This window comes from Coprococcus sp. AF38-1 (genome assembly GCF_003603945.1).
In the GTDB taxonomy this organism is placed as follows: domain Bacteria; phylum Bacillota; class Clostridia; order Lachnospirales; family Lachnospiraceae; genus Coprococcus; species Coprococcus aceti.
The window spans coordinates 173,015-230,647 of record NZ_QVGO01000007.1 but is presented as its reverse complement, the minus strand read 5'-3'; the positions used below and the strand labels follow the sequence as shown (position 1 = coordinate 230,647).

Genomic DNA, 57,633 nt, shown 5'->3' with positions numbered 1-57,633 from the left:
TTTTTAGAAAGAGACCACAACACATCAAGCTACGTGTGTTGTAAGGTTAAGTTAGAAAGAGCGCAGGGTGGATGCCTTGGCACTGAGAGCCGATGAAAGACGTGATAAGCTGCGATAAGCTGCGGCAAGAAGCAAATATTCAATGAACCGCAGATTTCTGAATGGGGAAACCTGGCTGAGCAAACCTCAGTCGTCCTATACTGAATACATAGGTATAGGTCGGGAACCTCCTGAACTGAAACATCTAAGTAGGGAGAGGAAGAGAAAGAAACATCGATTCTGTTAGTAGCGGCGAGCGAAAGCGGAAGAGCCCAAACCGGAGTGCGTGCACTCCGGGGTATGGACTGCGACATGGCAGTGTTAACGATAGCAGAAGGGTCTGGGAAGTCCCGCCAGAGAGAGTGAAAGCCTCGTATGCGAAATTGAAAACACGCCTAGCAGAATCCGGAGTACCACGAGACACGAGAAACCTTGTGGGAAGGCGGAGGGACCACCCTCCAAGGCTAAATACTACTCAGTGACCGATAGCGCATAGTACTGTGAAGGAAAGGTGAAAAGGACCCCGGGAGGGGAGTGAAAGAGAACCTGAAACCCTGTGTTTACAAGCTGTGGAACTACGTTAAGGTAGGACCGCGTACTTTTTGTAGAACGGTCCGGCGAGTTTCTTGTACCGGCAAGGTTAAGCACTTAAGGTGCGGAGCCGAAGTGAAAGCAAGTGTTAATAGCACGCATAAGTCAGTACAAGAAGACCCGAAACCGGGTGATCTACCCATGTCCAGGTTGAAGTCGCCGTAAAAGGCGATGGAGGACCGAACGCACATCCGTTGAAAAGGGTGGCGATGAGGTGTGGGTAGGGGAGAAATTCCAATCGAACCCGGAGATAGCTGGTTCTCCTCGAAATAGCTTTAGGGCTAGCCTCGTATTAGTCTTGCGGAGGTAGAGCACTGAATATCCTAGGGGGCGTCAAAGCTTACCGAAGATTATCAAACTCCGAATGCCGCGTAGATGATGTACGGGAGTCAGACTGCACGAGATAAGTTGGGTAGTCAAAAGGGAAAGAGCCCAGACCACCAGCTAAGGTCCCAAAGTGCGTGTTAAGTGGTAAAGGATGTGGGATTTCGAAGACAACTAGGATGTTGGCTCAGAAGCAGCCATACATTCAAAGAGTGCGTAATAGCTCACTAGTCGAGAGGTCCTGCGCCGAAAATGTCCGGGGCTAAAACACGACACCGAAGCTGTGGATCCGAAAGGATGGTAGAGGAGCATTCTTAAGTCGACGAAGCTGTACTGTAAGGAGCAGTGGAGAGTTAAGAAGAGAGAATGCCGGAATGAGTAGCGAGATTTAAGTGAGAATCTTAAAGGCCGAATATCTAAGGTTTCCAGGGTAAAGCTGATCTTCCCTGGGTAAGTCGGGGCCTAAGGCGAGGGCGAGAGCCGTAGTCGATGGATAACAGGTTGAAATTCCTGTACTGCTTATGAACAGAACTGTGGGGACGCAGAAGGAGAGCACGAGCCGGAAATGGAAAAGCCGGTACAAGCGTATAGCAGTCATGCAGGCAAAACCGCATGAAAAATGTAAAGCGTTATGTGGATCGAACATTAGTAGAGAAGCGTGTGAGCCAGCTGCCAAGAAAAGCCGCTATTGTTTCATAAGTACCCGTACCGTAAACCGACACAGGTGGATGAGGAGAGAATCCTAAGGCCGGCGGGAGAAGTGTTGTTAAGGAACTCGGCAAAATGACTCCGTAACTTCGGGAGAAGGAGTGCCACAGAGATGTGGCCGCAGAGAAATGGCCCAAGCAACTGTTTAGCAAAAACACAGGTCTATGCAAAACCGAAAGGTGAGGTATATGGGCTGACGCCTGCCCGGTGCTGGAAGGTTAAGAGGAGAGGTTAGAGCAATCGAAGCTTTGAATTTAAGCCCCAGTAAACGGCGGCCGTAACTATAACGGTCCTAAGGTAGCGAAATTCCTTGTCGGGTAAGTTCCGACCCGCACGAAAGGCGTAATGATTTGGGCACTGTCTCAACAACACACCCGGTGAAATTGAAATACCAGTGAAGATGCTGGTTACCTGCGCCAGGACGGAAAGACCCCATGGAGCTTTACTCCAGTTTGATACTGGGATTCGGTACTGTCTGTACAGGATAGGTGGGAGGCTAGGAAATGGTGACGCCAGTTGCCATGGAGCCAACCTTGGGATACCACCCTTACAGTACTGGGTTTCTAACCTGCAGCCGTAACCCGGCTGGGGGACAATGTCTGACGGGGAGTTTGACTGGGGCGGTCGCCTCCGAAAGAGTATCGGAGGCGCTCAAAGGTTCCCTCAGAACGGTTGGAAACCGTTCGAAGAGTGCAAAGGCAGAAGGGAGCTTGACTGCGACACCGACGGGTGGAGCAGATACGAAAGTAGGACTTAGTGATCCGGTGGTATAAAGTGGGATTGCCATCGCTCAACGGATAAAAGCTACCCTGGGGATAACAGGCTTATCACTCCCAAGAGTTCACATCGACGGAGTGGTTTGGCACCTCGATGTCGGCTCATCGCATCCTGGAGCTGTAGCAGGTTCCAAGGGTTGGGCTGTTCGCCCATTAAAGCGGTACGCGAGCTGGGTTCAGAACGTCGTGAGACAGTTCGGTCCCTATCCGGCGTGGGCGTAGGATATTTGAGAGGAGCTGTCCTTAGTACGAGAGGACCGGGATGGACAAACCTCTGGTGTATCTGTTGTTTTACCAAAGGCATGGCAGAGTAGCCAAGTTTGGCAGGGATAAACGCTGAAGGCATCTAAGCGTGAAGCCCCCCTCAAGATAAGATATCCCATCTTCGGAGTAAGACCCCTTGAAGACTACAAGGTTGATAGGCTTTGTGTGTAAGTGCGGTAACGCACTCAGCTGAGAAGTACTAATAGGTCGAGGACTTATCCTTAGAGGTTTCTAAGAGATAAGCTTTAGAAGATACCTCTTTCTGTGTGGAATTCTGAAGGTACAAGTTAAAAAAATATAAAAAACACTTGCATTTTCAAGTCAAATGTGTTAACATTGACAAAGACGCCGTGGTTTACCAGGTGATATTCCTCGATAGCTCAATGGTAGAGCACTCGGCTGTTAACCGAGGGGTTGTAGGTTCGAGCCCTACTCGGGGAGCTGCTTTTGAAAACCTGGCCCCATGGTCAAGCGGTTAAGACATCGCCCTTTCACGGCGGTAACACGGGTTCAAATCCCGTTGGGGTCATTTGACAATTAAATATGCCGATGTGGCTCAATTGGCAGAGCAGCTGATTTGTAATCAGCAGGTTATCGGTTCGAGTCCGATCATCGGCTTTTTGCTTAAAGCAAGAAGTTGCCAAAAAGCAATAAATGGGTGGATTCCCGAGTGGCCAAAGGGGACAGACTGTAAATCTGCTGCGTAATGCTTCGATGGTTCGAATCCATCTCCGCCCATTTTATTTTTTTGCCGCGGGGTGGAGCAGTCTGGAAGCTCGTCGGGCTCATAACCCGAAGGTCATAGGTTCAAATCCTGTCCCCGCTATTTTTATGTAAGCCCAGATAGCTCAGTTGGTAGAGCAGAGGACTGAAAATCCTCGTGTCGCTGGTTCGATTCCAGCTTTGGGCACTAGATGAAAAGCTGAAACTTTTATGAGTTTCAGCTTTTATTTGTTTATGCGGGCAAAGCCCTCCAAAACGTACAGTATGTATATTTATAGGATTCCGAAGGAGGAGATATCAGAATGGTATTTGAGGTTGGACAGGTTATAAAGATGAAGAAGGCGCATCCTTGTGGAACGAATTCCTGGGAGATACTCAGAGTAGGAATGGATTTCAGACTCAGATGTACTGGCTGTGATCATCAGGTCATGGTGCCCAGAAAATTGGTGGAGAAGAACTTCAAGGGATTTATTGAAGAATAAAAAAGAAGCAGGATCATGATTAGGCGATTATGATTCTGCTTCTTTTTTTATATAAAGTTTTTTGTGAGCCGATTGAGTATAACTTATATATTAGCTTTACTCTCTTTAAGGGAGGAGCGCAGCCGCTTGACGGCTGCGCCAATTAAGGGATTGGGGGGTGTAGTCATTTCTGACTACAAAAAAGGGAGTAAATAACAAAAAATAGTAAATTGTCAAATTTCAGTGTAAGCTGTCAACGCTTTCTGTTGTTTTTCTGTATCTCTTGCTTACAAGTTGATAATATGATAAATGGATCAGGATTGCAATAGCATTTGGCTCATTTAGGTTATAATGCCATATTTGTTGGCGATTTTGACTGTTTTTGACTGCTTTTGCATGTATAATCGTAAAAAATCATCTGATGTTACATAACGCAATGATATTGCGCAAGTTGCACACAGTCAAGTTGCGCAATACAGAAGAGATATATAATAATAAAAGAGCAGAATCACGATTAGACGATCATGCTTCTGCTCTTTTTATTTATATAAGATTTTTTGTGAGCTGATATTGAATATATCATAACCTTTGGTTACTCGCCTTTAAGGGAGGGACGCAGCCGCTTGACGGCTGCGTCAATTAAGGGATTGGGGGGTGTAGTCATTTCTGACTACGAAAAAAGGGAGTAAAAACAAAAAATAGTAAATTGTCAAATTCCAGTGTAAGCTGAAGATGTTTCTGCTGTTCTTGTATCTCTTGCTTACAAGCTGATAATATGACATAAATGTTATTTATGCAATAGCATTTGATTGTTTTCCGTCATATTCACATATTCATAATAAATTTTGACTGTTTTTGACTGAAAAGGAAAAAAATCAGACATTTGTACTATTCAAATGGCATGCTTATGTGATATAACTTTACTTATATGACGTGATAATACATTATTTCACAGATGAATTATCACAGATAATATGCATACGAAAAAAGATCAGGGAGGATCAAGATGAAGAGCAGCAAGAAAAATCTTATTGCCATCGCCGTGGTAATTCTCATTATTGCGGTTCTCGGAATTCTGTCTATATATGTAGATAAGATTCCATCGCCATCGACATATGCGACATTCTGGGCACTTGTACCATCGGTTGTCGCTATCACGCTGGCACTTATAACGAAGGAGGTTTACAGTTCACTGTTTATAGGAATTGTAATAGGAAGTGTGTTTGCCTCCGGATTCAGTTTTACGGGCAGTATATCGAATGTACTGCAGGATGGACTGATCGCACAGCTTTCAGATTCATATAATGTAGGTATACTGATATTCCTTGTCATTCTTGGAACCATAGTTGCACTTATGAACAAGGCAGGTGGATCCAAGGCATTTGGTGACTGGGCAGCTACCCATATCAAGACCAGACAGGGCGCGCAGCTCTGCACAGTTCTTCTGGGAGTTCTGATATTTATCGATGACTATTTTAACTGTCTCACAGTCGGTAGCGTTATGAAGCCTGTAACTGATAAACACAGGATATCAAGGGCGAAGTTTGCATATGTTATAGATGCAACAGCGGCACCTATATGTATCATAGCCCCTGTATCATCATGGGCTGCGGCCGTCAGTGGATTTGTAAAGGGTGAGGATGGCTTTGGCCTGTTTATAAAGGCCATACCATATAACTATTATTCATTCCTCACACTTGCGATGATGATCGCAATGATCGTTATGAAGGTTGAGTTTGGTTCCATGGAGAAGCATGAGCTCAATGCCCTGAAGGGAGATCTTCTCTCAATGGGAGATGGCAAGAAGACTGTCACAGCAGAGGAGACTGATGTGGTCAACAGCAACGGCAAGGTAGTTGATCTTATAATACCTATCATATGTCTTGTTATCTGCTGCATTATAGGAATGATCTATACAGGTGGATTCTTCAGCGGTGTAAGCTTTGTAGAGGCATTCTCAAACAGTGATGCATCTGTTGGACTTGCAATTGGAAGCTTGTTCGGACTGCTTATTACAATTCTTCTGTATGTGATAAGAGGAGTCCTGGATTTTGGCAAATGTATGGAGGCTATACCTGAGGGCTTCAAGGCAATGGTACCGGCTATATTGATACTTACATTTGCTTGGACGCTCAAGGGAACAACCGATATGATGGGTGCAAAGGATTTCGTACAGACAGCAATGACATCTGCATCGGGAAGTCTGTTCAGTTTCCTTCCTGCAGTTATATTTATAGTTGGATGTCTCATGGCGTTTGCAACAGGAACATCATGGGGAACATTTGGAATACTTATTCCTATTGTGTGCGCAGTATTTGAGGGCAAGAATAATGAACTCATGATAATAGCTATATCAGCATGTATGGCCGGTGCAGTATGTGGAGATCATTGCTCACCTATATCAGATACCACTATCATGGCATCAGCGGGAGCACAGTGTAACCATGTAAACCATGTGGCCACACAGCTCCCATATGCGATAACAGCAGCTATAATGTCATTTGTGGCATATGCGATAGTTGGACCGATTACATATCGTCTACATGTTAAGTGGTTTATCATGCTTCCGATATTCATAGCAATGATGGTCCTTCTGGTATTTGTACTCAGGGTCATCAAGCGCAGGAATCCTGCAAGTTATGTGAATGCGAATACTAGAGTAGCGGATGCGGAGTAGGCAGATTAAATTGCAAATAAAAGGTATATTTATCGAAAAAAATAGTTGACTTATGATGGAACATAAGTTAATATGTGAGAGTAGAGTTTTCATTTATTTGAATCCTCTCTCCCCTCATTATGGTGACCAGGTACCCCCTGGTCACTTTTTTGTTTATATGGACAAAATATAGCATGGTCACTTTATATTTGTTAACTTGTGCAATCACATGTAAAGGTATATTCTATATACCATAGATGCTGGGGAGATAGACATCATAATAAATAAAGGAAAGAGAGTAGTTATGCAGGATAACAGAGAGATAACAAATGAAGAAGTCCAGAAGGCTTCGGAGATAATCAATAATTTGCTGAGTTACTATAACAGTAAGGTTGTGGGACAGCCTTATCTGGGATATTCACTTCTGGTTGCAATGATGACAAACGGTCATGTGCTTCTGGAATCCGTTCCGGGACTTGCCAAGACCACTGCTGCCAGGGTTATGACAGAGGCGGTTAATGGATCATTTTCAAGGATCCAGTGTACACCGGATCTTATACCGAGCGACATAATTGGAACCCAGATGTACAACATGGCGACCAATACATTTGAGGATAAGATAGGTCCGGTTTATTCGAACTTTGTACTACTCGATGAGATAAACAGGTCCAGTGCGAAGACACAGAGTGCCATGCTGGAGGCGATGCAGGAGCGAGAGGTCAGTATAGGAGGAAAGACATATAAGCTGCCGGAGGTGTTCGTGGTAATAGCGACCCAGAATCCGATCGAATCTGAGGGTACGTATGTGCTGTCAGAGGCACAGCTTGACAGATTCCTTCTCAAGGAGACTGTGACATATCCAAGCGCAAGGGATGAGATGGAGATACTCAACAGAGTGGAGGCAGGAGTTTTTTCAGACGTGAAGTCCGTTGCCAGCGTTGACGATGTGGTGTATCTTCAGAAGCTGTGCAAGAGGATTTATATAGATCCGGCGATAAAGAAATATATAGTTGATATAGTTCAGGCAACCAGAATGACGGATAAGATACTTGCACCTGAGCTTGCACAGTATGTTGCCATGGGTGCGAGCACAAGAGCGGCTATTGCGTTCATGGAGGTAGCAAAGGCGATCGCACTTATAAATGGGAGAAGATATTGTGTTCCTGATGATGTGAAAGCACTCAGATATTCAGTCCTGAGACACAGGATCATGCTTACATTTGCCGCTGTTGCGGAAGACGTGAAGATTGAGAAGATTATAGATGCCATAATAGGTTCGGTTAAGACGCCGTAGGGGAAGACAGTTAATTATGAAGATGACATATATATCCAGAATACAGGGAAATATGAAGGGATATAAGACCATATATACTACCAAGGCAACGTCGAGGATAATCGATGGTTCGTACAATTCCATCTATAAGGGCAGGAGTATGAACTTTGATGAGCTCAGGGAGTATGTCGTTGGCGATGATATCAAGGACATGGACTGGAAAGCATCTGCCAGGAGCCAGAAGCTTCTGGTCAGACAGTATATCGCCGAGAAGAAGCATAATATAATGCTGGTGATGGATGCCGGAAAACGTATGCTTGGATATGCCAATGATGTTCAGGAGAAGAGTGACGTTGCACTTATGGCGGCGGGAACCCTGGCATATATGGTGTGTGACAATGGAGATTATGTGAGTGCTACTTATGTTTCAGACAGGGGCGTGGAGCACTATCCGTTTAAGACAGGCTTTGCAAATATCGAAAATATTCTTGCGGGTTACCACAGGGACGTTACCATGACTAATGACTCGGATACGGGTGATGCGCTGAGCTTCATTGCGAGAAATTTCAGGAGGAGAATGATCATACTTGTGGTGACGGACACCAGAGGTATCCTGAATATGTCGGAGGCAACTGTAAAGCAGTTAAAGGTACTGCATGATATACTGCTTATAAATGTTGAGGATGCCGGGATGAACGGTAAGAATGTATATGACTTATCCGGTGACACATATATTCCTGAATTTTTTACCAGGGACATGAAGCTGGCAAAGAAGGAAGAGAGGAAAAGGCAGGAGCTTTCAAGTGCCTGTGACGACAAGCTTAAGAAACTTGGTATTTCGTACCTGACGGTCAGGTCTTCTGACAGCATGGATGAAAAGATAGTAGAGCTGCTCAACAAGCACAAGACTGAGAGCTCTGGAAAGTAGTTAAATGGGCTGATGCCCGGAGATAAGAGGAAGAAGATATAAGATATGGAAAGTTCAGTGAATTTGCAGGAGCCGCTTTCGTATGTGGTATGGCCGATCGTGCTGACCGGAGTGATAACAGCCGCAGTGCTGTTGTTCTTTGGTGTCTGCTGGTATCTGAGAAGACGTAGAAAAATGGCGGCGGAGCTGCCGAAGGTGGTGAAGCCTGCGCCTATGGATATGGGTAGAGTGAAGACCAGATATCTGTCAGAACTGGCGGATATTGCGGGACAGTATGATCAGGGAAAACTTGATGTAAGAGGTGCATATCAGCGTATGAGCCGTTGTATCAGGGGATTTGTTCATGCTGCAACCGGCATAAGGGTTCAGAATTACACTCTGTATGATATAGAAAGATTAAACATGCCGGAGCTGTACTATCTTGTGGCTGAGTATTATGCGCCGGAATTTGCAAGAAAGTCCGATGGTGATGTGAGGGCTTCCCTTGAGAAGACAAGGAGTTTGATTGAGAGATGGCAATAAAATATCATATTGTTCTATATGCAGGCCTGGCTATTGCGCTGTTTATGCTGGTATTTGTGTTTGTGAAATACAAAAAGACAAAGGAATATGCCGGAGGGAAAAAGATCGCAGGGCTCATATGCCAGGAAGATGAGGCATATTTCAGGAAAAGAAAAATATTATATAAGACCGGGCTTACAGCCACGCTCATATGCTGCGTACTGGTTGTCGTATCGGCATTCCTGCTCATGGCAAAACCATATACGAGCAGGCGTATGCAGGATGAAAAGTATTGTAGGGACATCATTCTGTGTATCGACATATCAACATCCGTGGATTATCTCAACGAGAATCTGCTGGACAAGCTGAAGAAAACAGTTGATGAGCTTCAGGGCGAACGTTTTGGAATCGTGATATTTAACACAAGTCCGGTGCTGCTTACTCCGCTCACGGATGATTATGAGTATGTGAAGGATCAGCTTGATCTGATCGCACAGTGTCTGAAGAGCAGAAATGAAGTGAATCTGGACGATGCATTTTCATCGGGGTACGACTGGATATATTATCAGGCATATATATCATCTGGAACTCTGATCGGAAATGAGCAGAGGGGAAGCTCACTTATAGGGGACGGCCTTGCTGCTGCGGCAATTGATTTTTCGGATGCTGACAAGGAGAGGACAAAGGTGGTAATATTCTCCACTGACAATGATATACAGGGAACACCGGTGGCAACTCTGGATGAGGCGACCGATATATGTGTTTCAAACAATGTCACGGTGTATGGAGTTGGAACAAAGGAGATGACACCGGAAAACAAGGAGTCCATGAAGAATGCGGTGGAGAAGACCGGTGGTAAATTCTATCTTGAGGAGGAATCCGGATCATTTGGAGAGATAGTATCATCGATAGAAAAGCTGAGTAAGAATCTGGTCAAGGTGAGGATGGTGGATGTTGAGACACCTGAGCTGTTATATCCATTTGTATTGATGCTGGTTCTGTTTGCAGGAATGCTGGGACTTGGCCGCTGGCTCAAATTATAAGACGTTACAGGAGAGAATTATGAGAATAGATCCAATTATACCAATCTGGCTTATGCTCATATTGTGCGTTGGCATGGCGTTCCTGAAAAGGCGGAAGAGAAGCGCATATATAAGGCAGATAGCTGCCATCATACTGATATTTCTCATCAATCTGAGGATCATGGTCCCAAGCAGCAACGTGGAGACAAGTGTCCGGAAGCTTGACACATATGTGCTGTTCGTTGTGGATGACACCATAAGCATGCTGGCTCAGGATTATGCTGGGGATACAGAGAGGCTGACGGCGGTGAAGAAAGACTGCGAGCACATAGTTGATGAGATGGACGGTGCTAAATTTGCGGTCATAACCTTCAATAATAGTGCAAATCTGATATCGCCATATTCGGATGATTCAAATTTTGCAAAAAGTGTTCTGGATTCAATATATCCGCTGGATTCGCTATATGCCAGGGGGTCGTCCATGAATGTCTGCATAGATGTGATGACGGATACCCTTAAGCGTGCAAAGGAGAAAAATGATGGAAATGTGGTCGTGTTCTTTATAAGCGATGGTGAAATAACCAATGACGACAGACTCAAGTCATTTGACGGGGCGAAAAAATATATTGATGGAGGCGCAGTGTTGGGGTACGGCACAAAGGAAGGCGGCAACATGTATGTGAAATCATATTACGATGACCGGAAGGAGCTGCTTGAGGACACATCGGACTACCCGTATAAACCAGCGGTGTCGAAGATCGATGAGGATAATCTGAAAAAGATTGCCGATGATCTGGGCGTCGACTATATAAATATGAATGATGGTTCTGCGCTGGATAAGGTTGTGGAGAAGTCACGGGGAACCGCTGAGTCAACGGATAAGGGTAAGACCATAGGATATGTGGATATATATTATCTGTTTGCAGCATTATTTGCAGGACTTGTTGTATATGAATTTTTTGATATGAGAAAGAAAGTCATAAAATGAAAAACAGATCAGGAATAATAAAGATCGTTGCTGCAGTGACCGGAGCTGTCAGCCTGCTGTGTATGGCGGTGCTTCTGGTGAATTATCTGTGCAATGAGCATTTTATAAGTGAATACAAAAATGGACAATATGTGGACAGCACAGTGAACGCCGTGCTTGGCTTTACTCAGCCACATATATACCATTATAATCTTGGTGATGTATATTACAGTCAGGGAGATTACGAGGGCGCCGAGCAGGAGTTTCGTAAGGCACTTGAAAAGAAGCCGGGTGGTGAGTCCGACTGTAAGACAAGGGTCAACCTTGCGCTGTCCATAGTGAAGCAGATAGATCCTGAGGGTGTTACCAAAGAGAATCTGGATGAGGTGATAGACATACTTGAGGGGGCAAAGGACATTCTCATAGAGAATGACTGCGCCCACAGGGATGATGATGATGGACATTACGAGGATGCACAGACTCTGAAGGATGAGATAGATGCCTTTGAGGAACAGCTCAGGAAGCAGACGGAGGAACAGGATCAGAAAGGTGATCAGGATCCAAATGACCAGAAGGATCAGGGCAGTGACGATGAAAACGAAGAGGATACACAGGAGCCTCAGTCTTCTGATAAGGAATCGGAGATACGAAAGCAGCTCGATGCCATCCAGGGAGACAGTCTTGAGCAACGAAATCAGGAGATGGATGCATACGAGACATACAAAAATGAACATGATTATTACGGCGGACGCACTTGGTGATCCTACATTAATAGACATTAAATTCTAAATATAAAACTTGCGCAATATTAAGACGCGGGGTATAATACTGCTAGTTATGGTCATTTGTGGAAAAGTGACCAGAATAAGGAGATAGAATCGAGCAATGGTAAATGAAGAAAAGGTCATTCTAATGACGAAGATCGCCATGTACAAGGAGTCGCTTGGACGTGAGGATCTCGAAAAGGGTAAATATTTTCAAAGTGACTATGTGAAGCTTAACTGTCTTAAGACAATTGTTTCATCTACGGTGCTGTTTGTAGTTTTTGCCGCAGCTTACATATACTATAATCTTGCAGATATAGTTGAGAAGCTCACAGAGCTTGACTATGTGAAGGTGGCGAGCAGCATTGTGGGCGGCTATGCAGTGGTGTGTATTGCATTTGCGCTTTTCGCGTGGGTCTTATATACATACAGATATATGAAGGCAAAGCCAAAACTCATAAAGTATAACCAGAATCTTAAGAAACTGATAGAATTTTATGAGAACGAGGACGGAACACGCCGTTCTGTCAAAAAAAAGAGGAGGGCTAACTGATAATGTCAACACTTCTGGATTTCCGCGATGGAGTAAAGAATTTTTGTAGTAAGTATGATAAATTTGTTTCACCACTGTGTAAGTTTATACTGGCACTTGTTGTGTTCTGGTCAATAAACCATCTCACAGGATATAACAGCACGATAAGCAGTATCGTAGTGGTCCTGGCAGCAGCTTTTGTGTGTGCGTTCCTTTCAGGCCAGCTCACACTTGCCATTGCAGGACTGTACGCATGTGCCCAGGTTGCCAGCGCAAGTCTGGAGCTTGGAATCTCATTTATTGTCATATTTGTGATAATGTATTGTGTATATATAAGATTTTTCCCTAAGGCATCATGGATCATTCTGTTTATGCCATTCTTTTACATTATAAAGTTCCAGTATTTCATGCCGATCCTGGCTGGAATGACAGCTGGATTCACAGGAATGGTTCCTGCAGCATTTGGCTGTATATTCTACTTCTTCCTGAAGCATACTGCTGATTACGTCGCTTTAAGCTCAAGTTCAGCAGAGGGTGATCTGATAGAGGGATACAAGTATATTTTCCAGCATCTGGTACAGGATAAGACACTTCTGCTCACCATAATAGTGTTTGCAGTTGTTATAGTTCTTACATACATAATATATAGAATGTCATTTGCATATTCATGGTACGTTGCCATCATCACAGGCGGTGTGGTAGAGATCATACTGTTCCTGGTTGGAACTTTGTCCATGGAAGTTGAGGTATCCCTTGCGGGGGCTCTGCTTGGATGCATACTGGCGATACTGGTGGCCATAGTGGTTCAGTTCTTCAAGATAGTTGTGGACTACTCAAGTGTTGAGAATACACAGTTTGAGGACGATGACTACTACTACTATGTAAAGGCTGTGCCAAAGGTCATGGGTGGTGCCCAGAGAAAGGCAGCCAGAAGAGAGCAGCCATCGCCAAGACCACAGCAGAAGAGGACGACTTCGTCCGGATCAGGCGCACAGAGAAGCCGGTCTGCGGCAAAGGAAGATTCTGTTACAGGATCAACAAGATAGATACATTGAAAAGAGCTTACATGTGAGTGACCTGACTTTTGTCAGGTCACATTAATTATACGGAGTATTTATATACCGAAAGGAGGATGAAATGGATAAGATATCAACGTTTATATCAACGTATTTTGATTGGTTTTATATAACAGTTCCAGGCACAGTAGATATAATAGAGATACTTATTTTGTCATTCTTTATATACAGGATCATGTTGTGGTTCAAGCAGAGCAGAGCATGGACTCTTCTGAAGGGTATAGTTATGATCGTGCTCTTCACTGCCATTGCGGCGATGTTCCAGTTCAATACGATCTTATATCTGCTTAAGAATGCATTCAGTGTGGGAATAATTGCGGTGGTGATCCTGTTCCAGCCGGAGTTCAGACGAGGACTTGAACAGCTTGGAAGAAAGAAGCTGATCAATTACATTATACGAGATGGCGAGGATGATGGTGTTATATCGGAGAAAACGATATATGAGCTTGTGAAGACGGCCCAGGTCCTGTCTGCAAACCGTACCGGTGCACTCATAGTCATTGAGAATGAAGTTGCACTGGGCGAGTATATTGATACGGGAATACCGATCGATGCGGTCGTGACTAACCAGTTACTTCTCAATATATTTGAGCACAACACACCGCTTCATGATGGTGCGGTGATTATAAGAAAGAACAGGGTGGTTTCTGCCACATGTTATCTGCCACTGTCTGCAAATGACTCCATCAACAAGGAGCTTGGAACACGACACAGAGCCGGTATAGGTATCAGTGAGGTGTCAGACAGTATGACTCTTATCGTATCTGAGGAGACAGGTTCAATATCCATTGCACAGGGAGGCGAGCTCTTCAGGAATCTGGACAGCGAGGGCGTGAGAAGTCATCTTCAGACGCTGTGCAAGGAGTATAACGGAAGAAAGAGCCACAGGTCTTCAGGTGTCCGTCCGGTTAAGCGGAGAAAGAGAGTCGTTGTGGAGAATAAGAATAAAGCTTCCAGAAAGGAGGCTGATGAGAATGAAAAATAACAGCGCAGAGCCTAAGAAAAAGGCAAATAAGATATACAGCAATATAGGTCTTAAGCTTCTGTCGGTTGTGCTTGGATTTCTGGTGTGGCTTCTTGTACTGAATATCGATGATTCAGCCGTGACAAGGACCATAAGGGACATTCCGGTCAATCTGGTAAATACTGACGCCATAACAAGTCAGAATCAGTTGTACACGATAACTTCAGGTGATACCGTGGATATAGTCGTCAAAGGACGTAAATCACTTATAAGTGATCTTGATGCGTCGGATTTCAAGGCTGTAGCGGATATGTCAAAGATATCCATAACAAATGCGGTGCCTATCACTGTAACTGCGAACAGCACCAACATAGCTAAAAAGGTCAGCATAACTGTTGTGGACAACGTGCTGTCAGTTGAACTTGAGGACGAGAAGTCAGTGTCAGTTCCTGTGTCCGTGGTGACAACAGGCGAGGTTGCTTCCGGATATACGGTTGGTAACAGTGTGGCAGCTCCAAACCTCATAACGATAAAGGGTGCTGCAAGTATAGTTTCGAGCATAGATCGTGCAGAGGTGACAGTTGATGTGACCAGTGCAAAGGATGATATAACGACAAACTGTACGCCTGTATTTGTAACCGCTGATGGTGAGAAGGTATCAGACAAGTCGATATCCTACGATGAGATATCGATAGCAGTCACAGTTCCGGTATACAAGACTAAGAATATACCTGTTCATGTGGATGTCACAGGAGATCCTGCGGATGGATATCTTGTATCAGATATAACATATGTACCGGAGACCGTTGATATAGGTGGAGACGCATCGATAATAAAGGATATAACAAGCCTTGATATAACGGATGTTGATGTGAGCGGATGTACAGCAGATGTTGAGACTACACTTGATGTATCAAAGTATCTTCCAGAGGGTGTGGTCGTGACAAAGGAGAGCGCATACATCAATGTGAAGATAGCGATCGAGAAATCAGTTACAAGAAATATAACGGTGACCACAGGGGATATCATCCTGAGGGGCAAGCAGAGTGGATACAGCTATGAGATGAGCATGGGTGATAGCAATACGATAACCGTGAGCGGAATCTCAAGTGCGGTGTCCAAGGTATCGGCCAAGAGCCTGAAGCTGTCCATAGATGCTTCCAAGCTCTCATATGGCGATAATACGATCACGCTCAGTGTCCCTGATGGAGATAAGTACACCGTGGTAAATACGTGTACAGTTATGGTAAAGGTTACTGAGACACAGTAGTCATTGTCTGGAGGTGTATGTATATGGATACAGAAAAGTTGAATGAGCTGAGACAGATGATAGAAGATTCGGATAATATCGTTTTCTTTGGCGGTGCAGGAGTATCGACGGAGAGCGGTATACCAGATTTTAGAAGTGTGGATGGACTGTATAATCAGAAGTATAAGTATCCGCCGGAAACTATAATCAGCCACAGCTTTTACAGACGTAACCCGGAGGAATTTTACAGATTCTATAAGGACAAGATGATATTTGCTGATGCAAAGCCGAACAAGGCTCATATAAAGCTGGCGGAGCTTGAGAAACAGGGAAAGCTCAAGGCGGTGATAACGCAGAATATCGACGGACTTCACCAGATGGCAGGTAGCAGGAATGTCATAGAACTCCATGGTTCTGTTCATAGAAATTACTGTGAGAAATGCCATGCTTTCTATGACCTGGATTATATAGTCAATTCGGATGGTGTGCCTAAGTGTGAAAAGTGCGGAGGCACTGTAAAACCGGATGTGGTGCTGTATGAGGAGGCACTTGATGAGGATAATATGTCGAGGGCACTCCAGTATATATCCGAGGCGGATACGATGATAATCGGTGGTACATCGCTTGTTGTGTATCCGGCAGCAGGACTTATCAGATATTTCAGGGGGCGGAAACTGGTGGTTATAAATATGTCCCCGACACAGTCGGATGCAAATGCCGATCTTCTTATTGCGGATAAGATCGGTGATGTACTTGGCAGTCTGTAATAACGATAAAAAGGCATGGAGAAGGCATGCCTGATATAAATACGATATGGAGGGCGATTTATGTATTTTGAGAAATCCAAAGGTTTCCCGAAAGATTTTCTGTGGGGCAGTGCATCTGCCGCATATCAGGTTGAGGGAGCATGGAATGAGGATGGGAAAGGTCCATCCAACTGGGATGAGTTCGTGAGGATTCCTGGCAAGACATTCAAGGCAACTACCGGAGATAAGGCCGTGGATCACTACCACAGATATAAGGAAGATGTGGCACTTATGGCTGAGATGGGACTTAAGACTTACAGATTCTCAATATCCTGGCCGAGAATAATACCTGACGGCAACGGTGAGGTCAATGAGAAGGGACTCCGGTTCTATGATGATCTTATCAACGAGCTTGTAAAGAATAATATAGTTCCTATGGTGACCGTGTACCACTGGGATATGCCGCAGGCACTTGAGGAGCAGTATCACGGATGGGAGAGCAGGCGAATAGTCGATGATTTCGTCAGATATGCAAAGGTTCTGTTTGAGAGATACAGTGACAGGGTGAAACACTGGATAATCATGAATGAGCAGAATGTATTTACAGGTCTTGGCTGGAATGCAGGGATGCACCCACCAGGAAAGGTTGATGACCAGAAGATGTTCTATCAGGTAAACCATCATGCATTTATGGCACACGCCAAGAGTGTTATTGCACTCAAGGAGATCTGCCCGGATGCTAAGGTCGGTTCATCCTTCGCATACACACCGTCATACGCATTTGACAGAAAGCCTGAAAATGCGATGGCGAAGATGGATTATGATGATCTGAACAACTTCTACTGGATGGATATGTATGCCTATGGCCGTTATCCAAGGGCTGCCGCTGCTTACCTCAAGAGCAAGGATCTAACTCCGGTTATGGAGGACGGTGACGAGGATATCCTCAGGAAGGCTGCAGGTCTCATAGATTTCATGGGTGTAAACTATTATCAGTCATGCGTTGTCGAGCACAACCCGATAGACGGAGTGGGAACGACTCACGAGATGAACACGACCGGCAAGAAGGGCACGGCAAAGGTGCAGGGCGTTCCGGGGCTCTACAAGAATCCTGCAAATGAATTCCTACCTACGACAGACTGGGATTGGACCATCGATCCGATGGGACTTCGCATGTGCTGCAGACAGATAACATCGAGATATGATCTTCCTATAGTCATATCTGAGAATGGCCTTGGCGCATTTGACAAGTTTGAGGATGGGGAGATCCATGATCCGTACAGGATAGATTACCTGAAACATCACATAGAGGAGCTCAAGAAAGCGTGTGATGATGGCTGCCGTGTCCTGGCATACTGCACATGGTCTTACACAGATCTTCTCAGCTGGCTCAACGGATATCAGAAGAGATACGGATTTGTGTATGTGGACAGAGAAGAGGACGAGAACAGTGGAACTCTGAACAGATACAAGAAGGATTCTTATTATTGGTACAAACATGTTATAGAGACCAATGGTGAGGAGCTGTGATAATAGAATAATATCAGAACAGGGAGAACCGGCACATAAGTGCTGGTTCTTTTTCGTACTAAAGTTATGCATTTAGTCATTTAATTTTTAAAACTAGCCGTTTGGCTAGTTTACTAAAAGCCCCAGTGTATTATAATTATTTGTTATGTTGATGGCAATATCTGGCAGTAACTGCCAGGAATTAAAGACAGGAGGAAAGGGATAATTATGAAATTAAAGAAATTGGTAACTGGGTTGATTATGGCATGTATATTTGCTGTAGTGATTATTGCGGGAAAGAACTCTGTGAAGGTGCAGGCCGCGGATGGGGATGTGGCAATTGTGACGGATGGCAATGGCGATGAGATCGGATCATATGCTACACTGGCTGATGCATTTGCAGCCGCACAGAATGGCTATACAATATGTATAATTAGTGATATATATGATCCTTCGGCTTCTATAGGATACAATGATGGTGAACATAATAAACATATCATTATAGATCTCAACGGTAAAAGTGTCACTTTGCAGATGATGAATTTTGATTATTCGTTATACGTGAAAAACGGAACATTAAATTGCGGTATCACAAATGGAAGTGTTGGATTTACTAATGCTATGCTGACTTTGTCAAATGTCAAATTCATTACGGATAGTATCAACTGGATGACAAAAGATGGAATCTGTCTGAATAATGGCTCAAATGTGACGCTCAACGGTTCACAGTGTTGGTTTGAAAAACTTGAGATGGATACAGACTGTGTATTTACGGTACAGAACAGTGACGGACTTAGCAACTTTGGGCATATTGCAGATGGATTTGACGGTGTGAAGGAGTTTGTACCAGAGGGACTTTCTGTAGAAGGAACGACAATCATTGATGATGAGACAGGAGCCAAGGCTAAGGATTTTATTCTCCGTTACCGCAGCTTGTCGGATGATGCAGATGTCGCTGTCAGCATTGCTCCAAAATCGTATGTGTATGATGGAAAAGAAAAGAAACCTGCGGTTACGGTTTCTTATGGCGGAAAGACTCTGACAGAGGGAAAAAGTTACTCATGTGTATATGCGGATAATATTGATGCGGGAACAGCTACAGTTACTATCAAGGGTGAGAATACCATGCATGGACAGATCGTGGAAGAGTTCACAATAGATAAGGCAAAGCAGAAGGCACCTACAGGTTTGGTCGCAACGGCAGAAACTGTGGATGGGAAAAATGATGGTCAGATATCTAATCTGAAGATGTCAATGGAATATAGTGTTGACAAGAAAAAATGGTTGGATTGTGAAAGCACGGTACTTAAGAAACTTGCAGATGGAAATTATTATGTGAGATATAAGGAGACCAAAAATTATTATGCATCTCCTGCTGCAAAGGTAGTGGTAAAGAAGGGGAATGTACCAGTAACAAATGAACCGACTACAAATGAACCAACTACAAATGAACCTTCAACTGAAAAACCAACGTCAAGTGAGCAGACGACAGAGAAGGTAACAACAGAGAGACAGACAACCGATGAGAAAACTAACGTGACCGCAACAGAGAATACAACTGTAGCAGACTCAAAAAAGGAGTCAGGTGCTCCAAATACCGGAGATGACGTAAATGTGGCATTGATGCTCATAGTCATGATGACATGTTTATTAGGGGCTGCCGGGGTGGTAGTTTACCGTAGAGAGAAATAATTTAAAATAATAAAAAAAATGTTAGCACTCAGTATTGACGAGTGCTAACAAGTGTGTTATATTATCATCAGACAGGGAAGTGATATTAAGGTATCAGTTCCCTGAAAGTTTAGTTTAGGAGGTAAACAGCTATGGAGATGGATAAATACACACGTAAATCGTTGGAAGTTGTAGAGAAAGCAAAAGAAAAAGCTCTGGAGTACGACAATCAGGAACTTACGCAGATGCACCTTTTGGCTGGCTTGCTTGAGATAGATGACAGTTTGATAGCCAAGATATTTGAGAAGATGGGCGTGAATGTTACTGGTGCCGTGAATGCGGTGGAGGATAAGCTGGCAAGGTTGCCGAAGGTCAGCGGTGGCAATATGTATGCCGGAAATAACTTCTCAAAGGCTCTCATCCAGGCAGAGAAGGAAGCAAAGCAGATGGGCGACACATATGTGTCTGTTGAGCATTTGTTCCTCGGCATGGTGGATAAGGCTGATTCGGATATCAAGGAGCTTCTTAAAGGCTGGGGAGTTAGCAGGAATGCATTCCTCAAGGAGCTGGCAGAAATCAGAGGTAACCACAAGGTGGACAGCGATGATCCGGAGAGCTCATATGAGGCTATGGAGAAGTTCGGATATGATCTGGTCGAGAGGGCAAGACAGCAGAAACTTGACCCGGTAATAGGACGTGACGCTGAGATACGAAATGTGATCAGGATCCTGTCAAGGAAGACAAAGAACAATCCGGTGCTTATCGGTGAGCCTGGTGTAGGTAAGACTGCGGTTGTAGAGGGACTTGCACAGAGGATACTCAGAGGTGATGTGCCAGAGGGACTTAAGAACAAGAAGATATTTGCACTTGATATGGGAGCTCTTGTGGCCGGGGCCAAGTACAGAGGTGAATTTGAAGAGAGACTTAAGAATGTCCTTGATGAGGTTAAGAAGTCTGAGGGTGAAGTGATTATGTTCATCGATGAGCTTCACACTATCGTCGGAGCAGGCAAGACTGATGGTGCAATGGATGCGGGAAACATGCTTAAGCCTATGCTTGCAAGGGGTGAGCTGCACTGTATAGGTGCCACAACACTGAACGAGTACAGACAGTATATAGAGAAGGATGCGGCTCTTGAGAGACGTTTCCAGCCGGTTATGGTGGATGAGCCAACCGTTGAAGATACAATATCTATCCTTCGAGGAATCAAGGAGAGGTACGAGGTGTTCCATGGAGTTAAGATATCAGATGGTGCCCTTGTAAGCGCAGCGGTTCTTTCCAACAGATATATAACAGACAGATTCCTGCCGGATAAGGCAATAGATCTTGTTGACGAGGCGTGTGCCATGATCAAGACAGAGCTTGATTCAATGCCTGTTGAAGTGGATGAGATCACACGTAAGATAATGCAGCTGGAGATTGAGGAGACAGCCCTTAAGAAGGAGGAGGATAATCTGTCAAAGCAGAGACTGGCAGACCTTCAGGCTGAACTGGCAGAACTCAAGGATCAGGCAAATTCCCTGAAAGCAAAGTGGGAGAATGAAAAGGCTGCAGTTGAGAAGATAAGAACACTCAAGGAAGAGATGGAGCAGGTCAAGGCCGATATACAGGCTGCTCAGAGAAACTATGACCTGAACAAGGCAGCAGAGCTTCAGTATGGTAAGCTTCCTGCTATCCAGAAGGAACTTGCAGAGGCTGAGTCTACAGCTTCAGATAAGGAGAGGGAGCTTGTCCATGAGGTAGTTTCAGAAGATGAGATATCGAAGATCGTATCCAAGTGGACAGGAATTCCTGTTGCAAAGCTTACTGAGAGCGAGAAGAGCAAGACCCTCAATCTTGCCAGCGAACTTAAGAAGAGAGTTGTAGGTCAGGATGAAGCCGTTGACTATGTCAGCGATGCGATCATCAGATCAAAGGCGGGAATAAAGGATCCTAGCAAACCGATAGGTTCATTTATCTTCCTTGGACCAACCGGTGTTGGTAAGACAGAGCTTGCAAAAAGTCTTGCAGCGGCATTGTTTGACAATGAGCAGAACATGGTTCGTATTGATATGAGTGAATACATGGAAAAGCACAGTGTGTCAAGACTTATAGGAGCGCCTCCGGGATATGTAGGTTATGATGAAGGCGGTCAGCTGACAGAGGCTGTTCGTAGAAAGCCATATTCGGTTGTCCTCTTTGATGAGATAGAGAAGGCACATCCGGATGTGTTCAATGTGCTCCTTCAGGTGCTTGATGATGGACGTATCACGGATTCTCAGGGCAGAACTGTGGACTTCAAGAATACGATCATTATCATGACATCAAATATCGGTGGTGCGGATATCGCAGCTGCCGGCGGAGAGATCACAGATGAACTGAAGAATGACGTAATGGCTCAGCTTAAGAGCAGATTCAGACCTGAGTTCCTGAACCGTATCGATGAGATCATCACATTCAGGGCACTGTCTAAGGACAACATCAGTGGTATAGTTGATCTTCTCATGGCAGATCTCAACAGCAGACTGGCAGACAGGGAGATCACTATCAAACTTACGGAGAGTGCAAAGCAGCACATCATCGATCAGGGATATGATCAGGTGTATGGTGCAAGACCGCTCAAGAGATATCTGCAGAAGAATGTGGAGACACTGGTTGCAAAGATGATACTTGCGGGCAGCGTAAGCACACAGTCAGCCATAGTCATCGATTATGATGGAACGGCTCTTGTGGCAGGAAATGAGAGATAAAATAATACAGGTCATACAGAGAAGGGCGCAGGAGTATTACTCCTGCGCCCTTCTCTGTATTCACAAAAAGTGAAATTAATGGTATAATTGGCGCTGGTGAAAAATGTTCGGTATATTATTTGAAATTTACATGAGGAGGGCAGAGAGTGAGTACAGAGAATGTAAGCTTAAAAAAGATAGATCTTGGCGATTATGTTTTTCTGGCGAGACCATGTGTGGCTGTTTCGGAGGAGGCTGTGAAGCACTTGGCAGAAAGGGCTGTGCAGGGAAAACTGGAATTTATCGGAGTGTTTGATGACAGAATGGATGACAGTGTCCAGCGGGAAGTGGTTATGAGCCTGGCATCGTCTCCTGAGATATCGATAGCGATACGGCATGTGTGCGCGGGGCTTTACAGCAGAAGCTTTCTGAACACATACTGCGACGGAGTGGAGGCACATCAGCAGGGGCTGTTTCCTGATCTGTATATATTGTGGATGGCATTTGCACATGCTGATAGGGCGATGTTTGCAGCCTGTGACATGTGTGACAGAGTTGAGATAGACACAGTGTGGATAGACGATGTGGATGCGGCGTACACGGTCAATATAACCTACGACCGCATAAAGGATCATCTCATGCAGGACTGGTCTGTGTGGGAGAAATGGAAGGGATATTACACGCTTCAAAGATGGAGATGTTACTATGAGATGCTTCACTGGATGACAGAGGATGCGGGCTGGCAGTTTGCGGAGCGCATGGCTGTGGACTTCCACAGGAGCATGGAGCTTGATGAGCTTGACCAGGAACTGTTCAGCCAGGAGGAGAAGACCGGACTCTATGTCCTTGCAAAGGATCCGGGATTCCTCAAGAGATATTATCTCGGTAAGGCAGTCTACAGTAAAAAGATATTTGACCTTAACAATGAACTGGGACGACGCGCTGAAGAGCTGGATGCGAGTCACAGAGAAGCAGATGAACTCAGAAGAGAGATGGAAGCTCAGCGGATCAACTATGAGACATCAACCACGTTCCGTGTGGGCAAGGCTGTGATGTTTGTTCCGGTGACACTGAAGAAGGCTGTAAAGAAGCTTTTGCATAGAAACTAACAGATGAGATGGAGGGGGTGTATCAGTGATTGATGTATCGATTGTGTTGACAGTATACAATGCGGAGAGTTACATAGAGGGATGTCTGGACATGATAACCGGACAGACCCTTAGAAATATACAGATAATATGCGTTGACGATGGATCCACCGATAATTCGTCGCAGATCATAGAACAGTATGCGCAGAAGGATGACAGGATCGTACTTATAAGAGAGAAGAATGCCGGAGCGGGTGCGGCAAGAAACCGCGGAATGCAGGAGGCAACAGGAAAATATATACTGTTTCTCGACTGCGACGATTTATACGAGCCTGAGATGGTAGAGAAGGCTTTCCGCAGAGCCGAGGAGGAGCAGGCGGAGATAGTCATCTACAAATCAGACCAGTACAACATGGATACTGAGGAGTATGTATATGAGAAGTGGGCCATGATAGAGTGGGCACTTCCACCGTATGAGCCGTTTAACCGCAGACAGATATCCACAAATATATTCAGAGCATTTGTGGGATGGGCGTGGGATAAGCTGTATCTCAGGGAATTTGTGATGAAGAATGATCTGAAATTCCAGGAGCAGAGAACCACAAATGATGCGCTGTTCGTGTTCAGCGCGCTGGTGCTGGCGGAGCGCATATGTACAGTAAGTGAGATACTCATCCACAGAAGAGTGGATACCCGGGATTCGCTGTCCAAGACCAGAGAGAAGTCGTGGGATAACTTCTATCACATGCTGCTGGCACTCAGACAGATGCTGAAGGATCACGGTCTGTACACAGAGATAGAGAAGGACTATATAAATTACGCTCTTCACTTCAGCCTGTGGAACTACAACACGCTGGCGGAGCCGACAAAGACAAAGCTCAGAGAGAAGCTTCTCGGCGAATGGTATGACGAGCTTGGAATATCCGCAAGACCTGAGGAATATTTTTATGATGAGTACGAGTATGGCCAGTACAAGGACATGTTAAATTTTACTGTTGAAAAACAGTGATATATATGAGTATAATAGGAACAAATTTTTGATGGAGGTAAATTCGATGTTCAGTTTTGACGAGATAACAAAGGTAGATCCAGAAGTAGCGGCAGCAATGACAGACGAGTTCAACAGACAGAATAACAATCTGGAGCTCATAGCTTCCGAGAATATAGTATCAAAGGCGGTTATGGCAGCCATGGGCAGCCATCTCACCAACAAGTATGCAGAGGGATATCCTGGTAAGAGATATTACGGTGGATGTCAGTATGTGGATGTTGTTGAGGACCTTGCGAGAGAGAGAGCCAAGGAGCTGTTTGGCTGTGAGTATGTGAATGTACAGCCACACTCAGGAGCACAGGCAAACATGGCAGTATTCTTCGCAATACTTAATCCTGGCGATACATTTATGGGAATGAATCTTGATCACGGCGGACATCTCACCCACGGTTCACCGGTCAACATGTCTGGAAAGTATTTCCACTGCGTGCCATACGGTGTAAACGATGACGGATTTATAGATTATGACAGAGTTCTCGAGATCGCAAAGGAGTGCAAGCCAAAGCTTATCGTAGCAGGAGCTTCAGCATATGCCAGAGCTATTGATTTCAAGAGATTCAGAGAGATCGCTGATGAGGTTGGAGCATATCTTATGGTCGATATGGCTCACATCGCCGGACTTGTGGCAGCAGGACTTCACATGAGCCCAATCCCATATGCCCATGTGACAACAACCACAACACACAAGACTCTCCGCGGACCTCGTGGTGGTATGATCATGTGCAGCAACGAGATAAATGAGAAGTTCAATTTCAACAAGGCAGTATTCCCAGGAATCCAGGGCGGTCCTCTCATGCATGTGATAGCCGGTAAGGCAGTATGCTTCAAGGAGGCTCTTACACCTGAGTTCAAGGCATATCAGGAGCAGGTTGTCAAGAATGCGGCAGCACTTGCAAAGGCACTCATGGCAAGAGGATTTGATATTGTATCAGGCGGAACAGACAATCATCTGATGCTCATGGATCTCAAGAGACTTGGACTTACAGGTAAGGAAGTTGAGAAGCTTCTTGACGAGGTTCATATCACAGCAAACAAGAACACTGTTCCAAACGACCCTAAGTCACCATTTGTAACAAGTGGAATAAGACTTGGTACACCAGCCGTTACCACAAGAGGTGCAAATGAGGCTGACATGGAGATCATAGCAGACGCCATAAAGGCAGCAGTCCTTGACAATGATAAGGCAAAGGCTGAGCAGCTTGTAAAGAGCATTGTAGAGAAGTATCCACTGTATGCATAATCGATAAGAAATATTGATGCATTGCAGTTCGTCAGGCATATAAGATAAGAACAAGAGCGGCACGGAAGTTTCCGTGCCGCTTTTTGAGAACATGAACATGAAAAGTAACAGTAAAGTTAAGAAAAAATTACTCATAGCAGCCGTGGCTGTTCTGGCTATAGTTGTGGCGGTGATCCTGGTATGTGCGGCATATCTTCATGCGGGCAGAAGCTCCCTCAGAGGACAAAGATCCAGGGATGCTGAAATGCTGTATGAAGGTCACAGCTACATGTATGATGAAGACAACATTAATATACTGTGTATCGGTGTGGATGCCAGAGGAGAGGCTGACACCGTGGGACAGGGGGATGCCCTGATACTTGTCACACTCAATGTCAGGGACAAGACGATAAGATGCCTGAATATCAACAGGGATACTCTGGCACCTGTCAAGGTATTTGGTGTTGCGGGCAAATATATCACGACCCAGAATCTTCAGGCAGCACTGGCATTTTCATATGGCAGTGATGTGGCTGACGGTGCGGAACTCACGGAATATACGGTATCAGAACTGCTTGACGGACTTCCGATACATGCATATGTGACGCTTGACTTTGATGGGATCAGCAAGATGAACGAGCTTGTCGGCGGAGTGACGGTGAAAGCCATGGAGGATCTGGACAGAGCAGATATACGCCAGGGCGAGACAGTGACACTGTCGGGGGAGCAGGCGGTATATTATGTGACGGAGCGCAACAGTGCCTCGGAGGATATAGGAACAAATGCCGCCCGTATGGACAGGCAGAAGCAGTACATGTGTGCATGGTGCGGCCTGCTAAAGGAAAAGCTTAAGAGAAATCCCCTGAAAATATGGGATATGTATGAACAGATGTCGGGATATATATCAACAGACATATCCAGAACCGGGATGCTGTATCTGGCGTGGAAATTTGCCGGGGCGGAGTTTACTGATGACGGAATGTATGAGCTCCCGGGTTCATATGAGAGAGAGAATTATTATGATGAATATATTGTTGACGATGCGGCGTTAAAGGAGCAGCTTGTCGAAATGTTCTACAGAGAAGTGGAGTAATGCCTGTATGCAGAACGATGATAGACAGGAAGAATTAGAAAGAAAAATTGCAGAGGCGGTGGCGCTCGCGCAATCCGTTGTCGAGGACAATGAGCGGGAAAGTCACGCAGAAAATGGAAATACCGACAGTCCTGAGACAGAGGCAGTGGTGACCGAACCGGGAGGAGAGCGTAAGAAGCTCTTATGGAAGGTAGTCTTGGGGGTATCATCGGTGGTTTTGCTGGTGTGCATCTGCCTGATCGTGAGATATGCGTTTGCACATAACCGGAGCAACCGTGCAAACCGGGCACTCAGGGAGTATGTGGATTATGGAACAGATGGAGCTACGGAGAGCTATGCCTCGTCCAAGCAGGATGCAGGAATTGATGATGTGATATTCCCGCATGTGAAGGTGGACTTTGATGAACTTCAGAAAAAGAATCAGGATATATGTGCGTGGATATACATACCTGGAACAGATGTCGATTATGCGGTACTGCAGGGCAGTGACAACAGCTATTATCTGAGCCATGATGCATATGGGGAGTACAGCCCTGATGGAGCAATCTTCATAGACTCTGCAAATTCCAGAGAATTTTCGGATTTTGATACGGTCATGTATGGACACAACATGTCCAGTGGAACTATGTTCAAGACTCTGCACAATTATGAGGATGAGGAATTCCTCAGAAACAACAGGAATGTGTATGTATACACACCAAACAGTACGCTGTGTTATACGGTGTTTGCTGCATACAGGACAAATGACAGACATATATTCACATACAATGATTTCTCTGACAAAAAAGGCAGACGGTCGTACATAGATGGAATATTTGACGAGAATTTTGATACTGGGGTTGTGCAAAATGACCAAAAAATAGATGTTGACAGCAGACTGCTGACTCTTTCTACATGTTGTGGAATGGATGGAAAAAGATGGATCGTGCAGTCGGTACTCACAGGGGAAATAGAAGCGGATGCCAGATAAAAAAGGGAGTTTTGCACAATTGACGCTCTCTTTTTATGATGGTATACTTTGGAACAAAGTATGATGTCAGGAGAAGGACATCAGGGAGACAAGGAGTGAAGGTTATGACAACAAGATTGGGGAAGGCAGCTTCATTTAAGAGAAAAGTGGCAGCCTGGCTTGCAGCGGTGGCGATAACATTAGGCTGCGGAACTACGGCATTTGCGAATAACAGCCCGGAGAATGATTATGAGACAGATTCGACACACATTCTCATATCCGAGGCGGATACAACTATAGCGGATATTGACAATCTCATGCTTGGAGATGCACCATCGGAGGTGCTTGGAGATAAATCATTGGATGGATATTCAACTCTTGCAGTGTTCTCAGTTACAGCGGTGAATGATTATGATTATTCTGAGATAGAGACGACAAAGATCAGAGGAGCGGCTATCACCAGTGATATGACAGTTCAGGTGAGATTTCTTCCGGATGACGGAGACTGGACCAAGATTCCATTCAGCGTAGAGAGCGGAGTTCTTCTGGCAGAATTCCCATCGGATGGACAGCTTGCAGTGTTTGTCAAGGATGACATAGATATACCGGATGATGATGATCCTCAGACTGCGGGTGTATCACAGGCAGGAAAGGCACCACAGACAGGAGACAGACTTCCAATATACATATTTACCGGAATCGTAGCGGCGGCACTTGTGGTTGTATCAGTGAGAAAGATAAGAAAATAATATATAGTGTATATAAAAAAAGAACTTTTGCATATATATGTGCAAAAGTTCTTTTTTATGTTTAGAAAGTCAAGTGATTATTTCATAAAGCACATTGAATAACATATTGATTTTTGGTAAAATTGTATATAAATGGGGTTTCCAGAAACTTATACTGGTTATTCCGCAAATGTACATATCAAGAAAGGCAGGGAGTAATTTATGAGAAGAAGTTATGGCAGACGAATGATCGCATTTCTCATGGCATTCATTATGGCATTGTCCGTATTGTTCCAGAGTGATATTGCGATCGGAGGGATTGCGCAGGTGCTGGCGGCACAGTCACAGAATGTGGCGACGGCCAGTGATGCGGAGAAGCAGAGTGATGTGGGGGATTCTGTTGCCACGCTGGCGGCGGATGATGCCATAGATCTGAATGCGGACGGATATTACTGTTATACGACAGCTACATCAGGCAAGACGTATTCAGGGAAAGCGATCACACTCCTGGCATCAGAGCTGGTGGTAAAGAAGATTGGAGATACGACCAACGACACGAAGCTGTCGTCAGATTATTATACTGTAGAGTACAGTAATAATGTTAATGTGGGTACAGCAACTGTTACGGTCAGGGGTAATGCTGATAAAAACTGCAGCGGAACTCTTACATGTACCTTTACTATAAAGGCAAAGAGCATAACCTCGACTGCACTTTTCTATATAGATGGAAAAGAGAAAGCGAACCAGCATAAAAATTGCAAAAATAAAATTTACACATATCAGGCTGGTGGTGTATGGCCGCAGATATATGTAAAGACAGCGAATACATCATCAGGATATTTCCTCACAGAAGGAACTGACTATGTTGTGGATTATTACAACAATGACGAGGAGTCAGAGGTTGTGGAGGATCCACTTGGGGATGGCCCCAGAATTGTAGTGTCCGCTGCAAAGAACAGCAATTATAAGATCGGTAGCGACGGAGAGTATTACATATACTACGGAATCAGTGCTGCAAACCTTAGTGATCAGGAGATATCACTGGAGGGTGATACATTTGTATATACAGGAAAACCTATAAAGCCGGCTGTTAAGATACTGGACAAGACCAACAACAAGTATCTGCACAGCATAGACGAGTGGGGTGCAAATGACTATGAGTACAAGGTTGAGTATACCAACAATACAGATGTTGGAACGGCGACTGTCACAATAACAGGAGCACCTACCAGATTCAAGGGAACTGTCACCAAGACTTTCCAGATCGTGGATCAGGGAACTGAGGTATACAGCATAGCAGACGCTGACGTTACGGTGGATGACGACCTTGTATATGACGGAACTGCCAAGACTCCAAGTCCGGTGGTTAAGTATAAGGGCACGACACTTGTCGAGGGCAAGGATTATAAGGTGTCATACTACACCAACAATACAAATGCATCCACATCCAAATCTAAGCCATCACTGACTATATCAGGACTTGGTTCATATGTGGGTTCAAAGACGGTGAACTTCACCATCAAGCCTAGGAGCACGGAAAATCTCTCTGTAACATTTGATGATGCAGTGTTCAACACCGCAAACAACATAACGATACAGGTTTCTCCACAGAATATTTCTGTCAAGGATAGGGAACTTGGAACTACACTTAAGTTATCCCAGGATTTCTCATATGACTTCAGTGAGTATTGGAATGCCAAGGATTACAATGTAGGAACACATAAGTTTAATATAGTAGGTATTGGAAATTACACTGGAACTGTTCCATGTGAGTTCCAGATTGTTGCAGCGGATATATCCAAAGCTGTAATAACTGCCGATGACGCCGAGTACACAGGTTCTGAGGTGACCACAACCCTGTCAAAGGTCACATTCAGCAATACGGATCTTGTGGAGGGCGTTGACTACGAGATATCAGGTTATGAGAACAACGTGGAGATCGGAAATTCAGCCAGAGTCATGATCAAGGGTCTCGGCAATTTCCAGGGAACATGTGTAGGTACATTTGCGATAAAGACATCTAAGATCAGCATGAATGATGTGGAATTTTCCACGATATCATCGATGACATATACCGGAGCACAGTTGAAGCCGGATGTGACATTGACATACGACGGCAAGACACTTGTGGAGGGAACCGATTACTCTGTTGCTTACGGCGAGAATATCGTGCCGGGAACCAACAATGGTAAGGTTACATTTACAGGTATGGGAGACTATGCGGGTACTGTGTACAAATCATTTAACATACTTGCAAAGTCATTCTCAGATGCCGATGTAAAGCTGACTGTGAATAAGTCCAGTTATGAATATACCGGAGAGAACATAAAGCCGGATATAACAATTACATACAACGGAATGACATTGGTTGAGGGAGTTAACTACACCTTCCCGTTCAGCTACAAGGAGACCGGAACATGGACAGTCATTGCCATGTCAGCATCGGTATATTATTCCGGTTCAAAGTCATTCCAGATCACTATAGTTGCTCCGTCAGGTGATATGGGCAAACTTACATATGAGGATATACCTGACCAGTATTATAACGGCGGCGAGGTGAAGCCGGAGCTTACCATTAAGAATGACAGTTATGTTCTGAAGGAGGGAACAGACTTCACAGTCACCGACAGAAAGAACAATGACAAGGTAGGAACTTCTACTATTACTATAGAAGGAATGGGCTCATACAGCGGAACTAAGGTTCTTGAGTTCAACATTTTACCTAAGCCTCTTGAGGACTGCGATGTCAAAGATATATCCGACAGCCAGTACACAGGAGAGGCATTAGAGCCGGCAGTCACCATCAAGAATGGCAGTGTTGAGCTGGAGCAGGATATAGACTATACGGTAGAGTACAGCAATAACACGGATGTGACAGATGAGGCCAAGGTCGTAATAAAGGCTGCAAATGATAATTATACAGGCGAGATCGTCAAGTATTTCAAGATAACACCTGTTTCAATCATTTCATCTTCAAGCGGAATGGGAATAACCCAGGCCGACCAGTCACAGATGTACACAGGTATGGCCATCGAACCGGTGATAAATGTAACCAGATACGTTAATGGTGAAATTATCAAGCTGGAGAGAGACAAGGACTATACTGTTGAGTATGCGAATAATATAGAGGTAACAGGTTCAGGAGAGAAGGCTTCGATCACTGTAACCGGTATAGGAAATTACACAGGACAGAAGGTTATACGTTTCGAGATAGAGAAGAGAGCTGTGTATAACTGTCAGATGGATGCTATAGCGGATCAGTTGTGGACAGGCTCAGCTATAACACCTGAGATCAATATATACAACGGTGAGATCAAGCTTGTTGAGAATGAGGATTACACAGTAGAGTATGCAGACAACACGGATGCCGGAAAAGCGTCAGTGACCATAACAGGCTGTGGTGATCATTACACAGGTCAGATTATCAAATACTTCAATATTACTAAGGAATTTATAGACATAAGCACAAGTGACAAGATCACTTTGACGGGACTTGAGGATCAGTCATACAACTTTGGCATGGCGGTCAGACCAAGCTTTACTCTGAGCTATGACGGCGAGGAGATGACAGCCGGATCAAACGGTGATTATACATATACCTTCAAGGACAACTATGAGGTCGGTACCGCAACACTTGTCATAACAGGTGTGGGCAAGTACAAGGGAACAAAGGAATACACGTTCAAGATTGCCAAGTATGACATATCAGGTGATACACTGATCATATCAGGCGACACATTTGAATATAGCGGTACTGCTATCAAGCCATCACTTGTGGCTGTGAAGGTTGGAACCGTCAATAGAATAACATCATTTGATGATTTCAATGTCACATACGGTGAGAATACAAATGTTGGAAATGGAAGTGTGACCATCACTCCAAAGGCGGACAGCAGCTATACAGGAGAGCTCACACAGAAATTTGTAATATACAAGAAGAGTATTACAGGTGCAACAGTTTCAGCTTCAAGTGTGACATACACAGGTAAGGCACAGACTCCTGCGGTGACAGTTACATGCAAGGACGGAATGGCAGTGCCTTCAGGAAGTTATAGCGTTGAGTATGCCAACAATATCAATGTTGGTACAGCTAAGATCACGGTAACAGCTCTGGAGGATGGCAATTTCGATGGAACCGCTACAGGAAGCTTCGAGATAAAGGCTATAGATATTGCCGGAGCCGATGTGGCTGATATAGCTGACCAGACATACACAGGCTCAGCGATAACACCGGATATAACAGTCAGCTACGATGGCACCGAGCTTGTTGAGGGTGAGGACTATGTTGTATCTTCATATGATAATAATGAGAATGTCAGCACGGCTTCAGCTAAGGCGTCGATAACCATAACTGGTAAGGGCGTATACAGCGGAACAAAGAAGATTGAGTTCAATATTGTTTCTGCATCAGTCAGCAAGGCAGTTGTAACAGGCGTTGAGGACAGTGTGGTATACACTGGCGCAGATATAACATTTGCAGGATTGGCAGTTACAGTGTCGGGCAGAAAGCTCACTGCTGCTGACTACACAGTGAAATATACAAATAACAGAAATGCTTCCACAACTGACAGCAAGGCAGAGATACTTATCACAGGTAAGGGCAATTACACCGGTGAGAAGATAGTTCAGTTCGTGATCGAGCAGAAGGATATAGCAGATTGCACAGTTCAGCCGATCAGCGCACAGATCTATACAGGAAAGGCTGTTGAGCCTGAAGTGACTGTCGCTGACGGTGCAAACACTCTTGTAAAGGGAACGGATTATACCGTTGCATACAGCAACAATATCAATGTCACAACAACCGAGTCAAAGGCTGTTGCTGATATAAGTGGAACAGGCAACTATAAGGGATCTGTGAAGGCAACATTTGATATTGCCAAGAAGATCGTCAAGATAACAGATGCGGATGTTGCTGATATAGCAGATCAGACATACCACATGGGAGATAAGATAGAGCCGGCTGCAACAGTCACAGTGGATGGCGTGAAGCTTGACGCTGACTGCTATATGGTAACTTATACAAACAATGTGAATGTCGGAACTGCGACAATGACAGTTACAGGTATCGCTGTACAGGGATATTCAGGAACTGTCGAGAAGACATTCAAGATACTTCCATTGTCTATTGCAAAGGCAGTGGCATCTAAGACTTATTCAGCGGTGTACACACCGGCTGGAACGACATTTACAGTGGAGAGCTTTGACATCACAGTTGATGGCAAGAAGTACACTGTGACGGACATGTCAGATTTCACTGTAACACAGAAAAACCTGATAAATGTTGGAACAGGAACAATAACAGTTACTGCAAAGGCTGACTGTAACTTTACAGGAAGCTTTGATATCGCAGCGACAATAACTGCAGCGAAGATAGAGGAGAGCTGGGCAAGCCTTGAGCAGACAGAGTTCAGCTATACCGGATCTGAGATAACTCCTGAGCCGGTTGTCAGAAGTGGAAATGTCATTCTCAAGAAGGATGTCGACTATACACTCAGCTACGACAGCAATGTGGAGTGTTCCGATAAGGCAAGCGTGATGGTGACAGGTACAGGTAACTATACAGGAGAGGTAAAGCTTCTCTTTACTATCTGTGCGAAGTCGCTCACGGGAGCAAAGGTAAGTGCTCAGGCACAGAGCTATACAGGTAAGCCGCTCACCACGAAGATCACAGTCGTACTTGGAGACGAGACACTTGTGGAGGGCCAGGATTATACAGTAGAGTATGTAGAAGGCGAAGTTACAAATGCAGGAACCGGTAAATTCAAGATCAAAGGCAAGGGCAACTATACCGGAGAGCTTGACGGCACATTTGTCATAAACGCGAGAAGTATAAATGCTGAGGGCATTACGGTTGCAGGTGTGGCAGATAAGACATACACCGGATCTGATATAACACAGGATATAACAGTTAAGGATGGAGATGCGGTTCTCACAGAGGGAACAGATTACACTATCGACTATGAGAATAATGTCAATGCATCGACCACAGATTCAAAGGCTGCAGTTACAGTCAGAGGTAAGGGTAACTATGACAGCAGTACAACAAGACGTGTAGAATTTACAATTGGACAGAAGGATATAACAGATGCAGAGATAGACGGCGTGGATAGTTCAGTCGTATACACAGGAAAGGCTATTACATTTGATCAGGCTGTGCTCACTGTGGACGGTGTTAAGCTTGTAAATGGTGTGGACTACGAGACTGAATATGTCAACAATCTGAATGTATCTACTGCCAGCAGCAAGGCGAATATCATCTTCAGTGGAAAGGGTAATTATACAGGAAAAGCAAGCTGGACATTCACTATCACAGCAAAGAGCATAGAGGATTGTACAGTCAGTGATATTCCGGGACAGACCTACACAGGAAAGGCACTTACACCTGACATAACAGTCAAGGATGGCAGCAGAACTCTTGTGAAGGGCACGGATTATGATGTCGTATACAGCGACAATATTGAGGTGTCAACAGCAGACAAGCCGGCAAAGGCGGTTGTCACAGGAAAGGGCAACTACACCGGATCTGTACAGAAGACATTTATGATAGCAGAGAGAGTTATAGATATAACACCTGCGGTCATCTCGATAACAGACAAGGGACCATTTGTATATAACTATGGCAAGCAGATCACACCGGCTATATCAGTTACACTGGATGGAGAGGTGCTTCCAGAGAATGCGTATACAGTAAGCTATCAGAGCAATGTGAATGCCGGAAAGGCATACATAATCGTGACAGGAGCCGGAGAGTATCATGGAGTCGTAGAGACATCATTTACTATCGAACAGCTCGATGTGACAGGAGGAGTACTTGAGCTTGAGAAGGATGCTTACGGATATACCGGAAGCGAGATCAAGCCTGTAGTGACAGGAATCACTCTGGCTGGCGGCAGCATAGAGCCTGGCACAGATTTTGACGTGACATACAGCAACAATATAAATGTAGGCAGTGGAGAGATAGCTCTCACAGCCAGAAGCAGTTCAAACTATAAGGGAACAGTTACAGGCAAGTTTGCGATCACTGCGGCAGACATCACAGATGCCCAGCTCACGGTTGCCGATCAGACATACACAGGTGCTGCACTCAAGCCGACAGTGACAGTATATCTGGGACAGACAAAGCTTATAGAGGGAACAGATTACACAGTGGGATATGCTGACAATACCGATGCCGGAACAGCAACGGTTACTGTGAAGGGTATGGGCAACTATGCCGGAACAGTTAAGACGACCTTCAAGATCGCAGCAAGATCCATAAGTGCAGCAAAGATAACTGTTGCAGATCAGGTGTATACTGGAGCTCCGCTTACACCGGAGATAACAGTTACATTAGGTGGAAAGCAGATCGCAGACACCGAGTATGATGTTGACTACAGTGGAAATACCGATAAGGGTACAGCCACAGTGACGATAACAGGTAAGCACAATTACACAGGAACAGCATCAGAGACATTCACTATATCCGCAATGGATATAAGCAAGTGCGTGGTCTCACCTATAGCGTCTGTTGTATACGATGGAACAGCCCACAGTCCAAAGGTTACAGTCAAGAACGGAGAGATAGTTCTGACAGAGGGCAGTGATTATGACGTCACATACAGCGACAATGTAAGTGTTACAACAGACTCAAGAAAGGCAAAGGCAACTATCACAGGCCGTGGAAATTACACAGGTCAGTGTGTGGCTGAGTTTGAGATAACAAAGGCAGACTTTGCAGATGCAGTCATAACAGGAATACCTGAGAGTGTAGAGTATACCGGTGAGAGCATAGTCCTCACAGGATATGAGCTCACACTTGGAGATACAAAACTTGTAGAGAATCAGGATTACGTTGTTGAGTACACTGATAATAAGGAGATCGGAACAGCGACTGTCAGATTCATCGGAGCAGGCAATTACAGCGGTGAGAAGACTGCAGCCTTCAAGATAACAAAGGCAGATATAGCAAACTGCGAAATCAGCCCGATCCAGGGACAGACATGGACAGGTAAGGCCATAGAGCCGGTGCTCACCATAAAGAATGGCAGCGTCACCCTGAAGGCCGGAACAGACTATGAAGTTACATACAGCAACAATATAGACGAGACGGATGAGGCGAAGGCAGAGATCACCGGTATTGGCAACTATACAGGAACTGCTGTAGTCTACTTCTCGATAACAAGAAGCGTTGTGGATATAAACGGCGCTACAGTGTCGGCTATACCGGCGCAGACATATGCATTTGGCAAGGCTGTAACTCCTTCAGTCACTGTTATGTATAACGGAATTACACTGAAAGAGAATACAGATTACACCTTAACATATGAGAACAATATAAATGCTGGAACAGCATATGTGATCATAACCGGAACAAAGTATTACTCCAAGACAAAGAGAGTAAGCTTCGCCATCAACCCTGCGGACATATCAGCAGGCCGTGTGGTTATAGATCAGGGAAGCTTTGTGTACACAGGAAAGAGCCAGAAGCCTGAGGTTACAGGCATAGAGTTTGGAGATGTGATGATAACTGATATGGACAGCTTCGACATAAGCTTTGGCAGCAATGTCAATGTAGGAACAGCGTCCATCAGCGTATCAGCAAAGAGCAACACCAACTACAAGGGCAGCGTGACAGGTGAGTTTGCCATAACAGAGGCAGATCTGTCAGGCGCAGCAGTTGAGGTAGACGATGCGGTATATCAGGGAACACCTCTTACCCCGGCTGTCAGGGTAACACTTGGTACAGTGGTTCTGACAGAGGGCAGGGATTACACTCTGAGCTACAGCAGTAACACAAACGTAGGAAAGGGTACTGTAAAGATTACAGGAAGTGGCAATTATAAGGGAACCGTCAGTGCAGAGTTTGCTATAACAGAGAGAACGATCACTGATGCCGATGTGGAAGTCGCAGATCAGATCTACACAGGTAAGGAGCTCACTCCTGATGTGGAAGTAACACTTGGAGACAAGCTTCTGACAAACGGTGTGGATTACACAGTTACCTATGAGAAGAATGTCAATGTCGGCACGGCAAACGTTATAGTAAAGGGAACCGGCAATTATAAAGACACTATCACAAAGACCTTTAGAATAGCTGCAGCAGACATTTCAAGTGCAGTTGCGTATAAGATCAGTGATCAGACATATACCGGAAGTCCTATCACCCCGGCAGTGACAGTAAGCATGGCTGATGGAACAACACTGAAAGCCGGTGTTGACTATGAGGCTGAATACACAGGAAACACAGATGTTACGACAAAGGATGCACCTGCACAGGTGGTTATCACAGGAAAGGGCAACTATGTAGGAACCCTCAGAACAACATTTGCGATAGTACCTAAGTCACTTACAGGAGTCGCCATCAGCGGATACAGTGAGTCTGTGGCTTACACAGGTGCTGATGTGACATTTGCAGGTATTATAGTTGCCGATGGAAGCGAGATCCTCACAGAGGGAACTGATTACAGGATCACATACACAGGCAACAAGGCAGTCACAACAGAGGATGGTACATACTTTACAGTAACAGGTACAGGCAATTACACCGGAAGTAAGGATGTACACTTTGTGATCACGGCAAAGGATCTCAGGGAATGTGATGTCGAGGAGATCGAAAGCCAGATATACACAGGAAAGGCCATAGAGCCGGAAGTAACGATCAGAAATGGCAATGTTCTTCTTGTGAGAGGCGTTGACTATGATGTCACATATGAGTCGAATATAAATGAGACTACAGAGACAACAAAGGCTAAGGCTATAATCACAGGAAAGGGCAACTACACAGGAAAGGTAACGAAGGAATTCGTTATAGGAAGAGTATTTACAGATATATCAAAGGCTGAGATAGAGGCTATTCCGGATCAGACATATGCGTTCGGACAGGCCATAACCCCTGAAGTCAAGGTAAGCTTTGGAGGAAAGGCACTCACACTTAACACCGACTATACAGTGACTTATACCGATAATATTGATGCGGGAACCGCAACTGTAAAGATCATAGGTACAGGTGATTACAACAAGTCGGTTACAAAGACATTTGTCATAAAGCCGGCAGATATATCAAAGGCGTCAGTAGTTCTCAGGGGAACATCATTCACCTACACAGGTGAGGCGATCACACCTGCGGTGACAAGACTTGGCGTTCCAAATGGTGATGTGACAGAGAGTATCACAGATCTCTCATCATTCACTGTGGAATACAGTGACAACACAGATGCCGGGACGGCAAAGGTTACTGTAAGTGCAGAAAAGGATACGAACTACACTGGAACTGCATCAACTACATTTACTATCACAAGAAAGAGCATAAGCGGTGCGGTCGTGAGCGTGGCAGATGCTGAGTACACCGGATCAGAGGTTATACCGGATGTAAAGGTAACTCTGGGAGATAAGGTGCTGACAGCAGGCGTGGATTACACGGTATCGGCTGAAAACAATGTAGAGGCAGGAGAGGACGCTCTGTTAAAGATCACCGGATGCGGTAATTATGAGGGCGTACTGAGCCAGACATTTGAGATCAGTGCAAAGAGCATAGACGGCGGAAAGTGCAGCATACCGGCTCAGGTATATATAGGATCTGCGCTGACACCTGATGTAGTTCTTGAGGTTGGAGGCAAGACTCTGACCAAGGGTGAGGACTACACAGTTACATACGCAGACAACATAGATGTCACAACGGCTGAGAAGAAGGCATCAGCGATCATCAAGGCCATGGGCAACTACACAGGAAAGCTCACAGTTTACTTTGACATCACGGCAAAGACTCTTACAGCAGCCGATGTTGACAGCATTGATGCTCAGGAATACACCGGCGAGGCGATAGAGCCAGTTGTGGTCGTAAGAAACGGAGACACAGTTCTTGTTGCGGGAAGAGATTACGATGTAACATACAGCAACAATACAGACAAGACTACAGAGGCGAGAGCAGTAGTCAAAGGTAAGGGTAACTATCAGGGAACCGTTACAAAGCTGTTTGAGATATGCGGAGCAAGCATAGCACCGGCGGTTGTGACAGGAATACCTGAGAGCGCAGAATATACAGGTGACAGCATAACCTTTAAGGACATAACAGTTGTGATGAATGGAAAGACACTTGTATATGGAACAGATTACACAGTAAGTTATGAGAACAATGTCAATGCAACCACTGAGGACAGCATGGCATACGTTATCATAAAGGGTAACGACAACTACGGTGGACAGATAAGAACAGCCTTCAGCATAACCCCAAGAAGTCTTGAGAAGTGCAAGGTCGATGCCATCGGAGGACAGACATATACAGGCAGGGAGATCACCCCTGAGGTTACAGTAAGAGATGGATCAAAGGTACTCGAAAATGGAAGAGACTACACGGTATCTTACAGTGACAACATAGAGGTGGGCAAGAATGCCAAGGCAGTTATAGAAGGTAAGGGCAACTACACCGGACAGCTTACAGCAGAGTTCACCATCGCAAAGGAAGTGCTCGACATTTCAAATGCGGTGATAAGTGATATCGCAGATCAGTATTACAACTTCGGTGAGGAGCTCACACCTGCACTCAGTGTAAATCTTGGAGGAAGAAAGCTTACAGAGAATGTTGATTACAGCGTAACCTACACTGATAACATTGAGGCCGGTACGGCTACAGCTACAGTGAAGGGAATCGACCAGAATAAGGGCGAGGTAAGTAAGACATTCAAGATCCTTCCTATAGATATAACAACTGCAGAGATCGCACTTGTGAAGGATTTATATGGTTTCACAGGAGATGCGGTAACAGCAGATGTAGAATCGATAACAGTCACAAGAAATGGAGTTAAGAAGGTACTCACAGATCTCGCAGGATTTGAGATCACATGTACAGACAATGTAAATGTCGGTACGGCTACAGTTAAGATCGCCGCAGGCGAAGGCCAGAGCTATACAGGAAGCACAAGCACATCCTTCAGGATCGTTGCAGCTTCAATAGAGCAGGCAGAGGTCAGCGTTGACAGTGCAGTATATACGGGAAGCGCAATCACTCCTGTATGCAGAGTAGTTCTCGGAGGAAAGACTCTTGCAGAGGGCGTTGACTACAAGGTAACAGTTTCAGGCAATGTGAATGTTACTGACAATGCACTGGTTACTATAGAGGGAACCGGAAATTACACCGGAAAGCTCTCACAGAAGTTCAGCATAACTCCTAAGAGGATATCACAGGCTGAGGTAAAGGCCGATGATGCTGAATACACAGGAAGCGCAGTTACGACAACAGTCAGTGTAGTCCTTGATGGAAAGACTCTTGTTCAGGGAACTGACTATAAGCTCAGCTACAGCGACAATGTGAATGTCACATCTGACACAGCAAAGGCTGTTGTGACAGTGACAGGAACAGGCAACTACACAGGAACAGTCCAGGGAGAGTTCTCTATAACTCCTATGGATATATCAAAGCTTGACATACCGGAGATACCAGATCAGACATACGGCGGTCAGGCAGTAAAACCTGAACTGAGAATTGTAAATGGCAACAATGTCCTCTCAGAGGGCACTGATTACACAGTGGCATACGAGAACAACGATTCGGTTACAGACAAGGCCAGCGCTATTATCTCAGGTAGAGGAAGCTACAAGGGATCAGTGACCAGAACATTTGCTATAAAGGCATACAGCATAGATAATGCAGAGATAAGTGGAATCCAGGATGCGGTAGTATTTACAGGAGATGCCATTGAATTTGCAGATATAGCAGTTGTAGTAAACGGCAGGACACTTGTGAACGGTACGGACTACACAGTAAGCTACGAGAACAACCTGAACGTTACAGATGAGAAGAATCCTGCATATGTGATCATAAAGGGCACAGGAAACTACGGCGGACAGGTTAGAACAGCAATTGCCATAACAGCTAAGAATATTGGCAGATGCAGCATTGATCCGATTGGCGGACAGATATACACAGGTAAGGCGGTTGAGCCTGAGATCACAGTCAGAGATGGCGCAAGGATACTGGAGACCGGAAAGGATTATGACATTACTTACAGCAACAACACAGATGTGACAGACAGTGCTGAGGTCACCATAACAGGTAAGGGCAACTACAGAGGCAGCAACAGTGCGGTATTCACCATCGCACAGGAGGTTGTGGATATATCAAAGGCTGTAATGAGCAAGGTCGATGACCAGTATTACAACTTTGGAAATGCCATAAGACCAGAGGTTACACTTACATATGGCGGCAAGACATTGACACAGGATGTGGACTACGAGCTTGTATACATCGACAATATCAATGAAGGTACGGCGACGATACAGGCAAATGGTATCAACAAGAACACAGGCTCGGTGAGCACAACATTTGCCATAAAGCCAGTAGATATAACAACTGCTGAGGTTGTACTTGAGAATGACTCATTTGAGTACACGGGATCAGAGATCAGACCTGCAGTTAAGATGATAACAGTAAGCAGGGATGGCAAGGCGACGGCAGTGACATCTATGACAGCATTTGATGTGACATACACGGACAATACAAATGTCGGAACTGCTGGTGCGGTTATAAAGGCAGCAAAGGGAAGCGGATTTACAGGATCTGTGACAAAGAAGTTTGAGATCACAGAGGTGGATATCGCACAGGCTGTAGTTGATGTGGAAGACCATGTGTACACAGGAAGTGCAGTAAAGCCTGCATATACAGTGACACTTGATGGCAAGAAACTCACTGCGGGAACAGATTTTAATGTGGTGTTCAGCAACAATGTAAATGTTGGAACAGCAGCCATCCTCACAGTGACCGGTACAGGAAACTACAAGGGAACAGTTGTCGCATACTTTGCGATAACTGCAAAGGATCTGAGCAAGGCAGATGTGAATGTCCAGTCATCAGTTTACACTGGAAAGCCACTTACACCGGCTGTGACAGTAACTCTCGATGATGAGATATTAAATGCAGACATTGATTATGTTGTTTCTTACAGCAACAATGTAAACGCTACGACAGCAAAGTCAAAGGCGACTGTGACCGTCAAGGGAACAGGAAACTATCAGGGCACTGTGACTGCAACATTCGACATTGAGCCAAAGGCGATCGATGAGGCGAAGATCAATGATATACTGGATCAGATGTACAGCGGCAGTGAGATCAGACCGGATGCAAAGGTGACACTCGATGGAGTACAGCTTGTTGCGGGAACGGACTACACTGTGACATATGAGAACAACATAGAGGTTTCAGATTCAGCCAAGCTTATCGTAACCGGTAAGGGCAATTACAAGGGAACTGTAGAGAAGAACTTCAGTATAAAGAGTCTCACTCTTGAGGATGCAGAGGTATCAGGTATACCAGCCGGCACAGAATACACAGGAAAGGCCATAACATTTGGCGAGATCGTTGTGACACTGGGCGGAAAGAAACTGTCCGAGGATGAGGATTACACAGTAGAGTATAAGAATAATGTAAACGTGACAGACAGTGCGGAGGTTGTGATAACAGGTATCGGCAATTACAGCGGAGAGCTGAGCAGAACATTCAAGATCACAGCTAAGGACATAAGCAAGTGTAGAGTCGATGCGATTGGCGGACAGGTATACACAGGAAAGGCTGTAACACCTGAGGTCACAGTGAGAGACGGAACACAGGTTCTCGTGTCTGGAACAGATTACAAGACAGAGTACAGCAACAACATAAATGAGACAACGGCCAGCTCGAAGGCTGAGATCAAGATCACAGGATCTGGTAACTACACAGGAAGCATAACAGTGAACTTCACGATATCTAAGAATCTTGTGGATATATCCAAGGCTGTGATAAGCAAGATCAGTGATCAGCTTTACAACTTCGGCCAGCCGCTCACACCGGATGTGACAGTTACATTTGGAGGAAAGACACTTGTATACGGCGAGGATTACGCACTCGTATATGTGGACAACATCGATGAGGGTGTGGCAACCGTAACAGTTAGAGGTATCAAGTCAAATACCGGATCTTTATCGGCTAAGTTTAACATCAATCCGGTCGATATAAGTGATGGACAGATAGCTCTTGATGCATCCGAGTATATGTATACAGGAACAGCAGTAAAACCGGTGATCAATTCATTTACAGTGAAGAGAGCTGGAAAGACAGTGACAGTTACTGATTTTGACAACCTTGAGATCAGCTACTCGTCAAATACAAATGTTGGAACAGGTAAGGTTACTATAAAGGCACTTGAGGGTGAAGGCTTCACAGGAAGTGTCAGCAAGACATTTGCAATAGTAGGTGCTTCAGTCGACAATGCTTCAGTAAAGGTTGGAAACGGAGTTTATACGGGTGAAGCTGTAACTCCGGATCACACAGTTACACTCGGAGGCAGGACACTTGTTGAGGGACGCGACTACAGAGCAGACTACAGCAACAATGTGAACGTGACAGACAGTGCAGTGCTCACCATCACAGGTATGGGTAACTACAGTGGAAGCACCACAGCAAGATTTAAGATAAGTGCCAGAAATCTTGCAGATGCAGACATTACGGTGGCATCGGCAAGATACACAGGAGATCCACTTACACCTGCAGTTACAGTTTCACTTGGCGGAACAGCTCTTGTGGAGGACAGAGACTTTACAGTTTCATACAGTGACAATGTGAATGTCACAACAGACACAGATAAGGCAGGCGTTACCATCACAGGTATAGGCAACTACACTGGAACGGCGGTTGAGAAATTCGATATCGCAGCCAGAGACATATCTCTTGCAGAGATAAAGGACATCGACAGACAGAATTATACCGGTAATGCGGTTACACCAAAGCTCACGGTTGTTGACGGACAGAGAGAGCTTGTGGCAGGCAGGGATTACACCGTAAGCTACAAGAACAATGTCGAGGTGACAACGGCAGCAGTTGCGGTGATAACAGGAAAGGGCAATTATTCAGGAGCTGCCAGCAAGCTGTTTGCTATTGGCGGTGCTGATATTGCAGATGCAGATATAACAGGTATAAAAGACAGCGTAACCTACACAGGAAAGGCAATAACATTTGCCGGACTTAAGGTAACATACGGCGACGATGTACTTGTGGCAGGAAGAGACTACACTGTATCATACAGTGGAAATAAGAACGTGACGGACAAGGCAAGTGTTACCATCACAGGTATTGGCAACTACACAGGAAGTGTTAACAGATACTTTGCTATAACAAGAAGAAATCTTGCAGACTGTCATGTGAGCGAGATCGAGGGTCAGATTTACACAGGCAAGAAGATAGAGCCGGAGCTCACAATTACATATGGAGATCTGGTGCTTGTAGAGGGTGTTGACTACGAGATCGAGTACAGCAATAATATTGAGCCTACAGCAGGCGGACAGCCGGCAAAGGCAATAGTAACAGGTAAGAGAAGCTACACAGGAACTGTGGAGAGAGAATTTACCATTACAAAGGATCCTGTAAATATAAGCGGAGCCAAGATCAGTGCAATACCTGATCAGGAGTTTGCAAAGAAGAATATCACACCTGCGGTAAATGTTACATACGGTGGCAAGACGCTTGTACAGGGAACTGATTACAAGGTTTCATACATCAATAACTATAATGTTGGAACTGCCACAGTGACGATCACAGGATATGGAGACTACGTAAGTTCTAAGACGGCAACTTTCGAGATCGTCAAGAGAGACGTAACAGGTTATGTAGCAGAGCTTTCAAAGAGCAGCATGACATACACCGGAAAGGCACTCACTCCATCAGTTACAGCTATTAACAGCAGTGACGGAGCATTTGTGCTTGACGATGAAGATATCGCGGGCTTCATAGTGAGATATGCTTCAAATGTAAACGTTGGAACAGCAACGGTTACAGCTACAGCAGGAAGCCGGTCTAACTACACAGGAAGTGTGACAGCAACATTTGCCATAACAGCGGCATCAATCGATAATGCAGTAGTTGTGGCAGAGGATACGGAATACACAGGAAAGCCGGTAACTCCAGCCGTTACAGTGACAGTCAACGGTGTTGTGTTATCAGCAGCGGATTACACAGTGGCTTACAGTAACAACACTGAGGTCGGAACCGCAGAGGTAAGCATAACAGGAAAGGGCAACTACACCGGAGAGACAACAGGTACATTTGAGATAACAGCAAGAAGTATCAAGAACTGTACAGTTGAGTGCAGCACATCGATCGAGTACACAGGAAACCAGCTCATACCTGTTGTAAAGGTAAAGAATGGTGATGTGGAGCTGACAGAGGGAGTTGACTACATACTCAGCTTCGATATGAACACAGATGTGACAGGACGCGCAAAGGTGGTTGTGACCGGTAAGGGCAACTACAAGGATTCAGTGACAAGATACTTTGCAATTACAAAGAAGAGTATCGCTGGAGCTGAGATCAAGGGTATTACAGGAAAGGTATTCACAGGTAATGCAATAACACAGGATATTGAAGTTGAACTGGATGGACAGAAGCTCAGCCAGGGAACGGACTATACTGTGAAGTACGAGAACAATGTTCATGTAGGAACAGCAGTCATAACAATAACAGGTGCAGGCAACTACACAGATTCTGTAAAGAAGAGCTTTGTGATAAGCAAGGCAGATATAAGCAACACGGCTGTTATAAACGGAATTGAGTCCGAGGTTATATACAAGGGCACAGCATTTAAGTTTGATAATGTCACGATAACATGGGGAACAAATGTGCTGAAGGAAGGCAGAGATTACACGATCACATACCAGAACAACAGCGGAATCACCATGACGAGAACAAGTAAGGCTTCAGTCACTGTGAAGTTCGTGGGCGACTACAAGGGAAGCGTTACAAAGCAATTCAGGATCAAGGCATTTGACATATCAAAGGCAACCGTATCAGCGATAGCAGACAAGACCTACACAGGATCAGCGATCAAGCCGGCGGTTACAGTTAAGATCGGCAGTACAGTGATAAATCCAAAGGAGTACACGGTTGAGTACAGCAACAACGTGAAGCCGGGTGTTGCAAGTGTTACGATCACAGGACTTAACAACTTCTACGGAACAAAGAAGGTTACATTCAACATCCTTCCTGCAAAGGTGAAGAACCTTGCGGCAAGCGGTGAGACAACAACATCACTGAAGCTATCATGGAGCAGCAGTGCATATGCCCAGGGATATGAGGTGTACAGATATGATACAGGTAAGAAGACATATGTGAAGGTTGCAACAGTGACGGGCACAAGCAGCAATATCACAGGTCTGGCAGCGGGAACTGATTACAAGTTTGCGGTATCAGCATATGTGAAGTCGTCAGGCAAGACACTGTATAGCGAGAAGACAGTCATAAATGCAGCAACAAAGCCAGCTAAGGTTTCAGGTATTTCATTCAGCAGCAGGGCAGAGAAGTCGATAGCGCTCAAGTGGAATACAGTTAAGGGAGCTACAGGCTACAAGGTATACAGACTTGTAGCAAAGGACAATTACAAATATCTTGGTTCGACATCAAAGACAGCTTATAATGTAAACGGTCTGACTGGAAGTACAGCTTACACATTCAAGGTAGTTGCATACAAGAAGGTCGGCAGCAAGGAGCTCGTTGGTGAGGATGCTACAGCAAGGATCATGACAACGCCATCGGCAGTCAAGAATCTTAAGATCAGTGCCAGAAGCAATGCATCAATAACGATGAAATGGAGCAAGGTAAACAACGCTGATGGATACATAGTTTACAGATACCGCGGCAACAGAGCAGTCAAGATCAAGACCATCACAAGCAAGTCAAAGGTCGTATTTGTAAGCTCAAAGCTCAGTGCCGGAACAACGTATAAGTACAGAGTTGTGGCATACAAGAAGGATGGAAAGGCGATCGTAGAGAATGCCGGAACATATGTATCAGGATTTACACTTCCTGCAACACCTGTTGTATCAGCTAAGGCCGGAGTCAAGCAGGCGAAAATTGCATGGAAGAGAGCCAAGGGAGCGACAGGTTACATCGTATACATGTCAACATCAAAGCGTGGCACGTATAAGGCTGTTGCAACCATAAGAAAGGCAGGAACTACTTCATACACCAAGAAGGGCCTGAAGAAAGGCAAGACATATTACTTCAAGGTGCGTGCATTTAACAAGTCAGGTAAGACAACATATAAGAGTTCATACTCAACAGTAAAGAAGATCGTTGTCAAATAGTGACTGACAGTTAGATAAGGGAAAGCCGGAAATAAAACTATAAAAAGCATCCAACCGGGTGAGCCTGGAAACAGGCTTATCTGGTGGATGCTTTTTTGTTATCTATGAGGCGGAGGAATCTGTCCGCCTGAGAGATGATAAAGTCCTTAAGTGCTTTATATGGAAATACATTCGTTGTATTATTGCCTACATCGGTGCCTATGGAGGTGAATGAGTCGAGATCACTCCGCAGTCTGCTCTGTGAGAAACATAGACATTTTTTTATGGTCATATCAGGTGATGAAACCTTCGGTATGATCGGTGAGAAATCCCTGATAAACAATGGATTTGTCACATTGTAATCACCGTAGAAAAACTGTTCTGAGAAGAAATCCCGGAATGGGATGCACCTTCCCTCCGGCTGCATGCTGAGCTCGTGCATTCGGACATGGTCTATGTCGCGTGTCACACAGGTGGGAGTGTTATCGCCTGCCTCAAACTGAAAATATTGCGGCCAGAATTCCTCCACATAGGCGGCGTCCATCATGAGATGGGCAAGTATGCCAAGGTCGGCAGGTGTCATAGCTTCCACTGGATATTCTGACAATATGTGATCGATGTCCGGATATTTTGTTATGAGATCGTTCTGCCATTCCGGCCTGAAATGTGTCAGGGCTTTGTCCGTAACCGCATCTGGAAGAACGCAGCCCAGCAGGAAATCATTCAGCAGCTCCGGCTGGGATTCCTTTGAAATATGAAGTTTATCTGCGATGTATCTGCCCTCGCACAGGTGTATTATGTATCCCGGCATTGCAGCCCTCCCATATAGAATATATTTGTCAATTTGTAAAAAAGTGTACCCCCGGAGCCCCCGTAATGTCAATAAAGACAATTTCATACAAACAGTTTACTTGACTTATAATTTGTTAGGCGGTAAAGTCATAGATGGATAAATGGGATATCCATATCAGAGTAAAAGGAGAAACGTGTTGAATAACGATTACAACAAAGAACAAAACGACAAGAATGACGACAACAAGAATAATGGCAACAAAGGCAAAAACAGGAATGTCATGGTTCTGCTTGTCATCTCGGTGATATTGACACTGCTGTGCTGGAGAGCATACGACAAGATCACAAATGGAACGAAAAAAGAGATCCCGTACAGCGGATTTGTGGAGATGCTGGATTCGGGAGAGGTGGACAATGCAGAGATATATGCCAAGAAGATCAAATTTACCTCAAAGGAGTCTGATGGAACTCTGGACAAGAACACCTATGTGACTGTGAGGATAAGCGACGATAAGCTGGCAGACCGACTTAAGACGGCCCATGAGAAGTATGCCACAACATACGAGGGAAAAGACGAGAGCGGTTCAGCCATGGTCGGAACGATACTTTCATATGTGGTAATGATAGCTGCATTCTATCTGTTTCTTTCGCTCGTGACAAGGCGGAGCGGAATGATGGGCTTTGGCAAATCAAACGCCAAGGTATATATGGAGAAGAAGACCGGAGTCACATTTGCAGATGTTGCAGGAGAGGATGAGGCAAAGGAATCCCTGACTGAGATGGTCGACTTCCTTCACAACCCTAAGAAGTATATGGCTATAGGTGCAAAGCTTCCAAAGGGAGCACTGCTGGTCGGCCCTCCGGGAACCGGAAAGACACTTCTGGCAAAGGCTGTTGCCGGAGAGGCAAACGTGCCATTTTTCTCCATGTCGGGATCAAGCTTCGTGGAGATGTACGTGGGAGTCGGAGCATCGAGAGTCAGAGACCTGTTCAAACAGGCATCTGAGATGGCTCCTTGTATAATATTCATAGACGAGATAGATGCCATAGGCCAGAGCAGAGACAGCGTGAGGGGCGGTGATTCGGAGAGAGAACAGACACTGAACCAGCTTCTTGCCGAGATGGATGGATTTGACACATCCAAGGGAATAGTGATACTGGCTGCAACCAACAGGCCGGAGACACTTGACAAGGCACTCCTGAGACCGGGAAGATTTGACAGAAGAGTAATAGTTGAGAAGCCGGATCTTCAGGGTAGAATAGACACGCTGAAGGTACACTCCAGAAATGTCAAGATGGATGAGACTGTGGATCTCCGTGAGCTTGCGCTTGCCACAGCAGGTGCGGTTGGAGCAGATCTCGCCAACATAATAAATGAGGCGGCGCTCACTGCGGTCAGATCCGGAAGGAGCATGGTTTCACAGGCTGATCTGATTGGTGCGGTGGAGCTTGTATTTGCAGGAAAAGAGAAGAAGGGCAAGCTGCTCGGCGACCAGGAGAAGAAGGTCGTTGCATATCATGAAGTTGGACATGCTCTTCTGGTTGCTCTCCAGAAGCACACTGAGCCTGTTCAGAGAATTACAATAGTTCCTAGAACGATGGGTTCTCTGGGATATGTATGGCAGGTGCCTGAGGAAGAGAAGTATATGGAGACCAAGGCTGAGCTTGAGGCGAACATTGTGACGACCCTCGGCGGAAGAGCTGCAGAGGAATTGAAATTCGAGTCAGTGACCACCGGCGCGGCAAATGATATAGAGCAGGCGACCAAGACAGTGAGAGCGATGATAACCATGTACGGAATGTCAGACAAGTTCGGACTCATGCAGCTTGAGACTGTTCAGGGAAAATATCTCGACAGAAATGCAGTGCTCCAGTGTTCAGACAAGACTGCTGCAAAGGTCGATGAGGAGATTAGGAATCAGCTCAAGAAGGCATATGATGAGGCCAAGAAGCTTCTCTCAGAGCACATGAATGCGTTGGATGCCATCGCACAGTATCTGATAGAGAAGGAGTCGATAACAGGCCAGGAGTTCATGGAGATATTCAACAGAGTTGAAAATGCTGAACAAAATGTTGAACAGGAATAAAATTAAGACAATAATAAGATCAAAAAAAGAGAAGCCGGGGCTGGCAAAAAGCTCCGGCTTCTCTTTTTTCTATATCTGCTTTAGATTATATCTGCTGAAGATCGTCCAGGGTCTTGCCGTATGCCGGTAAAAACTCACACACGAAGTCGTTTACCTCGGGATAAGTCTCAGCCATCTGTGACACGGAATTCATGATCGTACCCATGGCACTGGAGAACTCGGTATTTCCCGATCCTGTCTCCTCCATGCATTTGATCAGGGCGGACAGCTTGTCAGCCGCTTTGACGAGCTTCCAAAGATATACATCATTCTCGTCGTCGGCATCCTTAAAGAATATCGGTTCATAGGCTGGTCTGAGATCGTCCGGCAGCTTGTCAAGCAGTGTGTGGCATGCGATATCTTCCACATCCTTGAAGGCTGTCTTGATATCATCGTTGTAGTATTTCACTGGGGTCGGCATGTCGCCGGTGATGATCTCCGATGCATCGTGATAGAGACCTATGAGTGCAGCTCTCTCGGCGTTCAGAGTCTTGCCGTAGCGTACATTGCCGATGGTTGCCAGTGCGTGGGCTATCATGCTCACCTCCAGGCAGTGCTCACACAGATTCTCCTCGCGGTTGTTCCTCATGAGTGCCCATCTGTCAATATATTTCATTCGTGATATAAGTGCAAAAAAGTTGTATTCCATCATAAAATCCTCGTTACTTCTGTTTATCGTTGTGGAAAAAGTTATATACCGCAGTGGCTGCAGTCTTGTTCATTCCCTGCGGGATCTCGAGATCAGCAATGCTGGCGGCACGGATCTTGTCTATGTCCTTGAAGTATGCCAGAAGAGCCTTTCTCCTTGCCGGACCGATGCCCTCAATATCGTCTAGAACTGAGTGAATCTGGGATTTGCTTCTGAGACTTCTGTGGTACTCGATTGCAAATCTGTGGGCCTCATCCTGAAGTCTTGTTATCATGTTGAAGGCCTGTGTATTTGCAGGAAAATCTATCTCCTTGTTGTTGTAATAGAGTCCTCTGGTTCTGTGGTGGTCATCCTTTACCATTCCGCATACCGGGATGTTGAGACCAAGCTCGTCAAGAACCTCCAGAGCTATGTTGACCTGACCCCGGCCGCCATCCATCATGAGTACATCAGGGTAGATATTAAACCGCTCGTCTGTGAACCTTCTTGTGAGTACCTCCCTCATGCTTGCGTAGTCATCCGGCCCGTCTATGGTCCTGAGCTTGAACTTTCTGTAGTCATTCTTCTTGGCGCGTCCGTTTTCAAATACCACCATGGATGCCACGGAGTGATAGCCGCTTATATGCGATATATCAAATGCTTCAAGGCGTCTTGCGGATGAAACTCCGATAAGCTGTGCCAGCTCATTTGCCGCACCCTCAGTGCGCTCCTTTTCACGCTTGAGCTTGTCGGCATCTTGGTTCATGACCAGAAAAGCATTGTCCTTTGCCAGCTTGAGAAGCTTCTGCTTGTCTCCCTTCTGGGGAACAATGATGTGTACCTGACTTCCCCGGCGGGCGCTCAGATATTCCTCGATGACCTTGTAGTCCTCGATCTGCTGCTCGATAATGATCTCCTTTGGCAGATATGGAGTGGAAGCGTAGTATTGCTTGAGAAAAGACTCCATGATCGTGCTGTAAGCCTCAGCATTTACGCCGCTCATGTGGTAGTGTTCCCTGCCGATCATCTTGCCGGATCTTATGAAGAATATGGATATGACACACTCATTTCCAAGATCGGTGGCCATGGCGATCACATCCCTGTCGTCTGCGCTTGTGTCACCGACTCTCTGGGTGGACTCAATGTGATGGATGCTCTTTATCAGATCCCTGATCTCGGCGGCCTGTTCAAATTCCATATCCTCGGCCAGCTCCTTCATCTGCTTTTCGAGATCCCTGATCACATGGCCGTGGTTGCCGTTCAGAAAGCTTATGGCATCCTGGACATTTTTGTTGTAATCATCCTTGGAGATATATCCCTGACAGGGCGCCATGCACTGCTTTATCTGGTGATACAGGCAGGGCCTTTCAAGGCCCATATCCCTTGGCAGAACCTTGTTGCAGCTCCTGATGTGATACAGCTTTTTCATCAGCTCTATGATATCCTTCACCGCTTTGGAATTGGTGTATGGGCCGAAATATTTGGAGTGATCCCGTTTCATCTGATGGCTGTACAGTATGCGCGGGTAATCCTCCTCCACAGTAATGCGGATATAGGGATAACCCTTGTCATCCGTGAGCATGGTGTTGTAGTGCGGTCTGTGCTCCTTTATAAGGTTGCACTCTAGAACGAGAGCCTCGATCTCTGAACCGCAGACAATATATTCAAACCATGCAATATGGGATACCATCTTCTGAATCTTCGGGGATTTCTTGTAGCCGGTCTGGAAATACTGATGTACTCTGTTGTACAGATCTATGGCTTTTCCTACATATATAATATGATCCCCCGAATCGTGCATGAGATATACTCCTGGGACATGGGGGAGCTTCTTAAGTTCTTCTTCAAAATCAAACATGTCATTCACCTCAAAAATCTTAGATAAGTATATCACTATACTTACTATCATGTCATTCTTTCATCAGAAAATTTGAAAAATAAAAAAGGATTTTGAGAAAAAACGGAGAATAATAAAAATGTGTGGTAAGAAATATTGATCATGTGATAGGAGAGATTCTATGACGATACGGGAACAGCAGGAAAAAAGGGAGCACGAAGTGCTCAGCAGATATGCGGCGTTCAGTGATCAGTCCACAGGACGTGACAGACCGGAGGAGCAGTGCGACCTCAGAACGGTCTACCAGAGAGACAGGGACAGGATACTCCACTGCAAGGCGTTCAGGAGACTTAAGCATAAGACTCAGGTATTTCTGTCGCCGGGTGATGATCACTACAGGACCAGACTGACCCATACTCTGGAGGTGTCGCAGATAGCAAGGACGATAGCCAGATCACTCAGGCTTAACGAGGATCTGACGGAGGCGATAGCGCTGGGACATGACCTGGGACATACGCCATTTGGACATGTCGGTGAGCGGACACTTGCGGCCTGCGCGGGCAATAATTTCAGCCACAATGTTCAGAGCGTAAGGGTTGTGGAACGTCTTGAGAACCGTGGTGAGGGACTTAATCTCACCTGGGAGGTCCGGGACGGAATGCTAAACCATAAGACATCATGCACTCCGCATACGCTGGAGGGACAGTGTGTGAGACTGGCGGACAAGATAGCGTATGTCAATCATGATATAGATGATGCGATAAGGGGTAACATATTGAAGGAGGAGGATCTTCCGACCAATATCACCGACATTCTCGGGAAGAATACCCGCACCAGACTGAACTGTCTCATACATGATGTGATAAATACGAGTCAGGACAAGGATTATGTCGGTATGTCGGCGGAGATCGGGGATGCTCTGGGGAAGCTGAGAACATACATGTTCAGATATCTCTACACTAACCCGATAGCCAAGAGCGAGGAGCTCAAGGCCGACAAGATGCTGAGGATATTGTATGAATACTTCATTGAGGACGCCAGCAGGCTGACAAATGAATGTGTTGAGATGATATATATGGGAGAGGATCCCAAGACAGTCGTGTGCGACTACATAGCTGGTATGACAGACAATTATGCGATAGAGACATTTAAGAGTATATATATACCGAAGTCCTGGAAGGTCTGAGCATACCTGACAAACAGGAGGAATCGAATTGTATTATTCGGATGACGTGATAAATGAAGTCTTGTCAAGAAATGATATAGTGGATGTTATCGGAAGCTACGCAAGCCTTAAGAAGAAGGGCGCGAATTACGAGGCATGCTGTCCGTTCCATCATGAGAAGACTCCGTCATTTAAGGTCAACAGGGAAAAACAGATGTATCACTGCTTCGGCTGCGGAGTCGGTGGCAACGTGTTTACATTTGTCATGGAATATGAGAACCTCAATTTCCCGGAGGCTGTGGAGAGACTTGCGGAGAGGGCTGGAGTACAGCTCCCTGAGAAGTCCATGAACGCCCAGGAGAGGTCGAGGGAGCAGTATAAGATAACGCTCAGGGAGATGAACAAGACTGCGGCTGCATATTTTCATTATATATTGAAGCACAGCCAGCATGGTGAGAAGGCTTATGAGTATTTTCACGAGACAAGAGGTCTCTCTGATGAGACGATAAATAAATTTGCGCTTGGATATTCAGATATATACAGGGATGATCTGTACAGGTATCTGAAGAGCAAGGGATATACAGATGATCAGATGAAGGGCTCGGGACTTGTTGAGATCAGCGAGAAGGAAGGCGGTGTGGACAAGTTCTGGAACAGAGCCATGATCCCGATACTGGATATAAACGGCAAGGTCATCGCATTTGGCGGACGAGTCATGGGCGATGGAAAACCGAAATATATAAATACCAGTGATACTGCGGTGTTCGACAAGAGCCATACGCTGTTTGCCATGAACATAGCAAGGCGGAGCAGGAGAAAAGGATTTATATGCTGTGAGGGATATATGGATGTCATCTCCATGCATCAGGCAGGATTTGACAATGCCGTGGCATCCCTTGGAACGGCATTTACATTTGGACATGCTGGGATAATAAAGAGATATGCCGATGAGGTTTATCTGGCGTACGACAGTGACGGCGCAGGCGTGGAGGCGACGAAGAAGGTTATAGCAATTCTCCGGGAGGTCGGAGTCGGCGCAAGAGTCATCAATATGAGACCGTACAAGGATCCCGATGAGTTCATACAGAACCTTGGAAGCGAGGCATTTGAGGAGAGGATAAAGAAAGCTGAGAGCGGAATGATGTTCCTTGCAAGGATATATTCTGAGGAATATGACCAGAGCGATCCGGGTGAGCTGACCAAGTTCCAGAACCAGATAGCGAGGGAACTGGCATATATTGAGGACGACCTGGAGAGAAATAATTATGTCGATGCCATAGCGAGGAAATATGTGATCGACAAGGATGCCCTTGCCGCGAAGGTACATGCCTACGGTGTTGCGGGCACGGCAAAGCCGGAGATAGTGGAGCGGGAGACCCGCAGACTCCAGGAACAGCAGGGCTATGAAGAGTTCCCGGGAGACCAGAGCGCGGGAGCTCCGGGAAGACCTGAGACAAAGGATAATAAGACCGCCAAGCTGCTGCTCACATGGCTTGTGAACCGGCCGGAGCTGTTTGCCAGACTTGACGGCGTGGTGAGTGAGGCGGACTTTGAGCCGGGAATATACCGGACCGTAGCGGACAAGCTGTACTCACAGTACAGGGAGAAGCACAAGGTTGAGCCCGCTGTGGTGGTGAACACATTCCAGGATGTGGAGGAACAGAGACTGGTGGCAGGCATGCTCCAGACAGATCTGGCGATAGACATGACCGAGGAGGAGGTTGGCAATGCCATAACCGAGGTCGTGAAAAAGATAAAGCTTGCCAGCATAAAAAAGCAGCTTGAGAGCGAGAATGACATGATGAAGGTTCAGCAGCTCATCAAGGACAGGAAAAAGATAGAAAAGTTTAAAGTTATTTTATAAGAAATAAACAATACATTATGTGGAGGAAAGATATGAGTACAATGGATGCGATCAATTCAAATGAAGACAAGTATATGATCAAGGTGAGTGAGGACGATGCGATCAACGCAAAGTTCAACACAAAGCTTCAGGAATTGCTTGACATAGCTCACAGCAAGAAGAACGTTATAGAGGACACAGAGCTCATCAAGCATTTTAACGATCTCAAGGAGGTTGCCCTTGATCTGGATACCATGCAGAAGATCTTCAATTTCCTTGAAAAGAACGGTGTGGACATACTTCAGATAACAGATGACGATGAGGAGGAGCCAACACTTGACGAGGACGTGATCGCTGAGGGCGAGGATGTTGAGAAGATAGATTTCACAGATACAGGTGATATATCAAGCACAACACAGGATCCTGTCAAGATGTACCTGAAGGATATAGGAAAGGTGCCTCTGCTCAGCGCGGAGGAGGAGATAGAGCTTGCCAAGAGAATGGAGGCAGGCGATGAGATGGCAAAGAAGAAGCTTGCTGAGTCCAATCTCAGACTTGTTGTAAGTATAGCCAAGAGATATGTTGGACGTGGAATGTTATTCCTCGATCTAATACAGGAGGGTAACCTCGGTCTGCTCAAGGCCGTGGAGAAGTTTGATTACAGAAAGGGTTACAAGTTCTCAACATATGCGACATGGTGGATCAGACAGGCCATCACAAGGGCCATCGCAGATCAGGCGAGAACCATAAGAATCCCGGTTCATATGGTTGAGACCATCAACAAGGTTACCAGAGTGAGCAGAGATCTGCTTCAGAAGCTCGGCAGAGAGCCGCTTCCAGAGGAAGTCGGAGAGGTTATGGGACTTCCAAAGGAGAGAGTTCAGGAGATCATGAAGATCGCACAGGAGCCTGTATCACTGGAGACTCCTATCGGTGAGGAGGAGGACAGCCATCTTGGAGATTTCATACAGGATGAGAGTATCCCTACACCTGTTGAGGCGACAAACCAGACACTGCTGCACGAGCAGCTCGACGAGGTAGTCAGCACACTTACAGAGAGAGAGCAGAGAGTTATAAAGCTCAGATTTGGATGGGATGACGGAAGACCAAGAACCCTTGAGGAAGTCGGCAAGGAGTTCAATGTCACAAGAGAGCGTATCAGACAGATCGAGGCAAAGGCGCTCAGAAAGCTGAGACATCCTAACAGAAGCAGAAAGCTCAAGGATTTCCTGTATAACTAGCAGAGAGGACCGCGCGATCTGGCATGGATGGTGCGAGGATAATAATTATGAAAGATATAGAATTGTCACTTCGTATGAAGACTGTTGCCGACATGGTAAAGCCCGGCGGCAGAGTGTGTGATATTGGATGCGACCATGCATTTGTGTCCATATACCTTGTGGCAAATGGCATATCGGACCGGGTCATAGCATCAGATGTTAGAACCGGTCCGTGTGCTATAGCCAGGGATAATATAGCCAGGTGGAATATGACAGACCGTATTGATCTTAGACTCGGAAACGGACTTGCAACCATATCTCCGGGTGAGGTGGATTCCATCATAATAGCCGGCATGGGAGGAATCCTCATAACGGATATACTT

General features: G+C 45.4%; 31 protein-coding genes, 6 tRNA genes and 1 rRNA gene (1 of these 38 running past the window's edge). 35 read left to right on the top strand and 3 right to left on the bottom strand.

All coding sequences use genetic code 11. The features are described 5' to 3' along the window. Positions 1-44 precede the first annotated feature (44 nt). The 30 genes from DW025_RS12060 to DW025_RS11915 all read left to right on the top strand — a co-directional run bounded on the left by DW025_RS12060 (position 45) and on the right by DW025_RS11915 (position 47,660). Positions 45-2,925: ribosomal RNA gene (locus DW025_RS12060) — 23S ribosomal RNA — on the top strand. 146 nt (positions 2,926-3,071) lie between these two features. Beyond that, positions 3,072-3,143, top strand: a tRNA-Asn gene (locus DW025_RS12055). Between the two features lie 16 nt (positions 3,144-3,159). Next, positions 3,160-3,231 (top strand) — tRNA-Glu (locus DW025_RS12050). Between the two features lie 16 nt (positions 3,232-3,247). Next, a tRNA-Thr gene (locus tag DW025_RS12045) sits at positions 3,248-3,320 on the top strand. 38 nt (positions 3,321-3,358) lie between these two features. Further along, positions 3,359-3,440: transfer RNA gene (locus tag DW025_RS12040), tRNA-Tyr, on the top strand. Positions 3,441-3,454: 14 nt separating this feature from the next. Beyond that, positions 3,455-3,528: transfer RNA gene (locus DW025_RS12035), tRNA-Met, on the top strand. A gap of 11 nt (positions 3,529-3,539) precedes the next feature. Then, positions 3,540-3,612: transfer RNA gene (locus DW025_RS12030), tRNA-Phe, on the top strand. A 115-nt stretch (positions 3,613-3,727) separates the two neighbouring features. Beyond that, a complete protein-coding gene (locus tag DW025_RS12025; protein ID WP_015533982.1) occupies positions 3,728-3,907 on the top strand; it encodes a DUF951 domain-containing protein in 180 nt (59 codons plus the stop codon). A gap of 985 nt (positions 3,908-4,892) precedes the next feature. Next, complete coding sequence (locus DW025_RS12020; RefSeq protein WP_117549387.1) at positions 4,893-6,563, top strand: Na+/H+ antiporter NhaC family protein; 1,671 nt, start codon at positions 4,893-4,895, stop codon at positions 6,561-6,563. Positions 6,564-6,846: 283 nt separating this feature from the next. Then, positions 6,847-7,836, top strand: a complete 990-nt coding sequence (locus DW025_RS12015; RefSeq protein ID WP_015533980.1) for an AAA family ATPase — start codon at positions 6,847-6,849, stop codon at positions 7,834-7,836. Positions 7,837-7,852: 16 nt separating this feature from the next. After that, positions 7,853-8,743, top strand: a complete 891-nt coding sequence (locus tag DW025_RS12010) for a DUF58 domain-containing protein (RefSeq protein WP_120000065.1) — start codon at positions 7,853-7,855, stop codon at positions 8,741-8,743. Positions 8,744-8,788: 45 nt separating this feature from the next. Then, positions 8,789-9,265 (top strand): hypothetical protein, encoded by a 477-nt coding sequence (locus DW025_RS12005; RefSeq protein WP_117549381.1) that lies wholly within the window; start codon positions 8,789-8,791, stop codon positions 9,263-9,265. Then, positions 9,256-10,287 carry a VWA domain-containing protein gene (locus tag DW025_RS12000; protein WP_117549379.1) on the top strand — a complete coding sequence of 344 codons (1,032 nt, stop codon included), beginning with the start codon at positions 9,256-9,258 and terminating at the stop codon, positions 10,285-10,287. The genes DW025_RS12005 and DW025_RS12000 overlap by 10 nt, the downstream gene beginning before the upstream one ends. Before the next feature lie 19 nt (positions 10,288-10,306). Continuing rightward, positions 10,307-11,254 (top strand): vWA domain-containing protein, encoded by a 948-nt coding sequence (locus DW025_RS11995; RefSeq protein WP_015533976.1) that lies wholly within the window; start codon positions 10,307-10,309, stop codon positions 11,252-11,254. Continuing rightward, a complete protein-coding gene (locus DW025_RS11990) occupies positions 11,251-11,994 on the top strand; it encodes a tetratricopeptide repeat protein (protein WP_117549377.1) in 744 nt (247 codons plus the stop codon). Before DW025_RS11995 ends, DW025_RS11990 begins: the two co-directional genes overlap by 4 nt. Before the next feature lie 124 nt (positions 11,995-12,118). Beyond that, positions 12,119-12,550 (top strand): hypothetical protein, encoded by a 432-nt coding sequence (locus DW025_RS11985; protein ID WP_015533974.1) that lies wholly within the window; start codon positions 12,119-12,121, stop codon positions 12,548-12,550. Between the two features lie 2 nt (positions 12,551-12,552). Beyond that, a complete protein-coding gene (locus DW025_RS11980) occupies positions 12,553-13,575 on the top strand; it encodes a hypothetical protein (protein WP_117549375.1) in 1,023 nt (340 codons plus the stop codon). Between the two features lie 91 nt (positions 13,576-13,666). Next, positions 13,667-14,590, top strand: a complete 924-nt coding sequence (gene cdaA, locus DW025_RS11975) for a diadenylate cyclase CdaA (protein ID WP_117549373.1) — start codon at positions 13,667-13,669, stop codon at positions 14,588-14,590. Next, positions 14,580-15,839 (top strand): CdaR family protein, encoded by a 1,260-nt coding sequence (locus DW025_RS11970; protein ID WP_158547583.1) that lies wholly within the window; start codon positions 14,580-14,582, stop codon positions 15,837-15,839. The genes cdaA and DW025_RS11970 overlap by 11 nt, the downstream gene beginning before the upstream one ends. A 23-nt stretch (positions 15,840-15,862) precedes the next feature. Next, positions 15,863-16,585 carry an NAD-dependent protein deacylase gene (locus tag DW025_RS11965; protein WP_118758255.1) on the top strand — a complete coding sequence of 241 codons (723 nt, stop codon included), beginning with the start codon at positions 15,863-15,865 and terminating at the stop codon, positions 16,583-16,585. Between the two features lie 60 nt (positions 16,586-16,645). Continuing rightward, a complete protein-coding gene (locus DW025_RS11960) occupies positions 16,646-18,094 on the top strand; it encodes a glycoside hydrolase family 1 protein (RefSeq protein WP_120000063.1) in 1,449 nt (482 codons plus the stop codon). 207 nt (positions 18,095-18,301) lie between these two features. Beyond that, entirely contained in the window at positions 18,302-19,765 is a 1,464-nt protein-coding gene (locus tag DW025_RS11955; RefSeq protein WP_120000061.1) for an LPXTG cell wall anchor domain-containing protein, read from the top strand. A 131-nt stretch (positions 19,766-19,896) separates the two neighbouring features. Beyond that, positions 19,897-22,473, top strand: a complete 2,577-nt coding sequence (gene clpB, locus DW025_RS11950; RefSeq protein WP_117875423.1) for an ATP-dependent chaperone ClpB — start codon at positions 19,897-19,899, stop codon at positions 22,471-22,473. Positions 22,474-22,619: 146 nt separating this feature from the next. Then, complete coding sequence (locus DW025_RS11945) at positions 22,620-23,561, top strand: hypothetical protein (RefSeq protein WP_120000059.1); 942 nt, start codon at positions 22,620-22,622, stop codon at positions 23,559-23,561. A gap of 25 nt (positions 23,562-23,586) precedes the next feature. Next, the gene (locus tag DW025_RS11940) at positions 23,587-24,549 is read left to right on the top strand and encodes a glycosyltransferase family 2 protein (RefSeq protein WP_117875425.1); all 963 of its coding nucleotides are present in this window, start codon (positions 23,587-23,589) and stop codon (positions 24,547-24,549) included. Between the two features lie 46 nt (positions 24,550-24,595). Continuing rightward, positions 24,596-25,831 carry a serine hydroxymethyltransferase gene (glyA, locus tag DW025_RS11935; RefSeq protein WP_015533968.1) on the top strand — a complete coding sequence of 412 codons (1,236 nt, stop codon included), beginning with the start codon at positions 24,596-24,598 and terminating at the stop codon, positions 25,829-25,831. A 97-nt stretch (positions 25,832-25,928) separates the two neighbouring features. Next, positions 25,929-26,903 (top strand): LCP family protein, encoded by a 975-nt coding sequence (locus tag DW025_RS11930; RefSeq protein ID WP_158547582.1) that lies wholly within the window; start codon positions 25,929-25,931, stop codon positions 26,901-26,903. A 7-nt stretch (positions 26,904-26,910) separates the two neighbouring features. Beyond that, positions 26,911-27,873 carry a class B sortase gene (gene srtB, locus DW025_RS11925; RefSeq protein WP_120000057.1) on the top strand — a complete coding sequence of 321 codons (963 nt, stop codon included), beginning with the start codon at positions 26,911-26,913 and terminating at the stop codon, positions 27,871-27,873. A gap of 104 nt (positions 27,874-27,977) precedes the next feature. Continuing rightward, positions 27,978-28,601 carry a hypothetical protein gene (locus DW025_RS11920; RefSeq protein ID WP_120000077.1) on the top strand — a complete coding sequence of 208 codons (624 nt, stop codon included), beginning with the start codon at positions 27,978-27,980 and terminating at the stop codon, positions 28,599-28,601. Positions 28,602-28,802: 201 nt separating this feature from the next. Beyond that, complete coding sequence (locus DW025_RS11915; RefSeq protein WP_120000055.1) at positions 28,803-47,660, top strand: fibronectin type III domain-containing protein; 18,858 nt, start codon at positions 28,803-28,805, stop codon at positions 47,658-47,660. Positions 47,661-47,736: 76 nt separating this feature from the next. On the opposite strand, the gene DW025_RS11910 is transcribed toward DW025_RS11915, so the two are convergent. Further along, positions 47,737-48,450: a hypothetical protein gene (locus DW025_RS11910; protein WP_117549352.1), complete on the bottom strand. Its 714-nt coding sequence runs from the start codon at positions 48,448-48,450 to the stop codon at positions 47,737-47,739. A 262-nt stretch (positions 48,451-48,712) separates the two neighbouring features. Here DW025_RS11910 and ftsH point away from each other — a divergent pair, with 262 nt between their 5' ends. Then, on the top strand, positions 48,713-50,518 hold the full coding sequence (ftsH, locus tag DW025_RS11905; protein ID WP_117549473.1) for an ATP-dependent zinc metalloprotease FtsH: 1,806 nt from the start codon (positions 48,713-48,715) through the stop codon (positions 50,516-50,518). An 85-nt stretch (positions 50,519-50,603) separates the two neighbouring features. Here the strand turns inward: ftsH and yfbR are convergent, their stop codons facing one another. Further along, positions 50,604-51,206 (bottom strand): 5'-deoxynucleotidase, encoded by a 603-nt coding sequence (gene yfbR / locus DW025_RS11900; protein ID WP_117549350.1) that lies wholly within the window; start codon positions 51,204-51,206, stop codon positions 50,604-50,606. Between the two features lie 13 nt (positions 51,207-51,219). Beyond that, positions 51,220-53,043: an excinuclease ABC subunit UvrC gene (uvrC, locus tag DW025_RS11895; protein ID WP_120000075.1), complete on the bottom strand. Its 1,824-nt coding sequence runs from the start codon at positions 53,041-53,043 to the stop codon at positions 51,220-51,222. Between the two features lie 160 nt (positions 53,044-53,203). On the opposite strand from uvrC, the gene DW025_RS11890 reads away from it, so the two are divergent. The 4 genes in view from DW025_RS11890 to DW025_RS11875 are tightly spaced (at most 47 nt apart) and all read left to right on the top strand, a layout consistent with a single transcriptional unit that may run on beyond the window. Further along, positions 53,204-54,208 (top strand): deoxyguanosinetriphosphate triphosphohydrolase, encoded by a 1,005-nt coding sequence (locus DW025_RS11890; protein ID WP_022216126.1) that lies wholly within the window; start codon positions 53,204-53,206, stop codon positions 54,206-54,208. A 28-nt stretch (positions 54,209-54,236) separates the two neighbouring features. Continuing rightward, positions 54,237-56,051: a DNA primase gene (gene dnaG, locus DW025_RS11885; RefSeq protein WP_022216125.1), complete on the top strand. Its 1,815-nt coding sequence runs from the start codon at positions 54,237-54,239 to the stop codon at positions 56,049-56,051. 32 nt (positions 56,052-56,083) lie between these two features. Beyond that, a complete protein-coding gene (gene rpoD, locus DW025_RS11880; RefSeq protein ID WP_022216124.1) occupies positions 56,084-57,271 on the top strand; it encodes an RNA polymerase sigma factor RpoD in 1,188 nt (395 codons plus the stop codon). A 47-nt stretch (positions 57,272-57,318) separates the two neighbouring features. Next, a protein-coding gene (locus DW025_RS11875) for a tRNA (adenine(22)-N(1))-methyltransferase (protein ID WP_120000054.1) crosses the window boundary here: on the top strand, positions 57,319-57,633 show its 5' portion. It continues 411 nt past the right edge of the window; the window shows 315 of its 726 coding nt (coding positions 1-315); the start codon lies at positions 57,319-57,321; the stop codon falls past the right edge of the window.

Excerpts from the sequence above, each read along its gene's own strand:
- DW025_RS11890 (WP_022216126.1), top strand. The coding sequence starts at position 53,204 with ATGACGATACGGGAACAGCAGGAAAAAAGGGAGCACGAAGTGCTCAGC.
- DW025_RS11930 (WP_158547582.1), top strand. The coding sequence starts at position 25,929 with ATGAAAAGTAACAGTAAAGTTAAGAAAAAATTACTCATAGCAGCCGTG.
- uvrC (WP_120000075.1), bottom strand. The coding sequence starts at position 53,043 with ATGTTTGATTTTGAAGAAGAACTTAAGAAGCTCCCCCATGTCCCAGGA.
- rpoD (WP_022216124.1), top strand. The coding sequence starts at position 56,084 with ATGAGTACAATGGATGCGATCAATTCAAATGAAGACAAGTATATGATC.
- DW025_RS11995 (WP_015533976.1), top strand. The coding sequence starts at position 10,307 with ATGAGAATAGATCCAATTATACCAATCTGGCTTATGCTCATATTGTGC.
- DW025_RS11955 (WP_120000061.1), top strand. The coding sequence starts at position 18,302 with ATGAAATTAAAGAAATTGGTAACTGGGTTGATTATGGCATGTATATTT.
- DW025_RS11970 (WP_158547583.1), top strand. The coding sequence starts at position 14,580 with ATGAAAAATAACAGCGCAGAGCCTAAGAAAAAGGCAAATAAGATATAC.
- DW025_RS12020 (WP_117549387.1), top strand. The coding sequence starts at position 4,893 with ATGAAGAGCAGCAAGAAAAATCTTATTGCCATCGCCGTGGTAATTCTC.
- srtB (WP_120000057.1), top strand. The coding sequence starts at position 26,911 with ATGCAGAACGATGATAGACAGGAAGAATTAGAAAGAAAAATTGCAGAG.
- glyA (WP_015533968.1), top strand. The coding sequence starts at position 24,596 with ATGTTCAGTTTTGACGAGATAACAAAGGTAGATCCAGAAGTAGCGGCA.
- DW025_RS11920 (WP_120000077.1), top strand. The coding sequence starts at position 27,978 with ATGACAACAAGATTGGGGAAGGCAGCTTCATTTAAGAGAAAAGTGGCA.
- DW025_RS12025 (WP_015533982.1), top strand. The coding sequence starts at position 3,728 with ATGGTATTTGAGGTTGGACAGGTTATAAAGATGAAGAAGGCGCATCCT.
- DW025_RS12010 (WP_120000065.1), top strand. The coding sequence starts at position 7,853 with ATGAAGATGACATATATATCCAGAATACAGGGAAATATGAAGGGATAT.
- DW025_RS11960 (WP_120000063.1), top strand. The coding sequence starts at position 16,646 with ATGTATTTTGAGAAATCCAAAGGTTTCCCGAAAGATTTTCTGTGGGGC.
- DW025_RS11910 (WP_117549352.1), bottom strand. The coding sequence starts at position 48,450 with ATGCCGGGATACATAATACACCTGTGCGAGGGCAGATACATCGCAGAT.
- DW025_RS11915 (WP_120000055.1), top strand. The coding sequence starts at position 28,803 with ATGAGAAGAAGTTATGGCAGACGAATGATCGCATTTCTCATGGCATTC.
- DW025_RS11985 (WP_015533974.1), top strand. The coding sequence starts at position 12,119 with ATGGTAAATGAAGAAAAGGTCATTCTAATGACGAAGATCGCCATGTAC.
- DW025_RS11965 (WP_118758255.1), top strand. The coding sequence starts at position 15,863 with ATGGATACAGAAAAGTTGAATGAGCTGAGACAGATGATAGAAGATTCG.
- ftsH (WP_117549473.1), top strand. The coding sequence starts at position 48,713 with ATGGTTCTGCTTGTCATCTCGGTGATATTGACACTGCTGTGCTGGAGA.
- clpB (WP_117875423.1), top strand. The coding sequence starts at position 19,897 with ATGGAGATGGATAAATACACACGTAAATCGTTGGAAGTTGTAGAGAAA.
- DW025_RS11980 (WP_117549375.1), top strand. The coding sequence starts at position 12,553 with ATGTCAACACTTCTGGATTTCCGCGATGGAGTAAAGAATTTTTGTAGT.
- DW025_RS12005 (WP_117549381.1), top strand. The coding sequence starts at position 8,789 with ATGGAAAGTTCAGTGAATTTGCAGGAGCCGCTTTCGTATGTGGTATGG.
- cdaA (WP_117549373.1), top strand. The coding sequence starts at position 13,667 with ATGGATAAGATATCAACGTTTATATCAACGTATTTTGATTGGTTTTAT.
- DW025_RS12015 (WP_015533980.1), top strand. The coding sequence starts at position 6,847 with ATGCAGGATAACAGAGAGATAACAAATGAAGAAGTCCAGAAGGCTTCG.
- DW025_RS11990 (WP_117549377.1), top strand. The coding sequence starts at position 11,251 with ATGAAAAACAGATCAGGAATAATAAAGATCGTTGCTGCAGTGACCGGA.
- yfbR (WP_117549350.1), bottom strand. The coding sequence starts at position 51,206 with ATGGAATACAACTTTTTTGCACTTATATCACGAATGAAATATATTGAC.
- DW025_RS12000 (WP_117549379.1), top strand. The coding sequence starts at position 9,256 with ATGGCAATAAAATATCATATTGTTCTATATGCAGGCCTGGCTATTGCG.